This window comes from Sorangium sp. So ce281 (genome assembly GCF_051527395.1).
Classification (GTDB): Bacteria; Myxococcota_A; Polyangia; order Polyangiales; family Polyangiaceae; genus Sorangium; species Sorangium cellulosum_B.
This window is the reverse complement of record NZ_CP150322.1, coordinates 5250001-5307671: the sequence shown is the minus strand read 5'-3', so window position 1 is coordinate 5307671 and position 57671 is coordinate 5250001. Positions and strand designations below refer to the sequence as shown.

The 57671-nt window shown below is 71.2% G+C and carries 40 protein-coding genes (2 of these 40 only partly in view); 16 read left to right on the top strand and 24 right to left on the bottom strand.

Translation table 11 applies throughout. From position 1 onward, the window contains the following. Window positions 1-652 carry the 5' end (the start) of a protein kinase domain-containing protein gene (locus tag WMF27_RS20085; RefSeq protein ID WP_437767283.1) on the bottom strand. Its footprint begins 764 nt before the window's first position, so 652 of the gene's 1416 nt are visible here — the first part of the coding sequence; it begins with the start codon at window positions 650-652; its stop codon lies off the left edge, out of view. Window positions 653-888: 236 nt separating this feature from the next. On the opposite strand from WMF27_RS20085, the gene WMF27_RS20080 reads away from it, so the two are divergent. Then, window positions 889-1689 carry a hypothetical protein gene (locus WMF27_RS20080; RefSeq protein WP_437767284.1) on the top strand — a complete coding sequence of 267 codons (801 nt, stop codon included), beginning with the start codon at window positions 889-891 and terminating at the stop codon, window positions 1687-1689. A gap of 83 nt (window positions 1690-1772) precedes the next feature. On the opposite strand, the gene WMF27_RS20075 is transcribed toward WMF27_RS20080, so the two are convergent. Together WMF27_RS20075 and WMF27_RS20070 are read right to left on the bottom strand one after the other, a co-directional pair. After that, the gene (locus tag WMF27_RS20075; protein ID WP_437944395.1) at window positions 1773-3023 is read right to left on the bottom strand and encodes a glycosyl hydrolase family 18 protein; all 1251 of its coding nucleotides are present in this window, start codon (window positions 3021-3023) and stop codon (window positions 1773-1775) included. Window positions 3024-3706: 683 nt separating this feature from the next. Then, on the bottom strand, window positions 3707-5116 hold the full coding sequence (locus WMF27_RS20070) for a sigma 54-interacting transcriptional regulator (RefSeq protein WP_437767286.1): 1410 nt from the start codon (window positions 5114-5116) through the stop codon (window positions 3707-3709). Window positions 5117-5415: 299 nt separating this feature from the next. Here WMF27_RS20070 and WMF27_RS20065 point away from each other — a divergent pair, with 299 nt between their 5' ends. Both WMF27_RS20065 and WMF27_RS20060 read left to right on the top strand, forming a co-directional pair. Next, window positions 5416-7152 (top strand): cellulose binding domain-containing protein, encoded by a 1737-nt coding sequence (locus WMF27_RS20065; protein WP_437944394.1) that lies wholly within the window; start codon window positions 5416-5418, stop codon window positions 7150-7152. Window positions 7153-7449: 297 nt separating this feature from the next. Further along, window positions 7450-8466 carry a glycoside hydrolase family 11 protein gene (locus WMF27_RS20060; RefSeq protein WP_437767288.1) on the top strand — a complete coding sequence of 339 codons (1017 nt, stop codon included), beginning with the start codon at window positions 7450-7452 and terminating at the stop codon, window positions 8464-8466. 87 nt (window positions 8467-8553) lie between these two features. On the opposite strand, the gene WMF27_RS20055 is transcribed toward WMF27_RS20060, so the two are convergent. Next, entirely contained in the window at window positions 8554-9354 is an 801-nt protein-coding gene (locus WMF27_RS20055; RefSeq protein ID WP_437944393.1) for a DeoR/GlpR family DNA-binding transcription regulator, read from the bottom strand. Between the two features lie 193 nt (window positions 9355-9547). On the opposite strand from WMF27_RS20055, the gene WMF27_RS20050 reads away from it, so the two are divergent. Then, on the top strand, window positions 9548-10909 hold the full coding sequence (locus tag WMF27_RS20050; RefSeq protein WP_437767290.1) for an MFS transporter: 1362 nt from the start codon (window positions 9548-9550) through the stop codon (window positions 10907-10909). 30 nt (window positions 10910-10939) lie between these two features. Here WMF27_RS20050 and WMF27_RS20045 read toward each other — a convergent pair whose 3' ends face one another. Next, a complete protein-coding gene (locus WMF27_RS20045) occupies window positions 10940-11797 on the bottom strand; it encodes a hypothetical protein (RefSeq protein WP_437767291.1) in 858 nt (285 codons plus the stop codon). A gap of 624 nt (window positions 11798-12421) precedes the next feature. Continuing rightward, complete coding sequence (locus tag WMF27_RS20040) at window positions 12422-13051, bottom strand: class I SAM-dependent methyltransferase (RefSeq protein ID WP_437767292.1); 630 nt, start codon at window positions 13049-13051, stop codon at window positions 12422-12424. Window positions 13052-13184: 133 nt separating this feature from the next. Between WMF27_RS20040 and WMF27_RS20035 the strand changes: the two genes are divergently transcribed. Next, window positions 13185-14450: a sulfotransferase family protein gene (locus WMF27_RS20035; RefSeq protein WP_437767293.1), complete on the top strand. Its 1266-nt coding sequence runs from the start codon at window positions 13185-13187 to the stop codon at window positions 14448-14450. A 30-nt stretch (window positions 14451-14480) separates the two neighbouring features. On the opposite strand, the gene WMF27_RS20030 is transcribed toward WMF27_RS20035, so the two are convergent. Further along, entirely contained in the window at window positions 14481-15314 is an 834-nt protein-coding gene (locus WMF27_RS20030) for an alpha/beta fold hydrolase (protein WP_437767294.1), read from the bottom strand. A gap of 417 nt (window positions 15315-15731) precedes the next feature. After that, window positions 15732-18053, bottom strand: a complete 2322-nt coding sequence (locus tag WMF27_RS20025; RefSeq protein WP_437767295.1) for a response regulator — start codon at window positions 18051-18053, stop codon at window positions 15732-15734. 987 nt (window positions 18054-19040) lie between these two features. On the opposite strand from WMF27_RS20025, the gene WMF27_RS20020 reads away from it, so the two are divergent. Further along, window positions 19041-20498, top strand: coding sequence for a protein kinase domain-containing protein (locus WMF27_RS20020; protein ID WP_437767296.1), 1458 nt, complete (start codon window positions 19041-19043; stop codon window positions 20496-20498). A 56-nt stretch (window positions 20499-20554) separates the two neighbouring features. Here the strand turns inward: WMF27_RS20020 and WMF27_RS20015 are convergent, their stop codons facing one another. The 4 genes from WMF27_RS20015 to WMF27_RS20000 all read right to left on the bottom strand — a co-directional run bounded on the left by WMF27_RS20015 (window position 20555) and on the right by WMF27_RS20000 (window position 23887). Continuing rightward, window positions 20555-21262: a DUF4336 domain-containing protein gene (locus WMF27_RS20015; protein ID WP_437767297.1), complete on the bottom strand. Its 708-nt coding sequence runs from the start codon at window positions 21260-21262 to the stop codon at window positions 20555-20557. A 66-nt stretch (window positions 21263-21328) separates the two neighbouring features. Continuing rightward, the gene (gene gstA / locus WMF27_RS20010; RefSeq protein WP_437769830.1) at window positions 21329-21934 is read right to left on the bottom strand and encodes a glutathione transferase GstA; all 606 of its coding nucleotides are present in this window, start codon (window positions 21932-21934) and stop codon (window positions 21329-21331) included. A 44-nt stretch (window positions 21935-21978) separates the two neighbouring features. After that, window positions 21979-22734, bottom strand: coding sequence for a Uma2 family endonuclease (locus WMF27_RS20005; RefSeq protein ID WP_437769831.1), 756 nt, complete (start codon window positions 22732-22734; stop codon window positions 21979-21981). A 274-nt stretch (window positions 22735-23008) separates the two neighbouring features. Next, window positions 23009-23887, bottom strand: coding sequence for a formylglycine-generating enzyme family protein (locus WMF27_RS20000; RefSeq protein WP_437944536.1), 879 nt, complete (start codon window positions 23885-23887; stop codon window positions 23009-23011). Between WMF27_RS20000 and WMF27_RS19995 the strand changes: the two genes are divergently transcribed. The 4 genes from WMF27_RS19995 (at window position 23880) to WMF27_RS19980 (ending at window position 28336) form a co-directional block, all read left to right on the top strand. After that, window positions 23880-24044: a hypothetical protein gene (locus WMF27_RS19995; protein WP_437944572.1), complete on the top strand. Its 165-nt coding sequence runs from the start codon at window positions 23880-23882 to the stop codon at window positions 24042-24044. The two genes, WMF27_RS20000 and WMF27_RS19995, sit on opposite strands and share 8 nt — an antisense overlap. A gap of 1033 nt (window positions 24045-25077) precedes the next feature. Beyond that, the gene (locus tag WMF27_RS19990) at window positions 25078-26526 is read left to right on the top strand and encodes a radical SAM protein (RefSeq protein WP_437767299.1); all 1449 of its coding nucleotides are present in this window, start codon (window positions 25078-25080) and stop codon (window positions 26524-26526) included. Then, a complete protein-coding gene (locus WMF27_RS19985) occupies window positions 26516-27115 on the top strand; it encodes a LysE family translocator (protein WP_437767300.1) in 600 nt (199 codons plus the stop codon). Before WMF27_RS19990 ends, WMF27_RS19985 begins: the two co-directional genes overlap by 11 nt. Window positions 27116-27211: 96 nt before the next feature. Continuing rightward, window positions 27212-28336: an acyl-CoA dehydrogenase family protein gene (locus tag WMF27_RS19980; RefSeq protein ID WP_437767301.1), complete on the top strand. Its 1125-nt coding sequence runs from the start codon at window positions 27212-27214 to the stop codon at window positions 28334-28336. Window positions 28337-28396: 60 nt separating this feature from the next. Here WMF27_RS19980 and WMF27_RS19975 read toward each other — a convergent pair whose 3' ends face one another. Beyond that, window positions 28397-34429: an AAA family ATPase gene (locus tag WMF27_RS19975; protein WP_437767302.1), complete on the bottom strand. Its 6033-nt coding sequence runs from the start codon at window positions 34427-34429 to the stop codon at window positions 28397-28399. 64 nt (window positions 34430-34493) lie between these two features. Next, the gene (locus WMF27_RS19970; RefSeq protein WP_437767303.1) at window positions 34494-35723 is read right to left on the bottom strand and encodes a response regulator; all 1230 of its coding nucleotides are present in this window, start codon (window positions 35721-35723) and stop codon (window positions 34494-34496) included. A 607-nt stretch (window positions 35724-36330) separates the two neighbouring features. Here WMF27_RS19970 and WMF27_RS19965 point away from each other — a divergent pair. The 4 genes from WMF27_RS19965 (at window position 36331) to WMF27_RS19950 (ending at window position 43082) form a co-directional block, all read left to right on the top strand. Beyond that, window positions 36331-37992 carry a hypothetical protein gene (locus WMF27_RS19965; protein WP_437769832.1) on the top strand — a complete coding sequence of 554 codons (1662 nt, stop codon included), beginning with the start codon at window positions 36331-36333 and terminating at the stop codon, window positions 37990-37992. Between the two features lie 458 nt (window positions 37993-38450). Continuing rightward, a complete protein-coding gene (tkt, locus tag WMF27_RS19960) occupies window positions 38451-40439 on the top strand; it encodes a transketolase (RefSeq protein ID WP_437767304.1) in 1989 nt (662 codons plus the stop codon). 147 nt (window positions 40440-40586) lie between these two features. Next, complete coding sequence (locus WMF27_RS19955) at window positions 40587-41534, top strand: AEC family transporter (RefSeq protein WP_437767305.1); 948 nt, start codon at window positions 40587-40589, stop codon at window positions 41532-41534. A gap of 252 nt (window positions 41535-41786) precedes the next feature. After that, window positions 41787-43082, top strand: coding sequence for a PAS domain-containing protein (locus WMF27_RS19950; RefSeq protein ID WP_437767306.1), 1296 nt, complete (start codon window positions 41787-41789; stop codon window positions 43080-43082). On the opposite strand, the gene WMF27_RS19945 is transcribed toward WMF27_RS19950, so the two are convergent. From WMF27_RS19945 to WMF27_RS19935, 3 genes are all read right to left on the bottom strand, one after another. Next, a complete protein-coding gene (locus tag WMF27_RS19945; protein WP_437767307.1) occupies window positions 43033-44589 on the bottom strand; it encodes an Hsp70 family protein in 1557 nt (518 codons plus the stop codon). The two genes, WMF27_RS19950 and WMF27_RS19945, sit on opposite strands and share 50 nt — an antisense overlap. A gap of 200 nt (window positions 44590-44789) precedes the next feature. Further along, a complete protein-coding gene (locus WMF27_RS19940; protein ID WP_437767308.1) occupies window positions 44790-45188 on the bottom strand; it encodes a PEGA domain-containing protein in 399 nt (132 codons plus the stop codon). Between the two features lie 145 nt (window positions 45189-45333). After that, complete coding sequence (locus tag WMF27_RS19935; protein ID WP_437767309.1) at window positions 45334-45720, bottom strand: VOC family protein; 387 nt, start codon at window positions 45718-45720, stop codon at window positions 45334-45336. 283 nt (window positions 45721-46003) lie between these two features. Between WMF27_RS19935 and WMF27_RS19930 the strand changes: the two genes are divergently transcribed. Then, on the top strand, window positions 46004-47836 hold the full coding sequence (locus tag WMF27_RS19930) for a M2 family metallopeptidase (protein ID WP_437767310.1): 1833 nt from the start codon (window positions 46004-46006) through the stop codon (window positions 47834-47836). 16 nt (window positions 47837-47852) lie between these two features. On the opposite strand, the gene WMF27_RS19925 is transcribed toward WMF27_RS19930, so the two are convergent. The 5 genes from WMF27_RS19925 to WMF27_RS19905 form a co-directional block, all read right to left on the bottom strand. Further along, entirely contained in the window at window positions 47853-48674 is an 822-nt protein-coding gene (locus WMF27_RS19925; protein ID WP_437767311.1) for a GNAT family N-acetyltransferase, read from the bottom strand. Window positions 48675-48958: 284 nt separating this feature from the next. Then, window positions 48959-49528: a hypothetical protein gene (locus WMF27_RS19920; RefSeq protein WP_437767312.1), complete on the bottom strand. Its 570-nt coding sequence runs from the start codon at window positions 49526-49528 to the stop codon at window positions 48959-48961. A gap of 169 nt (window positions 49529-49697) precedes the next feature. After that, window positions 49698-49883 carry a hypothetical protein gene (locus tag WMF27_RS19915; RefSeq protein WP_437767313.1) on the bottom strand — a complete coding sequence of 62 codons (186 nt, stop codon included), beginning with the start codon at window positions 49881-49883 and terminating at the stop codon, window positions 49698-49700. A gap of 81 nt (window positions 49884-49964) precedes the next feature. Further along, window positions 49965-50318: a hypothetical protein gene (locus WMF27_RS19910; protein WP_437767314.1), complete on the bottom strand. Its 354-nt coding sequence runs from the start codon at window positions 50316-50318 to the stop codon at window positions 49965-49967. Window positions 50319-50740: 422 nt separating this feature from the next. Continuing rightward, a complete protein-coding gene (locus WMF27_RS19905) occupies window positions 50741-51427 on the bottom strand; it encodes a DUF1349 domain-containing protein (RefSeq protein WP_437767315.1) in 687 nt (228 codons plus the stop codon). Window positions 51428-51521: 94 nt separating this feature from the next. On the opposite strand from WMF27_RS19905, the gene WMF27_RS19900 reads away from it, so the two are divergent. After that, a complete protein-coding gene (locus WMF27_RS19900; RefSeq protein WP_437767316.1) occupies window positions 51522-52001 on the top strand; it encodes a hypothetical protein in 480 nt (159 codons plus the stop codon). 19 nt (window positions 52002-52020) lie between these two features. Here WMF27_RS19900 and WMF27_RS19895 read toward each other — a convergent pair whose 3' ends face one another. Both WMF27_RS19895 and WMF27_RS19890 read right to left on the bottom strand, forming a co-directional pair. Then, window positions 52021-56646 (bottom strand): HEAT repeat domain-containing protein, encoded by a 4626-nt coding sequence (locus WMF27_RS19895; RefSeq protein ID WP_437767317.1) that lies wholly within the window; start codon window positions 56644-56646, stop codon window positions 52021-52023. 120 nt (window positions 56647-56766) lie between these two features. Then, window positions 56767-57671, bottom strand: the 3' portion of a protein-coding gene (locus WMF27_RS19890; protein WP_437767318.1) for a hypothetical protein. 655 nt of this gene lie beyond the right edge of the window; only the last 905 of its 1560 coding nucleotides appear in the window; its start codon lies off the right edge, out of view; the stop codon is at window positions 56767-56769.

The following is a 57671-nucleotide window of genomic DNA, read 5'->3' as shown; positions in this document are numbered from 1 at the left end:
TGCCGACGAGGAGCGTGTACGCGATCATGCCGAGGGCGAAGATGTCGGCAGCCCGTGAGACCGACTCGCCGCTGAATTGCTCGGGCGCCATGTAGAGCGGCGTGCCGAGGATCGCGGTCGCCGCCGAGTCCGTCGCCGTCTCGACGACGAGCTTGGCAATGCCGAAGTCGAGCACCTTGATCCGCGGCGCCCCGTCGTCGGTCTCGGCCAGGAAGAGGTTCGCGGGCTTGAGGTCGCGGTGGACGACCCCGGCGGCGTGTGTCTTATCGAGGGCGATGGCGGTCTGACGCAAGAAGGCGACGGCCTCTTCCGCCGGCAGGCGCCCGGCGTGGCGGAGGCGCTCGTCGAGCAGCGTTCCGCGGAGCAGCTCCATCACGAGGAACGGCTTGCCGGTCTCGGCGTCGATCCCGGCGTCGAACACCTCCACGATGTGGTCGCTCTCGATGCGCGCGGCGACGCGCGCCTCCAGCTTGAACCGGGCCTGGAACTCGGGGTTGCCGGCGAGGTGCGAGTGCATCACCTTGAGCGCCCGCCGGCGCTCCGTCTCGATGTGCAGAACCTCGTAGACCGCGCCCATCGCGCCGCTGGCGATTCCGCGCACCACGCGGTACCTGCCAGCAAACAGCATCCCGTCGTCCAGACTCAGCGACATGGGTTCCACCAGCAGGCGAACTTATACACCAGCGTACGCGACGCCTGCACTCAGGAACCGACGGATCGAAGCGCGGTTTACAGTGTTCCGGTAAAAATCCAGGGCGATGCCCGCCCGCCCCTGATTACGATCGGTGACAGCCGTGTGACTTGATGGGAGCATCATTCCATCTCGGCGGCCAACCTGATATCCTCCGCGACCAAAACCTATCGAAATTTCACATGAAAATGAAGACGATGCTGGCTTTCGTTCGGTGCGCCGGCGGATGTGCCATGGCGCTGCTCGGGCTCGGATGTGCGCAGATCTTCGGCTTCGACAAGATCTACGAGCCCGAGGACCCGAGCTCCGGAGGCGGCGGCGCAGCGGACTCAGCGGCCGGGAGCGGTGGCGGCGCGGGGGATCCATGCGAGATCCTCGCGGTGCTGCCCGGGGAGACCCTCGCCCTGTCGATGATCGACGACATGGAAGACGGAGATACCCGGATCTCCGGAGGGAACGGGGCGAACCCTTGGGCAGGGTTCTGGTTCGAGGACAACGACGAGTCACCGGAAGGAAGGCAGGATCCCGCGAACCCGGCGGACCTCGTGAGCACCCTTGACCCTCCGCGCGGCGCCAGCACCAAGGCCGTGCACACGAGCGCCGATGACGGCTTCCTCCTCTGGGGAGCCGGCGTCGGCTTCCATCTGGACGACGAGGCCTACTACGACGCGTCCGAGTACCGTGGCCTCACGTTCTGGGCCCGCGCCGAGGAGGGCTCCACCAGGAGAATGAAAGTGATGTTCATCGATCAGCAGACCTATCACCTGGGGGGCATCTGCAACGAAGCCGAGGGGGGGTGCAACAATCACTTCCACAAGCCCGTCGTGCTGGAGAGCGACTGGAAGCACTTCAAGATTCCGGTCGAGTGCCTCAAGCAGGAGCCCTACGGTAACCAGCTGCTGGCGCCCGCCCTGGAGCGGCTCTGGGCCATCGAGTTCTTCTTCGACAAGGAGCAGGCGTTCGATATCTGGATCGACGACGTCGCCTTCTACCGATAGGCGCAGGCGTCCTTCAATCAAGGGGAGCGCCCGCTGTCCGCGATCGGCGGGCGGAGTCGCCGCGCGCTCCGCCCGATCCCGCTTCAGTCCGTGACGAGAGGTCCCACGCCGTCGGCGAACTGCCACCCGAGGCTCTCGTCGATGTGGATCTGCCAGTCGAACACCCCGCGGAGCGTCGGGTGGTTGCTCTCGACTTGATTCCACGTGGGGATCGCCTCGTCGATCGACATGTAGTTTGGCTGGTCCCAGATCCCGAACCCCACGACGACGTGCGTCGGACCGAGCAGCGAGACCCACTCGTTCACGCTGTCCACGATGTACGACTGCTGGTCCAGGCCGGGGCCATCGTAGTACTGCGGGGCCGCGTAGTCCATGGCGCCGGCGTCCACCATCTCTTTGCAAAAGTCCTTGTCGTCTTTGTTCCAGGGGGCCGGAGGCGCGGTGATGATGAAGCCGGGGAAGCGCTGCTTCAGCTCCTTGCTGATCCAGATCATCTCGGAGGTGTCGGGGGCCTGAGCGGCCTCGAAGGTGTTCCAGTCGATGCCGTCGAACCCACCCAGGCTGTCGTAGATCCCGACCACGCTCTCGACGAATGTCTCCGACTTCGCGCGCGTCGGGAAGCTCATGCCATTCTTGGCGCCGCCGACGGAGAGGATGATCTTGCGACCCTGGTTCGTCCGTGCGTACTGGATGTCGGCGTTCAGGTTCGTCGCCGCTCCCCTGCCGTCACCCGGCGGCGTCCAGTAGACGGCGCCCGTGGTGCCGGGCGCTCCGCCCACGGGCTGCGCGGCGAAGAGATAGATCAGTTTGTAATTGCTGTTGATGTCCCGGATGCGGACGGGCGCTGGCGTCCAGTTGGGGTAGTAGCCAGCGACGACCTTCGCGGGGAGCCCACCGCCCGCGCTGGGGCTGCCGCCGTCGCCGGGGCTGCCGCCGTCGCCGGGGCTGCCGCCATCGCCGGGGCTGCCGCCATCGCCGGGGCTGCCGCTGCAGCCGGAGTACGGCTCCCAGAAGTACGTGCTGACCGTCGGGATGAGGCCGGGATTGTCGTACTCGGCGATGTAGGCTGACCCCTGGTAATTCACGATTTCCCCCGCGTAATACCACTGACCCTCCTGCCATTGCGGATAGCCGCACGAGCCCTCGGTGGGCTCGGTGGGCTCGCTGGGCTCGCTGGGCTCGCTGGGCTCGGTGGGCTCGGTGGGCTCGCTGGGCTCGCTGGGCTCGGTGCTGCCGCTGCAGTCGGAGTACGGCTCCCAGAAGTACGTGCTGACCGTCGGGATGTAGCCGGGATTGTCGTACTTGGCGATGTAGGCCGACCCCTGGTAATTCACGATTTCCCCCGCGTAATACAACTGACCCTCCTGCCACTCCGGAAAGTCTGCGCACACGGAAGATCCGTTCTGAGCCGCGTCGAGATCGGCCTCCGGCGATGCGGAAGCAAGGCATCCGAGCCCGCTCATGGTGATGGCGACGAGGAGAAGCGACAGCTCAGGAGCAATGGCAGTAGTACGGAAAGACATGGTAACCTTCCTTTGATTAGAGACGAACGAGCGCCGACGGTTGCCTCGCCCGACGCAGCATTCGCCATGCTGCACTCCGGCGCCGCGGGGCCGTGACTCACCGCTGGGGCTCGACCGCGATCACCCTCTGTGGAGGAGGCCCATCGTGGTGCCGAGCGAGGCCAGGTCGTCGTAGCTCGCTGCTGCAGGCCGGAAGAGCAAACGACGTACCAGCCGTGGCGATGGCCCCGGCGATCGGCGCACGGAGCCGCGGCAGCCCATCCAGAGCTCTTTCTGGAGCCGACCTAGGGCCGACGCGCCGCGATCGCGCCCGGCGAGCCGGGCGAGCCGGGCGAGCGCGGGGGGTGATCGGAGAGATCGCGGCGCGATCGCCGCGATCGCGGGCGAGGGAATTCTCGGATCGCCCCCGGCGATCCGGAGCTCTCGGGCCGCCCGGAGCTCATCCGCGACCTGCCGCGCGCCTGTCGCCAGCTGTACGCCGGCGCCGCAGGACGTCAGGTGGATCGCCGGGCGCGCAGGATCTGGAAGTACCGCCGCGCGATGCCCGACGCGGCCGCCGCGCTCCGGACGTTGCCCCCGTGCTGGGCGAGGACGCGCTGCACGTAGCGCCGCTCGAAGTGCTCGACGACCCGCTCCCGCGCGCGCGGGAGCGGCAGGTTGAGCGCGAGGATCTCCTCGATGACGTCGCCGGATGTCCCGGGCTCTGTGCCTCCGCTCGCGCCTCCTGGTGTGGAGGCCGGGGCCGGCGCGTCCGGGGAGGCCAGTCCGGCCCGGGTGATCTCGATCGGCGCGGTCTCTCCGAGCGCCACGCGCCGCGCAACGGCGTTGTGGAGCTCGCGCACGTTGCCTGGCCAGTCGTAGTCTTCCAGCCGCTCGCCGAACCCCTGTGGGAAGTGCGCGCCGCGGCCCGCGAGCTGCCGGAAGAAGTGGTGCGCGAGCACCGTGACGTCGCCCCGCCGCTTGCGCAGCGGCGGCAGCTCGATCCGGGCCACCGCGAGCCGGAAAAACAGATCGTCCCGGAACCGACCCGCCTGGATCTCCCGCTCGAGATCGCGCCGCGTCGCCGCGAGCACCCGGATGTCCACGCGGATCCAGCGGTTCGAGCCGACGCGCTGCACCTCCGATCGCTGGATCGCGCGCAGCAGCTTGGCCTGCAGGCTGAGGTCGAGATCGCCGATCTCGTCGAGCAGCAGCGTGCCGCCGTGCGCCTCCTCGAAGACGCCGCGGCGTACCTCGTTCGCGCCGGTGAAGGCGCCGCGTTCGTGCCCGAAGAGCGCCGACTCCACGAGCGTCGGCGGCACCGCGGTGCAGTCGAAGACCACGAACGGCCCGGCCGCCCGCGGCCCCTGCTCGTGGAGCGCCTCCGCGAGCACCTCCTTGCCGGTCCCCGTCTCACCCTCGATGACGACGGGGACGCTCGATGCCGCGAGGCGCTCGCACAGCGGATAGAGCCGCCGCATCTCCTCGCTGGCGCCGAGGAGCCTGCCGAACTGCACGGCGGGCGACAGCTCGGCCGCCTGCGTGACGCCGAGCGCCTCGACGCGGAGCACCGTCTCGCCGATCCGGACGAGCTCGGTGCCCTGGAGGTACGCGTCGCCGACGCGGATCCCCTGGACGAAGGTGCCGTTCGTCGAGCCGAGGTCGGTGACGCGGAGCCGGGCGCCGGCGAGCTCGAAGGCGGCGTGGCGGCGCGAGACGAGCCGGTCGGTGAGGGGGATGTCACAGGCGGGGCTGGTGCCGGCGAGCACGCGCGAGGGCAGCCCCGGCGCCACCGTGAACCGGCGGCCCTCGTCCGGGCCCGCCATGACGGAGAGGGCGAAGCTCTCGGCCGCGGCCGCAGCGGGGCGCACCGGCCCGGGCAGGAGTTCGGTGGAGGCGGCATCGTCGTCGCTCAACGGAGGCATGCTGCCATCTCAGCAGGCCTCCGCGCCGACGTCACGTGAGGCCCATCGCACCCAAAGGATCGCCGGGATCGCCCTCGTACGCACTCCCGGTAATGATCCGTTGAACCTATCGCTTCGAAGCCCAATTCGGCGCTGCTCAGCGCTGGCACGCGCCGTGCTTAAACTTGAAGCCGGTCGTCGTGCCTAGACCGGGCGACGGCGTACAACCACAGCGGGCGCCGCTCGACACGAGGCTCGGAGTCGACCGCGGCCCGGTGACGTCGCGCGACGCGGGCGTGAAAGGAGCACGATTGACAATCATGAACTCGATCTATCTACATGCTGTCGAGCGGATGAGACGGACGAGCCGGCGCACACGTGTGACGTTCCTCGAAAGGATGGCCGATCTCCTGCGGGCTCGTGCCCTCCGCTTCGCGTGCTTGAGCATCTTCGTCGCGCTCTCGACCTGCGATCACTCGAGCGATAGTTTCGCCGGAACGACCGACTTTACCGTTCAATACAGCAACTATGACGCCGCCGCGCCGAACGACACCATCGTCGAGGCAGGGATAAAAATTCGCAACAACACCGCTGCCTCGATACCGCTGAGCAGCATCGTCATACGCTACTGGTTCACGAAGAACGGCGCGACGACGGTGACCCCGGCGTGCTGGTGGTGGAGCCCGGGCTGCAGCCGAATCACGCTGACGACCGGGACAGTGTCCTCTACGGGCGCCGATCGTTACGTGCAGATCGGCTTCACCAGCGCCGCCGGAAGCTTGGCTGCGGGGGCGACGACCCAGCCGATCGACCTCGGGATCGAGTTCGACACGAACGTCGTCGAGACCGACGATTACTCGTACGGAAACCAGACAACATTCTCCAACTTCAGCCGCATCACCGTGCACGACGCCGGCTCCGCGCCCACGGGCGGCCTGCGCAGCGGTACGCCGCCGAGCGGCAGTGTGTCGCCGCCGCCGGCGCCGATCTCCCTGACGGCTACGGCGTCGAGCGCAAGCGCGATCTCGCTGAGCTGGGCGGCGAGCAGCGGTGCGACGAGCTATGACGTCTACCGATCGACCACGTCGGGTTTCACGCCTGGCGCGGGGAACCACATCGCCAGCGGCGTGACCTCGACCAGCTATGACAGCACCGGCCTGGCTGCGTCGACCACCTACCATTACAAGGTCACGGCGCTGAATGCGGGCGGCGCGTCTGCCGCCTCCAGTCAGGCGAGCGCGACGACCCGGGCCGGCGGCGCGATCACGGCCGAGTTCTTCGACGATTTCAGCTACAACGGGACCAGCGACGCCAACTTCAGGAGCTGGTGGTCGCTCCGGAGCTGGTCGGGGGCGCCAGGGGTGAGCGGCGCGGCGTGGCTGGAGTCCAACGTTTCGCTGGTCGCTGACCCGCAGAGCTCCACGAACAAGCTGATGCGTCTCAAGGCGAGCACGAGCGGCACCGGGGCGACCACCTCGCAGGCCGAGGTGATCACCAACGCCCAGAAGTTCCGCTTCGGCACCTACGCTGCCAGGGTCAAGTTCAACGACACCCCGCTGTCCGGCACGCGCTTTTACGCCGACAAGCCCGTCGAGACCTTCTTCACCTTGACCGAGTGGGCCGCCGGCGACCCGGACTACTCGGAGCAGGATTTCGAGTACATGCCCAACGGCGGTTGGGGCCAGGGCAACACGAGCACGATGTGGCTGACTTCGTGGGAGACGTCGGACGTGAACGTCTCGAACATGGTCTCCGCGAACTTCAGCGGTTTTCACACGCTCGTGCTCCAGGTTACCAGCACGTCCATCAGCTATTACATCGACGGGGTGCATCGCGCGACGCACGGTTCCATGTACGTTCCAGAGGTGGATCAGTTCATCTTCTTCAACCTCTGGTACGATGAGCTCGACGCGGCAAAGGGCAGCTCGCGGACATACCACGAGGATGTCGACTGGGTCTACTTCGCCGAGGACGCGCTCCTGTCGTCCGCCGAGGTCGACGCGAAGGTGGCTAACTTCCGCTCTTCGTCGATTTTCCGTCGAGACACGGTGCCTTAGGCCGGAGAGCACGTTGTTCGGATAGAGGCCCACCTCGGCGTTCTCGGTGCTCGGCGTACAGGCGTCTCAGGACCGTGGTTGTCTCACGTGGATGGCCGAACGGGTTCTGCGGATCGCGGGAGGGCCTGTCGCGCCGGCGCTCGTCACCGCGCCGGTGAGCCTGTCGAGCAGCCCATGGAACGGGATGTTTGCGCGGGTCTGGAAACTTCTGCCCGATGCGGCGAGCCGACGACGAGCTCTCCTTCCAGCGGTTCGCCTCCCTTGATCCCCGTGTGCAACCCCTGGCATGCTGCGACCATGAAGGTCCTCGCTCCGTCCCGTTGGTCGTTGGGTACCCTCGCCGCTTGCCTCGCTGCCGCGGCTTTCACGGGCTGTTCCGGCTCCGGGGAAGGGAAGGACGACGGTGGGAGCGGCGGATCGAACGCGGGATCCACCGGCGCGAGCGGAGGCGGTGGTCAACCGGGCGCCGGGGGCGCGGGCGCTACCTCCGGAGGCGTCACGGGGAGCGGCGGCGCGAGCAGCAGCAGCAGCAGCAGCGGGCTCCCTGGTGCGGGCGGAGCGACGGGTGGAGGTGGCTCCCCCGGCGAAGGCGGCGGGTCCACCGGCGAAGGCGGGTCCACGGGCAGCGGCGCGAACACCTGCCCGCCGGCGACACCCCTGACCGGAGGCAGGGAGTATTGCTCGAACAGCAAAGGCAATGCGGGCAATGGGTACGGTTATGAGCTCTGGGCGGAGGGAAGCGGGACGGGCTGCATGACCGTGCACGGCGTCGACGCCGCGTTCAGCGCGGAATGGAACAACGTCGAGGATTTCCTTGCGCGCGTCGGGCTCGACTTCAACCAGACCCGGAAGCATGCCCAGATCGGCACCTTCTCGGCGGAGTTCGCGCATACCAAGACGGAAGAGGACGGCGGCTTGACGTACATCGGCATCTACGGCTGGACGGTCAACCCGCTGCGCGAGTTCTACATCCTCGACGACTGGGGGAGCGTAAAGCCGGCAGGGTTCTCTTCCGACGGGACGCCGCGGGACGAGGTCGGCACGCTCACCGCCGACGGCGAGACCTACGACGTGTGGAAGAAGACCCGCGTGAACAAGCCGGCCATCACGGGTTCAAGCGAGACGTTCGACCAGTATTTCAGCATCCGGCGGACGGCTCGCACGTGCGGCACCATCTCCGTTTCCGAGCACTTCACCAAGTGGGAAGCGCTCGGCCTTCCCCTGGGGAACCTGCACGAGGTCAAGCTGCTGGTCGAGTCCCAGAACAACAGCGGGACGGTCAAGTTCACGATGGCGAAGGTCGTCGTGAAGTGAGCGGCGGCGTCCAGGCACCTCGAGCTCGGCATGGCCAGCGCGAGCCTGCGCCTCCTGGCGTCGTGGCGGGCTCTCTGACCTGCTGGTTCAGGCCGGCTCCGCCTCGAGGTCCTGCGTGACGGTGACGCCCGCGGCCCGGTAGGGCGCGAGCGCCTCCTTCGACACGCCGCGCTCGGTGAAGAGCCATGTGAGCTCGCTCAGCGGCGCGACCACGTACGGCGACACGGTGCCTAGCTTGTCCGCGGTCACCAGCGCGACGACCTCGGCCGAGGCCTCCACCATCGCCCGCTTCACGTACGACTCGTCCAGATCCAGCGTGGTGACGCCGAACGTGGGATCGAGCGTGCACACCCCCAGGTAGCAGAGGTCCGCCCGGATCTGGCGCACCCCCGCGATGGTCACCCCGTCGGCGGCGGCCAGCGGATCCTTGCGCATGCGCCCGCCCAGCAGGACCACCTCCACCCGCGGGTGCTCCGAGAGCGCGATGGCGACGGGAGGGCTGTTGGTCACGACCGTCGCCTCGAGATCGCGCGGGAGGTGGCGCGCCACAGCCACGTTGGTCGTTCCGCTGTCGATGAACACGACCTGACCCCGCTTGATCAACGTCGCCGCGGCCCGCGCGAGCTCTTCCTTGGCCTTCGGCCGCTGCCGCTCGCGCGCAGGGAAGCTCGGGTTCACCCGCGAGACCGGCAGGCCCCCGCCGTGAACCCGCTGCAGGAGCCCCTCGTTCGCCATCTCGCGCAGATCGCGCCGGATCGTGTCCTCCGAGACCCCGAAGGCACGGCTCAGCTCTGCCGCCACCACCTTCCCATCACGTTCCAGTGTTGCGAGAATATGCTGGCGTCGCTCGGCCACCATCAGGCCGGAGATGTCTGCGTTGTTTTGCACGATTGTTCCTGTTTGTGCACGAAGTTGCTTGCTCCGGTCCGATCCGGCCCCAAGATCTTTCCCTGATGTTCACGAAAATGCACGAACCTTCCGGGGAGCCTCCAACGCTCACCGCCGTCCTCCGGACGGCCTTCCCCGGGCCGCGGCTGTGCGCCAGCGGCTCGCCTGCTGGTCTTGCGCGGGGGGTGCCGTGATGGGCGCCCCCCTCTCGCCCGTCGACGACGTCGCGCGCGCTCGGCGCGCCGTCTCGGTCATGTTCGTGGCGAACGGCATCGCCTTCGCGTCCTGGGCCGCGCGTGTCCCTGCGGTCCGCGAGCGGCTCGGGCTGCGCGACGGCCTGCTCGGCCTCGCCCTCCTCGGCCTCGCCTGCGGGGCGATGCTCGCCTTCCGCGCCGCCGGGCCGCTCGTCGCCCGCTTCGGGAGCCGGCGCGTCACCCGGGTCTCGGCCCTGCTCCTGTGCGCGGCGCTGCCCCTGCCCGCGCTCGCGCCGTCCTTCGCCGCGCTCGTGGCGGCCCTCCTGCTGCTCGGCGTGTGCAACGGCCTCATGGACGTCGCGATGAACGCGCAGGCCGTCGAGGTCGAGCGGCGCGCCGGTCGGCCCATCCTCGCCTCGGTGCACGGCATGTTCAGCCTCGGCGGGCTGATCGGGGCGGCCCTTGGCGCGCTCGCGGCCGGCCGGGCGCTGTCACCCGCGGCGCACCTCGTCGCCGTCGCCGCCGTCCTCGCCGCGGCCGTCGCGCGCGAGGGCAGGGCGCTCTCGGCCGACGCGCGCCCCGAGCCCGCGACCGCGGCCGGCCCTGGGACCGCACGCTCGACAGGGCTCCTCCTGCTCGGCCTCGTCGCGTTCTGCTCGTCCGTGGGTGAGGGCGCGATGGCCAACTGGTCGGCCGTCTACCTCCGCGACGAGCTCCACACCACCGCGGCCGTGGCGGCGACCGGCTACGCCGTGTTCTCGCTGGCGATGCTCCTCGGGCGGTTCTCCGGGGACGGGCTGACGCAGCGGTTCGGCGCCGATCGGGTCGTGCGCGCGGCCGGGGTCGTGGTCGCGGGCGGGCTCGGTGCGGCGCTGCTCGCAAACGCCCCCATCGCCATGCTGCTGGGGTTCGGGTGCGTGGGCGCCGGCCTGTCCGTCGTGGTGCCGCTGGTCTTCCGCGCCGGGGCGAGCGCCCCCGGCGTCGCGCCCGGCAAGGCGCTGGCGACGCTCGCCACCCTGTCGTACGGCGGCTTTCTCGTCGGCCCGCCGGTGATCGGCCTCGTCGCCGATCGCCTCACCCTGCGCGCGGGCCTCGTCCTCGTCGTGGCGCTGGCCTTCGTGATCGTCGCTCTGGCCCCGGCGGTCGCCCGCGCGCCTGCGGCCCGCGCGCCTGCCGCGCGCCCGCCCGCGCGCGATCAGAGGGCGAGGGCAGCTGCGGCGGGAGGTGAGGGGACTCTTCGGTACCGAACGACGCCGCCGAGCGATGCATCAACCCGGGTCGGGGCGCAATGCGTCGACCCGGGTCGGGTAGAGCAGGTCGCACCGCAGGCGCTCACGGTAGGCGCCCAGGCGACCCGTTGACGGAGGGCTTCGTCGGCCGTCGTGTGGAGTCTACTGAATGCACATGATGTCGGCCGTCTTGCCGTTGCTCACTGTCACCTTCCACCAGGTGGAGCCGGGGTCATAGGTGACGAAGACGCCGTCGGTCCAGGAGTTGGCCTGGAAGCGTCCGCCGACGCCCGTGAGGAAGCATTGCGTGCCGAGGGGGGTCGTGCCGTTGTCGATTGCCTGGACCAGGTTGTGCGTGGCCGAGCCGGAGCTCGGCGCAATATATGTCCAGACCCCGATGCCGGTACCGCTGCTAGCGTCCACGCACATGCCCCAGCCCTCGGCGTTCCCGGTGCCGCCGATGTACCAGTTGGTGCCGTCGTTCCAGACCAACACGCTGTCGCCGGCAGCCTGCCATTCGTTGTCCCCGGATTCCGGATCGTTCGTCACGCGCATCAGGCCACACCGCCGGTTGGCAGTGACCGGCGCCAGGACCTTCGCCGCCTGTCCGGAACTCCACTTGACGGCCGTCGTCCTGTTCGCGATGCTGGGAACGCAGAGGATGGTCGTCTTGACCTTGACGTCCATGTCGTCGCCGCTCGTATCCAAAATCCAGCCGTCGCCGTAGCCGTGCCAGACCCCCGCCTGGGAGGCGTAGATGGAGGGGCCGTTGGCACTGAGGTCACCGGCGACCCCGGAGAGGAAGCAGGTCATCTCGGCTTTCGAACCGACGCTCCATGCCGGCGTAAAGTCGTTGTCCGTCGCCCGCGACCAACCCCAGTAGCCGGTGAATGCCTGCTCGGCCGTGCCGACCAGCTCGTCGTCCGCCTGTTCACCCGTGGCCGCAACGCAGCCGATTCCCATGAGCAGGACAGGGAGCATGCACGCGAGCTTCCAGAGTTTGTTCGATACGTTCTTCATATGGTTTCCATCGATAGGGCTCGTCCACCTTTGACGGTGCTTCAAAATTGATCCATGCAGCGGCGCTTTCGTGGTCCGCGCCCGAGCGCGCAGTGAACTTCGCTCGAACCGTGGGTCACGGTCCCGCCACGCGTGGATCAGGTGAAGAGCATCGCTGAAGGGACAAGGCAACAGGCGCGCCAGCTCTGGCGTCCCGGGGCGCTCGCATGCGCAGCAGCGGCAAACTTGGCTCACCGTAGCGCCAGAGCGCCGCAACTACGGCGGATGCAGAGCGAGAGGGCTGCTGCGCCACGCGTCGCCAGGCGGAGTTGTGTCGAATTTTCTGCTGGAACTGCAGTGTATGTCACGGGGCGCCCGTGACATGTCACGGGGCATGTCACGTGACATGTCACGGCGAAGCCGGCGGCGATCCAATCCAGATCAGGTGAGCGGCAGTCGTTCCTGGGGAGCCGACCGAGCTACTCGCGCAAGATCCGGAAGCTGCTCCTCGCGGCGCTGGTCGCCAACGCCGCCGCGGCCATGTTGCCGGGCTTCGGGTGCGTGGGCGCCGGCCTGTCCTTCGTGGTGCCGCTGGCCTTCCGCGCCGGGGCGGCCAGCAGCGTCGCCGGACAGCGGCGCGAGGGCTCAGCGCTTGCGCCACACGGTCGCCAGCCAGGGCTGCTGCTCGCGCGGCCGGCCCGCCGGTCGATAGTAGTGCTCGATCTCCTCGAACCCGGCGGCGGTCACGAGCTCCCGCCACCGCTCGAGCGACCAGTAACAACCGTACCGGTCGCCCGACCACCCCTCTCGATCGTCGCCGCGCGGGTTCGAGCTGAAGAGGACGCCGCGCGGGCGGAGCGCGGCGTGGAGCTCGCGGAGCACGCGCGGCAGCTCCTTGCTCGGCACGTGGAACAGCGACGCGTTGGCGAATATCCCGTCGAAGCGCCCGGCCTCGAGGTCGAGGCGCAGGAAGTCCTGGTGGAGCACCTCGCAGCCCGCGTGTCGCCGCGCCATGTCGACGAACCGCGCGGACCCGTCGAGCCCGACCGGGGTGTGCCCCGCGGCGCGGAACGCCGCGAGATCGCGCCCGGGGCCACAGCCGAGATCGAGGATCGTGAACGGGCCTGCCCCCTCCAGGGCCGCGAGCAGCGCGGCGCGGTTCTGCGAGACGTCGTGATCGCGCGTGCCCTCCCAGAACGACAGGGCGTGATCGTCGTAGTGAGCCAGGGTCCTCTCGGTGAGCGCGGAGTGCCGGGGGGCGCTGTCGTCGTGCATGGCGGCAGTGTGGGCCGGGAGCGCTCCGCCGAAAAGGATCGCGAGGCGCCCGTGGCGCGGCCGCCGCCCGGCCCGCCTGCGCCCGCTCGGCGCTATCCCTCCGCGCGGCGCGCGCCTACCCTGAGGCCGGCGCATGAACGGACCCACCCGATCGACCCCTCCTCCGTACCGCGTGTCGATGCCGTTCCGCGCGCTCAACGCGGTCGGGGCGCGGATGGGGCGCTCGGCGCTGCGTGCGCTCGCCCCCCTGGACGTCGATGTCCTGTCCGAGCGCGCCCGGCGACGCACGGGCCTGACCGATCCCGGCGAGGGCTGGTTCTGGGAGGGGCTGCGGGTCCTCTCCGCCTCGCTCGAGGACGAGGCCGAGCTGGCCCTGCTCGGGCGGCTCGGCTTCGGCGAGGAGATCGAGCGGCAGATCGCGAATCGCCTGCTGCTGCGCGAGGACCTGCGGCGCGAGCCGCGGATCGCCGAGCAGCGCACGCCGCACCCGGTCTTCATCGTCGGCTATCCGCGGACCGGCACGACGCTGCTGCACAACCTGATGACGCTGCACCCGGACGCGCACGCGCCGCGCTTCTGGCGGCTCCAGGCGCCGTCGCCGCCGGTCCGACCCGAGGACGAGGCCCGCGACCCCCGGCGCGCGGCGGCGAGGCGCCGCGTCCGCCTCGCGCACGCCGTCTGTCCGGTCTTTGCCACCATCCACGAGCTCTCCGCGGACGGCCCGGAAGAGTGCGTGTTCCTGATGCAGAACACCCTTCTCCCCTGTGTCCGCGCCGAGACGCCGTTGTACCTGAGGTGGGCGCTCGCGCAGGACCTCGTCCCGGACTACCAGCATCACCGCCGCCAGCTGCAGGTCTTGCAATGGGGGCGCCCCGAGGGGCGCTGGGTGCTCAAGTCCCCCTTCCACCTGCCGGGGATCGCCGCGCTCCTGCAGGTGTATCCGGACGCGTGCATCGTGATGACGCACCGCGATCCGCTCCGGGTCGTCCCGTCGTTCTGCAGCCTCGTCGCGGCCGCGCGCGCGATGCACCAGCGGCGGGTCGATCCGCGCGCGGTCGGCCCGGGGGCGCTCGAGCTGCTCGGCGCCATGATGGACCGCTTCCTCGAGGCCCGCGCGCGGCTCGACCCGGCGCGGTTCCTCGACGCGAGCTACGAGGAGCTGACCGCGGATCCCGCCGGGCTGGTGCGGCGCATCCACGAGCGCTTCGGCCTCGGGTTCGACGGCGCCGTCGCCGCGCGGATCGAGGGGTGGATGCGCGAGCACCCGCAGCACCGGTGCGGGGTCCATCGCTACGCCCTCGACGAGTTCGGGCTCACCGAGCGGGAGGTGCTGGACCGGTTCGGCGGCTACCTGGAGCGGTTCGGCGAGCTCGCCGCGGGGAAGCGAGGGCGGAGCTGAGCCGGAGAGCGGGAGCGCCGTATTCCGGGCTCAGGCGGCGTCCAGCCAGGCCTCGAGCTCGGCGGCGAACGCCGCCGGCGCGTCGAGCATCAGCCAGTGGCTGGTCTCCGGCAGCACGACCGCCGTGAGCGCGGGCCTCAGCGCGTGCAGGCTTTGCGGCCATGCGTTCGAGGGGGCGACGATGGCGTGGGCGCGGGCGCCCGGGGCGGCGAGGTAGCGGTCGAGCGCGTTCACCGCCTCGAACTCCAGCAAATGCCGCGACATGCCGAGCATCGGGTCGTGCGGCGTGGCGGCGACGCGCGCCAGCACCGCCTCCCGGGTGGCGGGCCTGCTGCCCGAGAGCGCCTCGTTGAAGGTGGCAACGGCGGTGTCACGCCAGCCGTCCGCCGCGAGGGCGGCGAGGTAGGGCGGGAAGTGCTGCGCCTGGACCTCCGCCGGGATCTGCGTGAAATCCCGGGGCGGGTCTGCGAGCAGGAGGCGCGCGACCCGCTCCGGATGGGCGGCCGCGGCGGCGAGCGCCACGAGCGCGCCATAGCTGTGGCCGACGAGCGCCACGCGGGGGAGCGCCAGGGCGTCGAGGACCGCGAGCACGTCGGCCGCGCACGCGGAGGGAGCGTAGTCCGCGTCGGGCGGGGCCTCCGACGCGCCGTGCCCCCGGAGGTCGAGGGCCACCGCGCGCCGCCGGCCGGAGACGTGCGCGAGCGTCGCCTCCCAGAAGCCGGCGTGGCCGACCATGCCGTGCACGAGCACGACCGGCGGCGCCTCGCTCGAGGGACCCGCGCCCGCGGCGGTAGGAGCACCTGTGGCCGGATGATCGACGATGTGGAGCGCGCCCGCAGGGCCCGCGACGGTCAGGGAAGGCATGGGCGTCTGCTACCTCGGTGTGTGGGGCCGCGTGAAGGGGCCGTGCTGCGCTGCGAGGGTGGAGCCTAGGCGAGGCGCTCGTTCGAAGCAAAGGTGCTCTCCCAGGAGCGCGTCGCCGTGGGGTACACGCAGGTCGATGTCCTCGGAGCCGAGGAGAGCCGGTCGCCGAGCCGATACGGCCCCTTCAGGAGCACGGGGTCGAGGTGAACGACATGCCTGTTGACGATCGGGCTCCCGCAGCGCGCCCTCTCGCTCTTTTTCGCGAGACCCCGAGTTGGCCCGTCGTCCGCTCCCCGGCACCAGGGGAGGGCTCGAGTTCGTCCCAGGTCGCACGCGATGGACACCCTCCCTGGGGCCGGGCGGCTCGGCGGCGTCCCAACCACCCAGACGCGAGCCTGCCTGTACAGCGGCGGGCCGCTACGCCTCGGCGCGGTGCAGCTTCTGAACGAACGCCGCGAGCCCCGGCGGCGACGACGTGAAGTGGATGCGCACGACGTCGTCGGCGCGCGCGTCGAGCTCGATCACCTTCGCGTGCAGCTCGCCGCCGAGCTGCTCGGCGAGCGCGCCGGACGGGTGGATCTGGAGGTTCGTGAAGGGCGCGGGCCGGGGATGCAGCCGTAGCACGGCGCCGAAGGGCGAGAGCCCGAGGATGAAGGCGGACTGCGGCTCGCCCTCCACCCGCTTGCCCGCGAGGCGCGCGCACACGACCGGCAGCGGCGACGACAGCGAGAGGATCTCGACCCGCCGCTCGGGCAGGTAGAGACGCTCGGGGTTGTCGAGACCCAGGACCTCGTGGACCAGCACGCGGTTCGAGAACCCCTTGACGGCCAGCGCGTGGCTCTGGCCGAGCAGGAGGCCCGCGCCGGCGGCGCGGCGCGTGGTGTCCGCGATCAGGATCTGGCGGCCCACCGTGCACGACTCGATGCGGGACGTCAGGTTCACCTGCGCGCCGACGACGCCGTATTTCGTGCGCGCCTCGGAGCCGATGTTGCCGACGACGACCGGGCCCGTGTTGAGCGCGACGCCCATCTGCAGCGTCGGCAGCCCCTCGGCGCTGTTCTTCTCGTTCACCGCGTCCATCGCCATCTGCATCTCGAGCGCGCAGGCGACCGCGCGGCGGGTGTCGTCGCCCGCCGGGAACGGGGCGCCGAAGAGCGCGAGGATCGCGTCGCCGATGAACTCGATGATCGTGCCGCCGCGCGCGACGATGATGCGCGCCATCTCGCCGAGGTAGCCGTTCAGGAGCCGCATGACGACGTCGGGCGGCATGTTCTCGGTCATCGTCGTGAAGCTTCGGAGGTCCGTCATCATGATGGTCACTTCGCGCTCCTCGCCGCCGAGCAGCTGGGCCTCGGGCGAGGAGAGCAGGCGGTTCACCACGTCGTCGCTCAGGTAGCGGCCGAACGTCTTGCGGATGAACTCGCTCTTGACCGACAGCTCCGCCGCGAGCTGCGAGAGCTGCTCGCGCGAGCGCTTCAGCGTGAGCTGCGTGTCGAGCCGCCCGAGCAGGATGTCGAAGTCGATCGGCTTCGTCACATGGTCGTTGGCGCCGAGCTTGAGCGACTCGACGACGTCCTCGCTCGCGCCGCGCGTCGTCACCATGATCACGGGGAGCTCGGCCTGCGACCGGCTCTGGCGCAGCGCGGAGAGCACGCCGAGGCCGCTGATGCCGGGCATGTTCACGTCGAGCAGCACGGCGTCGAAGCGCTCGCGCGCGGCGAGCCCGAGCGCGCGGGGCCCGTCCTCGGCGGAGGCGGTGCGGTAGCCGTTGTCCCGCAGCACCCGGCAGAGGACGTCGCGGTTGCCTCGGCTGTCGTCGACCACGAGGATGGTGCCGCGGCCGCTGCCCTCGATCTCGGCGTGGACCGCGGGCTCCTCGTGCGGGGAGGGGATGCTGACCTTCACGCTCGAGGGCGCGTCCTCGTCGCCGTTCTCCATCGCCTGCACGATGGTGAGCAGCTTGCGCGACGCGAGCTCGATGTTGCGGATGTCCTCGATGTGCTGCGGCGCGACCTTGCCCTGCAGCGACGCCACGAGCAGGCGCGTGTAGCCGAGGATCTGGTTGATGGGCGTGTACGGGTCGTGGCCCCCGCCGTGCGGCTCGTGGAGCCGCTGCGGCTCGCGCCCCGCGGTCGACCGGGCCGACGGCGCGGGCTGATGCGCGGCGGGCAGCCCGCCGGTCGCCGTGCGCCTGGCCGGCGACGACGCCGGCCCGTGACCACGGCCGGCGTCGTCGTGGCGCGACCCCTCCGGGACGCGCGAGCTCGGCGGCTCGGGCGGCTGGGTCGTGGGCGCCACGGCGGCGCCCTCGGGCGGGTCCCACCGGTCGAACGGATCCTGCAAGGTGTAGCCGCTGCGCGCCGCGGCCGCGGCCGCGGCGGTCGGCCGCTCTCGCCAGCCGCGTGCCTCCTGCGACGCATAGGCGCCGTGCGGCGAGAGCGGGACGCTCGGCCGATCTCGCCGCACGCGCGCGTCGGCCGGGAAGTGGCTGCCGCGCGCCGGGGGCGGCGCGTGCTGCTGCGGAGGCGGGAGGGTGCTGCCCCCGCGGTTCGACGCGGGCGCCGGCGGCAGGGCGCTGCCGCTGCCGGCGCTGTTGCGTGTCGGAGGCGGCGCTGTCGGCAGGGCGCTGCTGCTGGCGCTGGCGCGCGACGGGATCGTCTCCGGTGGAGTCCCTCGCGACGGCACGGGGCTGACCGTTGCCTTTTTGTGCGCGTCCTTGTCGGAGGGGGATCGGCTCATGGTTCCGGCGATTCTACGCCTGCGCGCGTAGACGCAACCATGGATGACACCCGCACTTCATTTTTTATCGCACCCCCTACGCCTCAGCTTCAGCCTCGGCGCGGGTGGATTTCCTCTGCCGGCGTACGCGCGAGCTCCGCAAGTGTCCAGGCTGTCCTCGGCTGGGTGAACGCTTTCAGTGAGCCGGCATCCAGGAGACGAGAGGCTTCAATCCTCCTCCAGAAGACAACCCGCCTGTCGCGGCGCGTGATCCGGGGAAGCGCGAGCGCACCGCGCGGGTGGAGCGCTGGACAGGCCCGCCCTCCGATGTCGGACGATGCCGACACCCCAATGGGTCTCGCCCCGTCCTCGTGATTCCCGCGCTGGATGAAGGCACGAGCGCCCACCCTCCATGCTGCCCGGACGGTGGTTGTGGAGGCAAAATGAAAGACTTTTTTCGAAGTCAAGAGGCGATGAGCCCTCGCGCGCCACGGGGGCTCATCTGGCGCCGCGAGGTGAGCCCATCGATGAAGCCGCAGCGGATCGCGAGCCATGGCCGCACGACAGGCACGCTTGTTCCCGGGCTCCCCACCTGATCATCCGGTGGCCTACCTTCAACTCCGTTGTTCTGCGTCACCGCTCGCGACGACGGGCGCGTTCGACCGGCCGGACGAACCTGGCGCTCTGCATGCGCTCATGCGCCGACACCGGCGCACGGTGAATGTCCGTCCACGTGGCCGTATCGCACGGGAGTGCTCCGTGGCCCCCGCGCTCCTGGGGGATGTGAGAGACGGGTTGGCTTCAATGTGCGCGGGTGCGCGACACACGCGCAGACATGACACACGTGATTGACGCGACCGACGCGACCGACGTGGCGGAGAGCACTTTGTTTCTCTTGCAGAGGTAATGAAGGCGTCGTAGTGATCTATTTACGCCATTCGGGCGAGTTGTCGGCTGGAGCTGACGGAACCACCGGCTCGGGCCTGTGCGAGAAGGAGTAGCAGAGGTATGCCCCTGCACACCGGACAGATGGTGACGCCTTCGCTGAGGCTCGTGCGCATCCTCCGGCGCGGCGGGATGGGGAGCATCTGGGTTGCCGATCGGCTTCCGCTGAAGGCTCAGGTCGCCGTGAAGTTCATGTCGCCCGAGTACGCGGATGACCCGGGCTACGTCGAGCGGTTCCGGCGAGAGGCGGTCGCTGCGGCGCAGATCACGAGCCCGCACGTCGCGCAGGTCCTCGATCACGGCTTGACGGCGGAGGGCATGCCGTACATCGCGATGGAGCTCCTCCGCGGCGACGACCTGAGGACCCGTATCAGCCGCCAGGGCCGGCTGCCGCTCGGCGAGGTGGCGCGTATCGTGGCGCAGGCGGCCAAGGCGCTCGGGCAGGCGCACCGCCTCGGCATCGTCCACCGCGACATCAAGCCGGACAACCTGTTCCTGACCCAGGTGGATGGGGAGACCTTCGTCAAGGTGCTTGACTTCGGTATCGCCAAGCGGGTCCGGGACCTGCGGGTCACCTCGACGGGGAACGTGGTTGGGACGCCGCTGTACATGAGCCCGGAGCAGCTCGTCAGCCCGAGGGATCTCGATTTCCGTGCGGATCTCTGGTCGCTCGGCGTCGTCGCCTACCATGCGATGACGGGGCGGACCCCGTTCTCCGGAGAGACGCTCGCGGCGCTCACGCTCGCCGTGCACAGGGGGCGGTTCACGCCCCCCAGCGCGCACCGGATCGACGTGCCGGCCGCCGTCGACGAATGGATGGCAAAGGCCCTGCAGCAGGATCCGAGCGCGCGCTTCGGGTCGGCGAAGGAGATGGCAGACGCGCTGGAGCGTGCGCTGTCGTCACGCAAGTGGGGCACCGAGACGCCGGCTTCGGCGGAGGCGGAGGGCGTGGTCGAGGCGCCGCCCGTGAGCTCGCAGGACGGCGTGGTCACCCGGCGCAACCCCGTCATGACGTCCCCGTCGATACCGGTCGTTGAGGCGGATCTCTGCGAGGACGACGGCGGCGATGGCACGACGGCGGTCCTGGGCGCGGCGTCGAGCCGCAAGAAGCGCAAGAGGCCATCCGCGCGGCTCGCGGCGACCGCCGCGATCGGCGCCGTGCTGGCCGGCGCCAGCCTGTTCTTCGGCGTCCGGCTCGCCGCGCCCGCTGACGACAGCGCCGCGCTCGCCGCCGTCGCCCCCCGCGCCGGGCTGGCGAGCTCGACCGAGTCGACGCTCCTCGCCAGCGTCGTGGAGGCACCCCGGCCGCTGCTCGCGCCGGAGCTCCAGGAGCCGGTCCAGGCCGCTGCGGCGCAGCCCGAGAGCGCGCCCACCAGCGAGGCCTCGCGGTCGACAACGAAGAAGAAGCCTTCCGTGCGCCCCGCGCGATCCCCCGGGCGGACCAAGACCATCCCGTCCACGGGGCGGCACACCCGACGCATCAAGCCTTTTCCCCGGAACGACATCGCGATGCACCGGTAGCGCTCCCGGCGCTGCTCATCGGGCTGCGCCGCGCGCAGGCGGCCGCCTGAGAGCCCTCATCTCGCCGGCAGGAGCCGGCCAGCGCCCGCGCCGATCCACGCGAGCGCGCGGCGCGTCCGGTCCTTCGCCTCGCCTTCGATGACGTCGCCGTGGGCGACGACGACGCGCTCGAACTCCCACGCGAGGACGTCGGCGACGCTGCGCGCCGCCGCGGCGCGGTCCCTCATGAGCACGCGCCACACGTGGTCCTGGGCGGTCTTCCTCCACACGCCGCCCACCCAGAGGAAGACCTTCATGGCGAAGCTGCGGGCCTCATGCACGTTGAACAGGAGATCCGTCACGATGAGCGTCCGCGACCGCGCGTGCAGGAACACGTGCTCCGCGATGTACGGCACGCCCTCGACGAGGCGTACGCCGAGATCGTCGCCGATCTCCGGCGCCACGCCGGATCGGGGCAGCGGGGTGAAGCGGAGGCCGGAGAGCTTCTTCTCGAGCCCGGGCGCCCCGAGCACGCTCGCGCGCGGCCAGCGCTCGGTCGCGGCCCTCAAGAAGACGTGGTGGAGGCAGCTCGGGGCGACGAGGGCGCGCACCTCGCCGAGCGCGTCGATCTCCCGGGCGGTGTCGTCATCGAACGCCAGCGGCGCGTGGATGACGATCCCGCCGTCGGCCCGCCTCACGACCGTCGCGCGCGCCGGCAGATCGCCGAACGGCAGCCGGAAGTCCCTCTCGTACGCCCACACCTCCTCGGCGATCGCCCGCAGCATGCCGTCATGCAAAGCCGCGCGTGATCGTGGTGTCAAGGCGTGTCCCCCCAGGGACTCGACGGAGGCCTACCGCCTCCGCTCGGCCTCGATGGCGGCCTGCACGGCGGGGCGGGCGCCGACGCGCTCCCTGTAGCGGCCGAGGGCGGGCCATCCGCCGAGATCGACGCCCGCGAACCTCGTCCACGTCGTCACGGTATAGAGGTACGCGTCCGCCACCGTGAACCGCTCGCCGAGGAGGTACGTCGCGCCCTCGAGGCGGTGCGCCACGTGGGCGAAGCGCCGGCCGAGGAGCGCCCTCGCCGCGTTCTTCTGCTCGTCCGGCGCCCGCGGCTTGAAGAGCGGCGAGAACTGCTTGTGCAGCTCGGTGCTGATGAAGCTCAGCCACTCCTGCAGCCGGTAGCGGTCCAGGGTGCCGGCCGGGGGCGCGAGCCCGGACTCGGGCCTTCGATCGGCGATGTACTGGACGATCACCGGCCCCTCGGTGAGCACCTCGCCGCCCTCGATCTCGAGCGCGGGCACGTAGCCCTTGGGGTTGATCAAGGTGAAGTCGGCGCCCGACCGGGTCTTCTTCGTGCCGAGGTGGACCTGCTCGAGCGCGAACTGGAGGCCGGCCTCGCGCAGCGCGATGTGCGGAGAGAGCGAGCAGGCGCCAGGGCTGAAATAGAGCTTCATCATGCGCTTCACAGGAAAAGCGAGAGGAGCGCGGGCGCCGATCGCTACTTCAGCGTGTCGGGATCGACGCCGAGCTCCCGGAGCCTCGCTGCCAGCCGCATCGCCTGCTGCTCGGCGGACTCGGCGCGCTGCTCGGCGGACTCGGCGCGCTGCTCGGCGGACTCGGCGCGCTGCTCGGCGGACTCGGCCCGTTTCGCGAGCTCCTTTCCAGCAGGCACGAGCTCTCCCTCGGGGGTGAAGAAGCGGAGCTGTCCCTCCTCGACGCCAAGGAAGAGCTCGAGCTGAGCGCTCCAGAGGCGTCCGGAAGCATCGGGGGAGAGCGGCTCGTACTGCCCGTCGACGAGGTGGAAGCCCGAGAGCTCGAGCGTCTCCGGATGGAACCAGAAGTAGTCCGGCGTCCGGAAGACGTCCTGGTAAATCTGCTTCTTGAGGCCGCGATCGGTGCCCTCGGTGCTCTCCGAGAGCAGCTCCACGATCACGTTCGGGTACCGGCCGTCTTCTTCCCAGACGACCCAGCTCTTGCGTGGCCTCCGCTCGGTGCCGAGCACGACGAAGAAATCCGGGCCCCGGAAGTGCTCGGTCTTGAGCTGCCTGGGGCTGAAGTAGATGGTCAGGTTCCCCGCGGCGAAGAAGTCGGCCCGGTCCTTCCAGAAGAGCTCCAGGCTCTCGAGCAGCACGATCATCTGGACGAGGTGCTGGTAGGTCTCCATCGGAGGCTCGTTGCTGTACAGATCGCCCGGCGGAGCGACGACGCTGGGGTCGACGATCTCCGCCGGCATCGCGAAGGCGAGGGACGTCATGTCGGAAGCCTGCCGGAGGATCCACCTCGCAGCAAGGTCCGCGGCGCACCTCGCTGCGTCCGCGTAGCCGCTCGACAGCTTGCGGATCCCGGGTGCGCTCATTTCGAAATCCACCCTTCTGTGGCGTCCCCGCCACAGGGTGCCTCGTGTTCGTCCTGCCCGGCCAGCGCAGCGTCCGTCGCTGCCGCACGCCGGCGCGTGGTGGCACCGCGCGCTCGAGCTCAGCTCGCCCGCGTCCGGCCGCGCGAGGGCCGCCCTCGGCGCCGGCTCGGCGCTACGGCGTGCGCGCGCAGCGCACGCCGACGCCGTAGTCGCCGCGATAGTTCGCCGGATCGTAGGAGACCGCCGAGCGATTCGACGACAGGAGATACGGCATCAACCCCGTGTGGAAGCCGCCGCCAGGCAGCACCCGGTTCGTGGCGCCGGTGAGGTTCGCGCAGTCCTCGCAGGGGCTCACGTAGTTCGCGTAGACGTCGAGGTTCCACTCCCAGACGCTGCCCGAGAGATCCCACTGTCCAAAGCGCCCGACGCCGAGCGGCGTGCTCCCGACGTCCGGCACATTCACGACGCCCGTACAAGTGCCTCGCCTGCCGCTCGGATAGTAGCAATCATAGATCGCGTACTGGTTTCCAGAGCCGGGATCCATCGAGCCCCAGGGGTACATGCGCTGCTCGTCTCCACCGGCGGTCGCGTATTTCCATTCGGCCTCGGTCGGCAAAAAGCCGCCGTCCCAGATGCAGAAGGCGTGGGCCTCGTACCAGTTCATGAACGTGAGCGGCAGCATCTCGTTGTCGCCGGCGTTCGCCGTCCAGGTGCCGTACACGGTGGGGGTCAGGTTCTTGGTCCACGTGGCTGCCGCGCCCGGGCCCGTCGGAATGTACCTGTCCCAGCTCGAGTTCCACCCGGACTCGAAGCTTCCGCGCTTCGCGCTGTCGGCCACGCCCTGACCATCGTTCAAATGCGTGTGTTTGCCGCTGCCCGCCGCGGGCGGGGAGCCGCCGGCGACCAGGTAATCGACGTACTGCCGGAAGCGGCCCACGGTCATCTCGTACTTGTCCAGGCGAAACGAGCTCACCGTCGCGGGATCTCTCGTGTTGGTCGCTCCGCTGCCGTTGTTGCTGTACGTTCGATAGAACGTGCCGCCCGTGACCAGCAGGCTCGTGCAGCAGCTCTCGTTGCCGTCCGGGCCGCACGTCGAGAGCCCTGGTCCGCCGGGCGCGCAGCTCGGCGGCTCGTCGACGCTCGCGCTGCCGCCGGATCCACCGCTCCCACCGCTCCCGGCCGAGGCCGAGGCCGAGGCGCTGCCCTGACCGCTCGTGGGGTTGCCGCCGCCGGACGCGCCCGCGCCTCCGCCGCTGCTGCTCGTGGTACCGCCGCTGCTCGTGGTACCGCCGCTGCTCGTGGCGCCGCCGCCGCCCGCGTCACTCGAGCTCGATCCATCGGCGCCGTCGCTGCCGCACGCCGCAGCGCCCAGCGCGAGCGCGAGCGCGGCGCACCACGCACCATGCCGCTGCCGCCCGCGTTCACGGAGCGCGGCGGCTCCCACGTAGGAAGCCAGTGCGTGCGCTGTGCGGCGAGCTGCCGCGTTGCATCGGAGCTGCATTGTGTGTCGCCCGCGGACCATGTGCGGAAAGTACTCCAGTCGAGCCTTCATGTCTCCACAGAAATCGGAGACAGCGACGCTCATGGACTGCCATTGTAAATTTGCTGCCCTGTTCGTTGAGCCCGAGCATCCACCGGCTCGCCGGCTGGAGGTCTGCGCGCCTGCCGTCGCACGTGTCCATTCCTTGAAGTGTGCTGCTGAGGTGATCGGACCGCGGGTAGCGCGGGCGGGAGCAGGGCGCGAGAGGGGCTGCGTCGCGTCCGGTGAGGGAGGCCGCTCGCAAGCCTCGGCCGCCGGGCGAGCGAGCTACCCAGGAGAGCTGAAAGTCGAACCGGACGGTGCCGAGACCCGCCGGAGGAACCTTCGGCTCCCGCGCTGACGGCGGCGCCGAGCAGACACCGGACGTCCGGCAACGCGCAGTCGATCGAGCAGGTGGTTGAGCCCGAGCTGCGGCTGATCGGCGGCTCGCTCCTGCCGCATGACAGGCTGTTGCTCGACCGCGCAATGTGTTGCCTATCTCCCGCGGCGCGCCTCGAGGCGCGCCCTGAACCCCTGGTTGGCCGAGGAGTGCTTCTGGCCCTCGTGACGGGCTTTCTCGCCGGAACCGGACGAGGATCGCCGCTGGTCCGACGCTTGCCCCACAGCCTCGGCACAGCGCGCGTCGCGTCGCTGCGGCCCCGGACGGCTGGGCGCTGGAAACGCGGAGTTATCGTCTACCCACCAGCACAGAAGGATTCTCGATGCTGCTGCATAGCAGGTTCGACCACGTCGCCAGGAACACCATCGATTACTGGATGAAGCCCGACAGCGCCAACCTGTCGGCGGCCGAGCTCCTCGACGCATGGACCCTGGCGCCCTGGCTCGACCGCGCCACCCTGCAGCTCTATCTGCACGTCCCGTACTGCGCCCAGAAATGCAGCTTCTGCGCGTTCTCCGGCGGAAATTCCCTGAGCTTCAAGATGGCCGACCGCTACGCGGATCTGCTGATCTGGCAGATCCGCGACCTGCTCGGCCGCAGCCAGGCCAAGGGCAAGCCGATCGCCTCGGTGAACATCGGCGGTGGCAGCCCGGATCTCTTGCGCGCTCACATCGGCAAGGTGCTCCGAGCCGTCCGCGACCTGCCGGGATGCACGAACAGCACGGAGATCTCGGTCGAGTTCACCCTCTCCACGGTGACCGACGAGTTCATCGACGCGTTGATAGAGCACCAGGTCACGAAGGCCAGCTTCGGCGTGCAGGTCCTCGATCCCGCCATCCGGCGCCACCTGCACATGCCGTCGGCGCTCCGGAACATGGATGAGACATGCGAGAAGCTCGCGCGCGGCGTGCCGATCATCAACGCCGACCTGATGACGGGCTTCCCGGGGCAGACCGTCGAGTCGGTGCTGTCCGATCTGGAGCGCATCGTCGGCCACCCTCACATCAACGCCGTCAGCAGCTATCTCCTCACGCCCGGCGCGGCGCCGAAGCTCGTCGGGGACATCCAGGCCGGCAAGGTCCCGGAGCAGCCCCGCCACGAGCACCAGGCGCTGTTCAGGCTGCATACCTACGCGACATTGCTGCGTCGGGGATGGCTACGGAAGGGGACCAACACGTACATGAACCCGGACAAGATCCCGGAGCGCGCCCTCTCCATCGTGGCAGGCAACGAGTGCATCGGCGCCCGGCGATACGAGGATTTCCTGATCGGCGCAGGGGCCCAGGCGATCTCGTCGATCCCCGGCGCGCGTGCCGAGAACATCGTCGACATCGACGCGTGGAGCGCATTCGCGGAGCGGGGCGAGCACGGGTTCTCGCTCGACAAGTCGTCCCTGTCGCACCAGCGCGACATGGCGCTGTGGGTCTTTCCGCTCATGGGAGATGGGCTCGCCGTCAGCGAGTACGAGGCGCTGCGAGCGTCCGGCGCGCTCGACGAGGCGCAGATGGGCAACCTTCGTTCGTTCATCGAGGAGGGGCTGATCTTCCGGTCGGGGGACCGCTACCAGCTCACCATCACGGGTGAGGTGTTCATGGGGCACCTCGTGCGCAACCTCAAGAAGGAGGCGGATCGAGGCGTCCTCGACGACTACATCGATGAGGGATACACCCTCGGGCAGCTCGTGGCGAAGGACAAGATCGTGCCGAAGAACGCCACCAACAACCGACAGCTGTTCCGCCAGATCGTCCGAGGGGCCGACAGTGAGCGCTGACGTGCTGCTGGCCTACTGCATGGCCATCTTCGTCGCGTCCATCATCCCGGGCCCATCGATGCTGCTCGCGCTCGCCAAGGGCGCCAACCACGGCTGGGGGGCAGGGGCGCTCTCCGGGGCCGGAAACATCGCGGCGACGATCGTGCAGGCGGTCGCCTCCTACCTCGTCATCCTGGAGGTCGGCAGCCTATCGAGCACACTCTTGCTCGGCATGAAGCTCGTGGGGGCGCTGTACATCTTCTACATCGGCTGGACGCTGATGGGCGTCGCCAATTTCGGGAGCGACCGTGAGGTCGCGGCGCGGGCCGGGTCGTCGTGGCAGCACGTCCGCGACGGCTTCATGTTCGCCATCGTCAACCCCAAGGCGATCGTGTTCTTCGCCGCCCTCTTTCCCCAGTTCGTGGGGCGGAGCGTGGCGGGCAGCGTGATCGCGATAGGCGTCCCGATCGTCACCATCGGCTTCGCCTGTTTCATGATCTATGTCGTGGCGGGCCGCGCGATGGTGGAGATCCTCGGGCACGGGCGGCACGTCGGGAAGATCTTCGGCATCTGCATCATGCTGTGCGCGCTCGCGCTCCTCTTCGCCTGATTCGCCTGATTCGCCTGATTCGCCTGATGTCGTGTCGGCGCCGCGCTGGGCCGGGTCGCTGGGTCGCGTCGCCGCCGCGGCCTACACTCCCTTCGCATGTCCCCCGGATCGCCCACGCCGCCGGCCACGGCCGGCTCCGCCGCGCTGATCGAGCGCGCCCGCCGGCTCGCGGCGCTCGTGCTCGCCCCCTCGGCGAACGCCACGGATCAGGCCGCGGCGGTTCCCCGAGAGCACCTCCGCGCCCTCGCGGACGCAGGTCTCCTCGGGATCGCGACGCCTGCGTGCCACGGCGGCCAGGGCGCCCCGCCGCGGGTCGCGCGCGAGGTCCTGGAGATCCTCGCCGGCGCCTGCGGTGTGACGGCGTTCGTCCACATGCAGCACGCCGCCGCGTGCCCGCTCATCGCGCGCGGCGACAACGAGGCGCTCAAGGAGCGCGCCCTGCCGCGTTTCGCCTCCGGAGAGCGCTTTTGCACCGTGGGCTTCTCGCACGTTCGCCGCCCGGGCCCGCCGATGGTCAGGGTGGAGCCCGAGGGCGACCGGTTTCGCTTCGACGGCACCGTGCCCTGGTTGACCGGCCATGGGATCGCCGACGATGCGGTCATCGCCGGCGCGCTCCCCGATGGCCGCTTGATGTACGTCCTGACGTCGCTGGAGGCGGGGGATTCCATCGAGGCATCGCCGCCGCTCCGCCTGAGCGCGATGAACGCCTCGGCCACGGTGTCGCTGACGCTGCGCGATCTGCGCGTCGGCCCCGAGCAGGTGATCACCACCCTGACGCCGGAGCAGCAGGCCGCCCGCGACGTGGCGGGCCTGCTCACGCCTTCGGCGCTCTCCCTGGGCGCGGCCGGCGCCGCCGCGGCCCTGCTCGCGGATTTGGCGGAGCGCCGCGGCAGCGCGCGCCTGGCGGGCGCCGCGCGGGCGTTCGAGGACGAGAGGGAGGCCGCCCGCGCCGAGGTCGATGCGTGGGCGGACCGGCCGGAGGCGGAGGGCCATGCTGAGCACGCGGTCCGCGTTCGCGCCTGGTGCATCGATCTGGGCGTCAGGGCCGCGCACGCCGCGGTCGCCGCGACCGGAGGCAGCGCCAACCTCCTCGACCACGCCGCGCAGCGCCTCTTCCGCGAGGTGATGCTCTATTCGCTCACGGCCCAGACGCGCGACCTGCAGACAGCGACGGTGGAGCGGCTGCTCGAACGGGTGACCCGCCCAGGATCGGGGTCATGACCGCGACCCGGCGGCTCTCTCCCGCCATCCTTGCCCTCGTCCCCCGACCAGGGTCGCTCGCTATATCGATTCCTGCGGATCCGCGCGGCCGTCGGCGCCGCCCGCGCCGCCCGGGCCGTATGCGCCGACAAAGTCCCGCAGCTTCCGGGTCTGGTAGCTGCGTGCCAGCGTCGTGAGCTGCTCGATCCAGGGTCTGAGCCGCGGATCGTGCTGCGCCATCCGCTCCGCCTCCTCCAGGATCTTGTGGACGAGCCCCTTCTTCGCGAGCGCCGACAGGATCGCCAGCTCTTCGGCCGGAGGCGGCGCGAGGTGGCCGTCGCCGTCGGGCTGCTTCGCCGGCGCATCGCGGGCGGGGGCTTCATCGCGGCGAAGCCACTCGATGCCCAGCAACCGCGATATCTTGTCCAGGAGCGCGCTCGCCACGATCGGCTTGGGCAAGAAGTCGTCGCAGCCGGCGCTGGCGCACTGCTGCCGCTCGGCCTCGGATACGCTCGCCGACGAGGCCAGGATGACGACTCGCCGGAGCTCGGGCACGAGCCTGAGGCGACGCGCGGTCTCGTAGCCGTCCATGTCCTTCATGTACACGTCCAGCAGGATGAGCGCCGGCGCGCGCAGCGCCGCCATGCGCAGCGCCGCTTCACCGCCGTCCGCCTCGCACAGATCGAAGCCGAGCGGGACGAGGAGCCCGCGTACCACCGCGCGATTGTCGGAATTGTCGTCCACGATGAGTATCGTGCGGCGCTCCCCCGGATAGCCGACGATCGTGTCCCACCCCCTGGCTTCGCCTGGGCTCGTCGCGAGCTGCGCCTCGGCGAGCGGAAGCGTCACGGCAAAGACACTGCCCTCGCCGACCTCGCTCTGCACCTCGATCGCGCCACCCATCTGTTGCACGAGCTTCTTCGTGATGGCGAGGCCAAGCCCTGTTCCCTCGTTCTTCGCGCTCTGCTCCCCCACCTGCTCGAAGGGCTCGAAGATGCGTGACTGCTGCTCCGGGGCGATCCCAGGACCCGTATCCTCGACCCGGAACCGCACCATCCGCCCGGCAGGGACGGTCTCCTCCAGCACCTCGACATGGAGGGACACGCCTCCCCGCTCGGTGAACTTGATGGCATTGCCGAGGAGGTTCAGGAGCACCTGCATCAGCCGCTTCTCGTCGGCGCAGACGGCCAGAAGCGCAGGGCCGTGCAGCTCATGGGAGAACGCGATCCCCTTCGCTTCGGCGCGCACCCGGCACAGGTCGACCACCGTCCGCACGAGCGCGCTCAACCGGAACTCCGTCAGGACGGAGTCCACCTTGCCCGCCTCGATCTTGGCCAGCTGCAGCAGGTCATTGATGAGCGAGAGCAGGTGCTCGCTCGACTTCTGGATGACCCGCAGGCCCTCCCGCCACGCCGGCGGGACGTCGGGCGTTCGCTCCAGGATCTGGGCATAACCCATGATCCCGTTGAGCGGCGTTCGCAGCTCGTGGCTCATGCTGGAGAGAAAGTCGCTCTTGGCCTGGCTGGCGCGCTCCGCGGCCTCCTTGGCGACGCGGAGCTCGACGGTGCGCTCCTTGATCTTGGCCTCCAGGTCCCGGTACAGGAGGGCGTTCTCCACGGCGATGGCGGCCTGCGCGGCGAGCACCGACAGGAGCTCCACCCGCCGCTCGGGGAACGCCCCAGGCACCTCGCGATGCTCGAGGTAGAGCACGCCCACGAGGCGCCCTCGATGCGACAAGGGAAGCGAGAGGAGCGAGAGCACGGAGCGCGAGGCCAGGTGCGGATCGGCCGCGAAGCGCGCGTCCGACCGGGCGTCGTCCACCACGACCGGCTCGTTCGTGCGCGCCACGTAGTGCGCCACCGTCCTCGCCACCTCGCTGCTCTGCGAGAGCGGCTCGGACAGGCCCGTCTCGATGTGGCCTCCCTCCACCGAGAGCCGCGCCACGACCGAGAGCTCTTCGCCTTCGCCCAGCAGCAGGACGCCGCGCTGCGCCCCGGCGCTCTCCAGCACGAGCTCCATCAGGCGCCCGACGACCCGCTCCGGGTCGAGCTCGCTCGACAGCGCCCGCGCCGCGCGCACCGCGGTGTTCACGTCGAGCTGCGCGCCGCCGGTGACTCCCGTGGTGGTCAGCGTGGCGACGCCCGTCGTGCGGCGGCGCTCCGCCGTCGCGGGCTGCGCGGGCGCACGGAGCAGGGCAGGCCATCTCGCCTCCAGGTGGGCCACCACGGCGCGCGCTTCCCAGCGAACATAAGCGTCCCTGGCCCCGCGCAGGTACAGCGCGGCGACACGGCGCCTGCCCGCCTCGAGGTGAAACTCGGCGCAGAGCTGAGCCGCCAGGGCTTCGATGTGGAAGAATCGCTGCTCGCGCGCGAGCTCGATGGCCTCGTCGTACCTGGCCATGGCTTCGTCGGTCTTGCCCTGCACGCGGGCGTGCTCGGCCTCGAGGAGGCGCAGCTTGTGGAGGAAATTGTCCGCGCTCCCCTCGGCGAAGTACCTCAGCCGCGCGAGGCCTTGCTCGATGTCGTCGCGGAGCCCGGCCCGCTCCGCCGCGTCCGCGGCCTCCGGCAAGCACCTCGCGGCCGCGAGCGCGAGCCAGAGCGGTATGTCCGTGACCGGGGGAAAGCCGAAGATGGACACGCGGAACTGCTCGGCCTCCCGTGCCCGCGAGAGGGCCATCGGGTACGCGCCGGCGACGAGGAACAGGTGCGCCTCGAGGATGCGAGCCAGCTCGGCCGCCATCCCGTCCCCGTCAGCCAGGAGGGAGCGCGATCCTCGTGAGAGCGGCTCGCCCGACAGGAGCCTCCCCGCGCCGTCGGCGGTCGTCAAGAGGTCGCACCACGACGCGATCGCCTCGAAAAAGTGCGTCCCGAGCGCGGTCCCCGCGCGCTGCATCAACCCCCAGCGCGCCGCCCGGTGCGCCTCGAGCTGCCCGAGCGGCTGGCCGCGCCACACTCGATAATAGAACAGGTCGCCTTCCAGCCCCCAGCTCGTCCCCTGGAACGAGCCGACCTTCAGGCCGGTCGCGCAGGTTCGCTCGAAGATGGGCGCCATTTCATCCGCGGGGCGGGAGTAGGCCGTGTACTGCCCCTGGAAGGACAGACACTCTGCCAGGAAGGGCGACGCGACGCGCTCGGCTGCGCGCACGCCAGGGCCGACCCAGCACGCAGCGCGACGATACATGCCTGTGGTGAGCGACCAGACGTTCGCGAAGCAAACGATGATGAAGGGAGAGACCGGCGTGAGCGCGCGCCGCTCTCGCACCCTCAGCACGGCGCGGACGATCACGAGCCCGGACAGCACCGGCTGACCGCCGATCGCCGCACACACCATGAGGTGCATCGTCAGCGCATCGATGATCACCTGCTCCGGGGAGGGATCGAGGGGCATCCGTTCGAACGCGTCCGGTTCGCGCTCGAACCATCGATCCAGCTCGGCGGACTCCTCGAGGAGCGCGGCGCGGCGCGCCTCGTCCGCGCCCGGAAATGCGATGTCCTGCTCCGTGAGCGCGGCGAGCCCGAGATCGACCCCTCGCGCGAACTGGCCCGCCGCCTGGGCGCTGCGGACGCGCATCTCGTGCGCCGAGAGCCTGGTGAGCGCCGGCAGCGGCCTGGCGAGCAGCCGCGCGCACCTCGCCTCGACGTCGTCGAACTCCCGCAGCAGAAAGGCCGCCTCGATCTGCTCGAGCGCGAGCTCCGCGCACAGCGGCGCGTCCTTGCGCCAGGCGTCATCGCCCAGCAAGTCCTGCGCGGTCTCGGCGAGGCTCAGGAGGAGCCGGTACGAGCTCGCCGCCTTCGCGGCGCGCGCGGCCTCGAGGTTCAGCCGCGCCAGCGCCTCGCGCTCGCCTGCGGAGTCCATCCGCGCCGAGCCCAGGTTGAGGTGCCGCACCAGCTCCAGGAGCTCTTGCGGCGTGCCCCCCTGCGTCCGGTGCCGCGCCCACAGCCGCCGGCCGATCTCCATGTGCGCCAGGACGCGCTGCGCCGGCGGGGCCCGCTCGTAGCTCGCCTGCTGCACGCGGTCGTGCAAGAAGCGGTATTCAGCGTCGAGCGCTCCTTTTCCGGCTCCGGCTCCGGCTCCGGCTCCGGCTCCGGCTCCGGCCTCTCCCAGCGCCTGAGCGGTCCGGTAGGCTCCATCGGCCGGCACCACCAGCTCCTCCCGCAGGGCGGGCCACAGCGCGCCGGTCACCCGGGCGCGCTCCCATCCGCTGAGCCGCTCCAGGTCGTGGAGGTGGAAGGTGTGCCCCGCGCACGCCGCGAGCCCCAGGAGCTGCTGTGTCGCTTCAGGCATCTCGAGCAGCTTGTCCGTCAGGAGGGCGACGACGTTGTCGGTCACCTGCGCCTGCTCGATCTCCTTCTGGCCCCAGCGCCACGCGCCGCTCTCCTGGTCCCGCGCCACCTTGCTCTGCCGGTGCAGCGACAGCAGCAGCTGCTCCATGAAGAACGGGTTTCCTCGCGTCTTTTGCCACAGGATGCGCGAGAGCGGCTCCACCCGCGCCGCCTCGCTGTTCAGCGCCCGCGCTGCCCATGCCTGCACATGCTCCGCCGACAGGGGGCGCACCGACATCCTCGACACCCTCGCCCCGCTCTCCTCGACCGACGCCACGAGCCTCCACAGCGGGTGCTCGGGGGGCGCCTCGTTGTCGCGGTACGCCGCGAGCACGAGGAGCTCTCTTCGCTCTGCGTCGGTCAGCAGCGTCCTCAGGATCTCCAGCGTGGCGCTGTCGGCCCACTGCATGTCGTCGAGGAACATCACGAGCGGCGCGTTCGGCGTCGTGACCGCCCGCACGAAGTTCAGCCAGGTCAGCCTCTGGCGGGCGAGCACCTGCTCGCCGTGCACCGGCGGCACCGGCGCGAGCTTGCCCATGATCAGGTCGAGCTCCGGCACCACGTCGGCGATGAGCCGGGCGTTGTCCCCCACGTCGGCCCTGATTCGCTCCTGCCACGCCGTGAGCGTCGGCTTCGGGCTCGCCAGCCACTGCTGCATCAGCCCCCCGAACGCCTGCGCCATGGCCGCGAAGGGCGTCGACCGCGCGAGCTGGTCGTGCTTGCCCGAGATCAGGTGCCCGCGCCCCGCACGCGCGATGTCCTGGTAGACGGTGCGCACGAGCGCCGTCTTGCCGATGCCGGACGGGCCGCCGATGAGCACGAGCTCCGCCGCGCCCCCGGCGGCGCGGGCGAAGGCCGCGCCCAGGAGATCGCGCTCGTGCTCCCGCCCGACGAGGACGTCTGGCAGCCGCAGCCTCTGCGAGAAATCCTTGTCCCCGAGCGCGAAGCGCTCCACCGCGCCGCGCTCGCGCCACATGCGCAGCGCGCGCTCCAGGTCCTCCGCTGCCCCCTTGGCCGTCTGATACCGCCGGTCAGGGTTCTTCGCGAGGAGCCTGGACACGATCGCCGCGAGGCCCGGAGGCACGCCGGGGGCGACCTCGTCGAGGGACGGCGGCTCCTTGGCCAGGTGCGCGTGCACCAGCGAGAGCGGGTCGCGCTCGGTGAACGGCAGCCGCCCCGAGAGCGCCTCGAAGAGCGTCACTCCGAGCGAGTAGAGGTCGGTGCGGGGATCGAGCGCTCGCGCCGTGCGGCCCGTCTGCTCGGGCGACATGTACGCCAGTGTCCCCTCGAGCCCTTCGGGGATGCTCGCCGCCGTCGCCTCCAGCGGCAGCGACGAGGCGATGCCGAAGTCGAGCAGCTTGACCTGCGCGTACGCCGCGTCGACCAGCACGTTCTGGGGTTTGATATCCTTGTGCGTTATGCCGGCCGCGTGCACGGCCTCGAGGGTTCGAGCGAGGAGCGCTCCCAGCCTCAGCCCCGCTTCCACCGGCAGGCGCCCGCGCTCGGCGAGCTGGTGATCCAGCGACCGGAAGCCGGGGTCCTCGATCACCAGCGCGGCCGCGCCGCCCCGCGACAGGAGCTCCCGCGCCCGTGCTACCCCCGACACCTCTCTCAGCTGTGTGAGGATGTGATGCTCATGCAGGATGCGCCCCGTCACGCGCGAGCTCGGCGCGGCCGCCACGGGGAGCTTGAGCACCACCCTGTCGCCGGAGGGGCGATGGACCGCGCGGCACACGCGGGTCTCGGCCCCTTCGTGGATCACCTCCCCCACAACGTAGTCTCTCAGATCCATCCCGGTTCAGCTCCTCTTCGGGGCCGGCGGAGACGCCGGGCGATCAACGGAATTCTCCGGTACTTCAGCGCTCTGGCTTGTGCTGGCGGCGGCCGCGTGTCCGAAGCGCGTGCTCCACGCCCGACTGCAGGGTGGCCTTCGTCACGAGCTGATCGAGGTGCACGTCGAGCGCGACGAACGTTTGCGCTACCTCCGCGCGGATGCCCGTGACGACCGTCCGCGTGCCGAGCAGCGAGAGCCCCATCGCGGCTTGCACGAGCATGCGCGCAACCGTCTCATCTACTGCTTTCACGCCGGTGATGTCAATGATGAGATAGTCCGCCCCGCGCTCGCTCGCTCCGCGCAGCGCTGTCTCGACCGCTTGTCCGGCACGCTCGACGTCCACCGTGCCGATGAGGGGCATCACGAGGACGCCATCGATCATCGGAATGAGCGGAGCGGACAGCTCGAGGAGCCGCTCCCGCTGGGCCGCGATGATCTGCTCTTGCAGCGCCGCCCTGGCCGCCTCCGCGCGCTCGCTCTGCATCAGCTGCTGCGAGAGCCGCTCGTTCGTGTCGCGCAGCAGTTGCACGGCCTGCGCCAGCGCCTCCTCCGCCTTGGCGCGCTCCCCAATCTCCTCCGAGAGCCTCGTATTCCGCTCCTCGAGAGCCCGCGTTGCGCGCCGGAGCGAGATCTGGGTGTGCACCCGCGCCAGGAGCTCGGTCTTCTCGAACGGCTTTGTCACATAGTCGACGGCGCCTACGCGGAAGCCCTGGAGCCTGAACCTCGCTTCGGCGAGCGCCGTCATGAAGATGACGGGGATGCCCTGCGTCGCCGGATCGGCCTTGAGCCGCCGGCACGTCTCGAACCCGCTGAGGCCGGGCATCAGCGCGTCGAGCAAGATGAGGTCCGGCTGGGCCCGGCTGACCAGCTCGATCGCCTCCTCACCGTCGCGCGCGACCGCGACCTCCAGGCCATCCGACATGAGCGCGTGCGACAGCACGGCCAGGTTGTCCGCGCTATCGTCCACGATGAGGACGAGCCCAGAGAGCGGAGTTTCTTGTTCTTGCATGGGTCTCTGCCGGCTCAGCACGATCGAGCGAGCCTCGTGCGCCCGGCCGGCGTATCCCAACGGACGGCGGGCGAGCAAATGCGTACACTGTGAGCCGACGGCCCCATCACAGGAAACATTCCGTCTTCTTTTTTTCCGTTCGTACCACGGGCTGTTCAGTCTTAACATCCCTTTTGTAGGCGGAAGCGGAGAGAGTTGTAGGGTGCGGTGGAGAGGGTAGGCTGAGCCACACAGGTCATCCATTCCATCTACGTACGCATGCGTACGCATGAGATGGGCGCTTTCCGCCTCGTTCCAAGGTCCGATGTCGGCTCGCCTCACTTGCTTTCCTTCGTGAGGAGGCCTCCGCTTTTTTCGGCTTTCACGCTCCATTCCGATCTTCGGCCGCTGGAGCTCCTCACGCTCGGGCGTCGTGAGCGCTCCCGGCCGCTGGCCGGTGCTCCGGTCGTCCGCCTTCGCCAGGCGCACCGCCTCTACCGTGAGCTCGGGCGCAAACAGCCTCTTACTCCGTCCCATCCCTGCCTCCCCGGTGCCTTCTGGGGGCCACGGAGGTGCGGAGGATCACGGCGCGGCCTGGGCGAGGACAGCCATGTTGAGAGCGACCTGGCGCCGGGCGCCGCGACGCCGAGCGCGACCGATCGACCGGCGGCTGCCCGCCCGGGGCTTCTCGCGAGATGAATGTGCGCGCGCGTCGGCGCATCTAGCGCCTCGTGGCCCGCGCTCCTCCCGCGTCCAGAACCAGGGAAGCGCTCGGGAACCCGTCGTCAATACGCGGAACGGAAAGGTGGAGCACGTGAGGCACGGAGGCGCTCGGGTGTGGCAGGGGCTAAGAGGGGCTGCGGTGCTCGGGATGGCGCTGACCCTCGGCTGCACGACCGGCGGCGGTGGCCAGGGAGGCGCGGGGGGAGAGCCGGCGACCGGCGGCGGCGGCCAGGGAGGCGCGGGGGGAGAGCCGGCGACCGGCGGCGGCGGTCAGGGAGGGGCCGGGGGAGAGCCGGCGACCGGCGGCGGCGGTCAGGGCGGCGCGGGGGGAGAGCCGGCGACCGGCGGCGGCGGTCAGGGCGGCGCGGGGGGAGAGCCGGCGACCGGCGGCGGCGGTGGCGGTGGCGGCACAGCGAGTTGCGAGCCGGGGTCGCAGCTGAGCTGCTATTCGGGGCTACCGGGGACGCAAGGCGTGGGGCTCTGCACCGCCGGTGCTCAGACCTGCCTCCCAGACGGATCTGGCTATGGCCCGTGCACCGGCGAGATCACGCCGTCAGCTGAAGACTGCGCCTCGGAGGCCGACGAGGACTGCGATGGTACGGGGCAATGCTCGCTTCCGCCGCTTTGGTCCGCCGCGCTGGGCGGCGCCGGCGCTGACGCCGCCTACGGCGTCGCAACGGACGCCGCGGGCAACCTCTATGTGACGGGCGCGTTCGTGGGGACGGTCGATTTCGGGGCGGGGCCGCTCGTGAGCGCAGGATCCGCGGACGTGTTCGTGCTCAAGCTCGACCCGGCAGGCCATGCGATATGGAGCAGACGATTCGGCAGCAGTCCGTACGGGGAAGCCGGAACCAAGATCGCGCTCGACGCGAGCGGCAACATCCTCCTCGGCGGGACCTATCGCGGCGCCACCTTCGACGGGCCGCCGCCTGTGGACTTCGGAAGCGGCCCGCTCCCCTGGGCCTATGACTTCTCGCCGAACGCCGTCTTCTTCGTCAAGCTCGATCCGGACGGGAACCACCTCTTCAGCCACGGATACATCACCGGGAGCGCCGCGAGCTCGATCAACCTACGAGACATCGCGGCAGGCGCCGGGGGCATCTCCGCTGCGCTGTTCGTCGACCCGAGCTCCGTCGACACCGGCATGACCGTGAGAGCGTACAATGCGGCGGGCGAGTACATATGGGGCTTCTCCCATCGGTCGTTCGACAGCCCGGGTGGGATCGCCATGGACAGCGCCGGCAACGTCCTTCTGGCCATGGGGCACAGCAAGGGCCCAGGGTTATGCCCCTGCGCCTATTATTTCCATGTCGAGAAGCGAGACCCTGCAGGCACCGCGCTCTGGCAAAAGCTCCTGTCCGGACCGTCGGCGCCGGACTTCTCGGATGACGGCGGAGAGGCAAAGGATGTCGCCGTCGACCCCGAGGATAATGTCGTGGTCGTGGGCCGCAGCCTGGGAAATCTGGATCTCGGCGGTGGGCCAGTCCCCGCCGGAACACACTTCGTGGTGAAGCTGAGCCCGCTCGGAGACTATCTCTGGCACCGAGAGGCTCCGAGCGACGCCGTGGTCACGGACTCCGCCGGCAACATCATCGTCCTGGGAGCGCAGTCCCTCGTCAAGCTCGATGCTTCCGGCGCGGAGCTCTGGCGCCGCACGTTCACGGGCACGCCCGCCACGATAAGAGGCTTGACGACCTATCGCGCCGACCGCATCGCGCTCGTCGGCGACTTCACGGGTACAGCCGACTTCGGCGCCGGCCCGCTCACCGCCGCAGACAAGGACGGCTTCGTCGCGGTCATCGCCCCCTGACGCACGCGAGCGCGCCTGCGTCGGGGGTGGTCCGCGGCGGCTCGGTCCAGGCTGGGCGACCCCGACGACGGCCCAGGTGGGGGTGAAAGCGCGACCAGCGGTCGGGGCGCCGTGAGCGCCAGCTGGCCGCGCGGCGGAGGCGTTGCGCCTGCGGGTCGACGGCGAGCCGCGGGGGCTGCATCCCGCGCCGACGGGGGCTACCGGCGGCCGGGACAGGCGCCGTGGCGCCCCCCGCGAGGGAGGTCTCGTGGTCCCGCCGAGGGAGGAGCGACGTTCGCCGAGGGGGGGTGATGACCGGCTCGGCCCGATCTCCGCCCCGCGGCCCCCGCGCGTCCCGCGAAAGCCTGGACAGTCACGCGGGCGCCGAGGCGCGCTCGGACCGCGCCAGGCGCCGGGCGGCGGGTGAGGGGCCTCGCGAAGGGGCGCGCTTCGCGACGAAGTAGGTTAGAGTGCGCGCCATGCCTGATTTCGCCAAGCTCGCCGCCGCGGCCTCGATCGCCCGCGGCCTCGCCATGGATGCCGTTCACGCCTGCTCATCCGGTCACCTCGGCCTACCGCTAGGGGCCGCCGAGATCGGCGCCGCGCTCTACGGCGACATCCTCCGCCACGATCCGAGCGAACCGCACTGGTTGAACCGCGATCGCTTCGTCCTGTCCGCCGGTCACGGCAGCATGTTCCTCTACGCCTGGTTGCACCTCTCGGGCTATCCGGTGTCCCTCGACGACGTCCGCCGCTTCCGGCAATGGGAGTCGAAGACGCCCGGCCACCCGGAGTACCATTACACCGAGGGTGTCGAGGCGACGACGGGCCCGCTCGGCCAGGGCGTGGGCAACGCGGTCGGGCACGCGGTGGCCGCCAAGATGCTCGCCGCGCGTTACAACACGCCGGAGCACACGATCTTCGATCTCAATGTCTACTGCCTCGCCGGCGACGGCTGCCTCCAGGAGGGCGTGGCCGCCGAGGCGGCCTCCTTCGCGGGGCACTTCAAGCTCGACAACCTGATCCTCATCTACGACGCCAACGACGTCACCCTCGACGCGATGGCCATCAAGACCCAGAGCGAGGACACGGCCAAGCGCTTCGAGGCCTACGGCTTCGAGGTGCTCCACATCGAGCAGGGCAACGATCTGGAGGCCGTCCACCGGGTGCTCGGCCAGGCGCGGGCTTCGAAGAGCGGAAAGCCGAAGTTCGTCGTCGCCCACACCCTCATCGGCAAGGGGATCCCGGAGGTCGCCGGCACGCAGAAGGCGCACGGCGAGGGCGGCGCCAAGTTCGTGGATCAGGCCCGCAAGAACCTGGGGCTGCCCGCGGAGCACTTCTACGTCAGCGAGGAGGTGAAGCAGTTCTTCGCGACGCGCAAGGAAGCGCTCGCCAAGGTGCGCGGGGCGTGGGAGGCGACCTTCCAGGCCTGGCGCGCGAAGAACCCCGAGCTCGCCCGCCAGCTCGACGACGGCCTCGCGAAGAAGATCCCGGCGGACCTCGACGCGCGCGTCCCCGCCTTCGCCGCCGGCACCAAGGTCGCCACGCGCAAGGCCGGCGAGACCGTGCTGCAGGCGGTCGCCGAGGCGGTGCCCGCGCTCATCGGGTCGAGCGCCGACCTCTACGGCTCGACGTTCAACTACATCGCGTCGAGCACCGACTTCGATCCGGAGCACCCCGGCGGCCGGAACATCCGCGCCGGCATCCGCGAGCACGGCATGGGGGCGATCATGAACGGCATCGCGTACCACGGCGGCCTGCGCCCGAGCGGCGCGACGTTCCTCGTGTTCGCGGACTACCTGCGGCCGAGCGTCCGCCTGGCCGCGCTGTCGCACCTGCCGGTCATCTACATCTTCACGCACGACTCGGTGGGCGTGGGCGAGGACGGGCCGACGCACCAGCCCGTGGAGACCGTCGCCGGGCTGCGCGCGATCGTCGATCTGGACGTCATCCGGCCGGCGGACGCCGAGGAGACGGCCGGCGCCTGGATCTCCGCGCTGGAGCACAACGACGGCCCGACGGTCCTCGCGCTCACGCGCCAGGCCGTCCCGCTGCTTCCGGGGGACGCCGCCGCCAAGCGCGAGGGCGTCCGGCGCGGCGCCTATGTCCTGGTCAAGGAGACGGCGGCGCTCGAGACCATCCTGATCGCGACGGGCAGCGAGGTGCAGCACGCGGTCGAGGCCGCGAAGCGGATCGGGCCCGGCGTCCGCGTCGTCTCGATGCCCTGCGTGGAGCGGTTCGCGCGCCAGGATCACGCCTACCGCGAGGCCGTGCTGCCCGCCGCGTGCACGCGGCGCGTGTCCATCGAGGCGGGCGTCACCTTCGGCTGGCACCGGTGGGTCGGCTTCAAGGGGATCGCCCTCGGGATCGACCGCTTCGGCACGAGCGCCCCTGGCGACATCGTGATGGACCGGCTGGGCATGAACGCCCAGGCGGTGGTGCAGGCCGTGCAGGACCTCGTGCCCTGACCTCCTGAAAAAGCGCGGGAGCGCCGCGGAGCAACGTTCCTCGGCGCTCCCGGCGTGGTTTCCATCTCCCGCTCCGCCGCCGACCGGCCGGCCGCATGACCGACGAGAGCGCTGGACGCCGCCCGCCGCCGAGCTAAAAGCGGGCCCGTGCCGTCGGGCGACCTGATCTCTCAGCTGCTGGCCCTCTTCGCGGTGCTCGGGGTCGGCGTGCTGCTGCGGGCGCTGGGCCGGGCCGGCCAGGCGGACGCCGCCGTGCTGCACCGGCTGGTCATCGACGTCACCACGCCCGCGCTGATCGTCACCGTGCTCCGCCGCTCGGGCATCGGTCACGGCGCGTGGGGCGCGGTCGCCGCGTCGACCGTCGCGCTCTTCGCATGCGCCCTCGCGGGGGTCGCCGTGGCGCGGGCGCTCGGGCTCCCGCGCGCCGCGCAGGGCGCCGCCGGCCTCGTCGGCAGCTTCTCCAACACCGGCTTCCTCGGCGTGCCCGTCGTGCTGGCCCTCTACGGCGACGCGGGCGGCGCGGCGGGGACGGCGATCCTCGTCGACAGCATCGTCACGGCGCTCCTCCTGTGGACCTTCGGCGTCGCGCTCGCCGCGCGCATGGGCGGGGGCGGCGGCGGCGGCGGCGGGGAGGGGCGGGGCCTGCTCGCGGTGCTCCTGCACCCCAACGTGCTGTCGATCGCCGTCGGGCTCACGCTCCACGCGGCGCCGATCCCGCTGCCGGTGTGGCTGGAGCACGCGCTCGGCGCGCTCGGGAGCGCGACCCCGACGCTCGTGTTCCTCGCGCTGGGCCTCAGCCTCGACCTTGCCTCGCTCCGCGGCCGCGTGCGCCCGCTCGCGGCCGTCGCCGCCGTGAAGCTGCTCCTCTCGCCCGCGGTCGCGCTCGGCGCCGCGGTCGCGCTCGGCCTGAAGCGGCCCACCTCCGAGGTGGCGGTGCTGCAGTCCGCCATGCCGACGTCCATGGTGTCCGTCATCGTCGCCGCGCGGTACGGCTGCGACGGCCAGTTCGCCGCGGCCACCGCGGTCGTGACCACGCTCGGCGCGCTGGCGACCCTGCCGATCGTGGTCGAGGCGCTGCGCCGGATCGTCCCGTAGCGCGCCCTCCGCTTCCCCGCTCATCAACGCGACCCAACCCGGCCTGACGCGGCCTGACGCGACCCAGAGCGCAGGTCCCGCACAGGTGTGAGCGCCACCACGCGTCCAATCGCTGAAAGCCGAGCTCTGCAAATCGGCTTGGCAATGCTGGACGGAATATGTAAGTGTCCAGCGTATAATAATGAATGTATACGACCTGAGCGCGATGGCCACTCGCAAGCTGAAAGGGCAGATTCGATGATCCTGGGGGGCATGGACATCGAGGGACTGCAGGCTGAGCTGGAGCGGCTCCGCTGCGAGGTCAAGGCGCTGGAGCAGCGCGCCCAGGCCGCGGAGGCGCAGGCGGCGCTGTACCAGGGCGTCTTCGAGCACCTGCCGGTCCCGTCGGCGCTCTACGGCGCCGACGGCGTACTTGTCGACATCAACCGACGGAACCGCGAGATACTGGCCGTGCCGTCGAAGGAGGCCATGGTCGGCAAGCATAATATGTACGAGGACCCTGTCGCCGTGGCGGGCGGATACACTGCCCACTTCGATCAGGTGATCCGGAGCGGCGGAGGCGTGATCATGGCGCCGACCGCGTACAGCACGGCCGACGCCGGCCTCGAGCGCACCGAGGACCGCACCGTCTGGACCGAGACCAGGATGTCGGCGGCCGACGTGGGCGGCGCGCGCTACGTGCTCGGGATCAACCTCGACGTGACCGACAGGATGCGCGCCCAACAGGCGTACCAGGACAGCACGGCATTTGTCACCGCAATCGTGGAGCACGCGCCCAGCGCCGTCTACGTCAAGGATCTGAACGGCCGCTATGCGCTCGTCAACAGGCACTTCGAGCGGCTCATGGGCCTCTCCCGCGACGCGGTGCTCGGGCGCGCCGATCGCGATGTCATGCCCTCGGAGCTCGCCGAGGCTTTTGCGCAGTCGGAGCGGCAGGTCATCGCGGCCGAGGCGCCGCTCGTCAAGGAGGAGCAGCTCGTGATCGAGGGCCGCGTCCATTCCTTCGTGACCACGAGGTTCCCGCTGCTGGATTCACGAGGCAGGCTGAATGCGGTGTGCGGCATCTCCGTGGAGGTCACCGAAAGCCGAGCGGCCGAGGCCGAGGCTCAGCGGCTTCAGGACGAGATCATCCACCTGCAGGAGGCCAGGCTGCGCGCCCTCTCCACGCCGTTGCTGCCGATCGCGCGCGGCGTGGTGGTGATGCCGCTCATCGGCAACATCGATGCGCCGCGGGCTCAGCAGGTGCTCGAGATCCTGCTGGCGGGCATCGTCGCCCACCAGGCCTCGATGGTGATCCTCGACGTTACGGGCGTGCCGACCATCGACACCCAGGTCGCGAGCGCGCTGGTGCGGACGGCGCGCGCGGTGAACCTGCTCGGCGCGCAGGTGCTCCTGACGGGGATCCAGCCCGCCATCGCGCGGACGCTCGTCGAGCTCGGGGCGGATATGGGCGGGCTCCTGGTGCGGTCCACGCTCGATTCGGGCATCGCGTATGCCCTCACGCCCCGACCTGGTAGACGCGCCGGTACCCTGCCTCCACGTCCGTGATCGTCACCTCGACGATCCCGTGCGAGGTGATCGCGTACTGCTCCTCGATCAGCGGCCCCTCGTTGCCCATGCGCTCGACGGTCACCCCGCCGAGCTCGGCGGCGCGGTCGCGGAGCCGCCGGTCGAAGGGGAACACGACCTCGTTGAACGCCGTGATGTCGCCGTGGGGCACGCCGAGCCGGTCGAGCGCGGCGCACTCGACGAACCGGTAGCGGCCGACGTTGTGCGCCGCCCGGTACACGCGCCGCGAGACCACCGGCGCCTCGTGGCTCGACGGGATGCGCGCCTCCCGGTCGAAGATCGGGTCGAAGACCACCTCGTCCCCGCCGCTGCCCTCCCGGAACACCCCGAAGTGGCGCGAGAGCCGGTCGGAGAGCTCGAAGCCCGCGTCCTCGTCGACGGCGATGGCCAGGCCGATCGCGATGGCCGCCGAGGGGTAGGGGGAGCGATGGACGCGGCGCCCGAAGCGCTCGCGCAGCGTCCGCGCGACGATGGGCAGCGAGCTCGCGCCGCCGACGACGTAGATCCCCGCGATGTCGGCGAGCGCCTCGCCCGCGCCGGCGTCGAGGCGCGCGATCACCGGCTGCATCGCCGCGATGGTCGACTCCACGAGGGGCACGCACCGGTCGTAGTAGTCGGAGGTCGCGATCGTCACCTCGCGGGCGGGCGAGAGGTCGCCCAGGCAGGTCTCCAGGTCGATCACGATGCGCCGGGAGTTCGGGTTGAGCCGCTCCTTCGCCTCGCGGCACTGGTCCGCGAGCGCCGCGAGCGCGCGCGCCGGCAGGCCCTCGCGCTCGATCTTCTCGATCTTGCCGGCGTCGAGCGCCATCGAGGCCAGCGCGGCGTCGAAGTCGTCGCCGCCGAGGTGGTTCAGGCCCGCGGTCGTCACGGCGTCGTGGCTGCGCCCGGTCATGTGGACCAGCGACGCGTCGAACGTCCCGCCGCCGAGGTCGTAGACGACGATGTGCTCGCGCTTCGACGTGATGGTGCTGCGGTGGCGGTGCGTGTACTCGAAGCCGGCGGCCGACGGCTCGTTCAGGAGCGCGATGACCTCGAAGCCGGCGCGGCGGAAGGCGTCGAGCGTCACGAACCGCTGCGACCCGTGCGCGTTCGCCGGGGTCGCCACGACCGAGATGAGGCGCCCGTCGTCGTCCCTCTTGGGCCGGTTCGACCGGTGCAGCACGGCGTCGCGGAGCGACCGCAGGAACAGGGTCAGGAGATCGAGCACCCGGAGCTTCGTCCCGCCGATCTCGACCTCGACGTCGGGCGACGCGCGCGGGCCGGAGAGCACGCGCTTGAACGACCGGAGCACGGTCCACTCGGGGTCCGAGGCGACCGCGAGGGCGTCGAAGCCGAACCGGAGCTCCCCCCGCCGCTCGGCGGCCACGGAGGGGTAGAAATCCACGGTGTCCCCCGCCGCGTCCTGGAAGCTGACGACAGGGTAGTTCCCGCGATCGCAGCACGCGACCACGGTCCGCGTGGTTCCGAAATCGATCCCGAGGCGCAAGGTAGGGTCTCCTCCGGCCCCATGCTGCCACATCCGGCCGCCCGCGGTGAAACTCTGCGAGATCGGTCGGCTTCCAGCTCGAAGGCACCGTCATCGATGGCATCGACCGAGATCTGGGCGCCGTTCGCGAGGGCGATCGGGCAGTGGGGTTCGAGAGGACGTCATCGCCGGCGGCGTGGGGGTGAACCGTCCTTAGGACGCTACTTCTTCTCGCCCTGCTTGTCGCCCGTCGCGCCGCCGCTCGCCTCGACGAGGGAAGGTGGCGGGTCCGACTGGACCGTCTTCGCGTCGCCGGGCTCGAGCGTCACCATCATGGTCCGGTTGCCGCGCTCCGGGTCCACGAACGTCACCTCGTGCGAGCCGGGCGCGACCTTGCGCCCCGAGATCGGCGTCGTCCCGATGGGCTTGCCGTCCAGCAGGATCTCGGTCGGCTGCGCGGCGACCACGTCGAGCATCGGCGCGTCGTCGAGCGGAGGCTCGGGCTCCGGCTCGGGCTCGGCGGCGATCAGCGCGGGTTGCGGGGGCTCCGGCGGCGGCTTCGGGGCGCCGCCGCAGCCGGCAATGGCGAGGGTGACGAGGAAGGTGGGGGTGCGACGCATGGACCCAACGCTAGACAGGAAACACGCGGGAGGAAATGGCGAGGGTGACCTCACACGCGCAACGCTCCGCCACGGCACGCTCGCTGCGGCCCAGAGCCTCCCTCATCGAGGAGGGGCTCTCTCCCCCGGCCGAGCGATCGCTCCGTCATCCGCCGCCGCTGCCGTAAGGGCGCGTGATGATCTCGAGGAAGTGCCCGGCGGGATCGGGGAAGTAGACGCCGCGCCCGCCGTCATGGTGGTTGATCTCCCCGGGCTGCTGCGCTCTGGGATCGGCCCAGTACGGGATCTGGCGTTCGCGGATTCGACCGAAGATCTCGTCGAACTCGGCCTCGCTGACCAGGAAGGCGAGGTGCTGAGAACGGATCTCGCCAGGGGTGTCGATGAAGTCGAGCGTGACGTCGTTGTCGAGCCGTACCGTCAAGAAGTGCCCGAACGGCACCGGCGCCGAGAGGCCCAGGATCTCGGTCAAAAAGGTGGCGGACGTCGTCTTGTCCCGCGCCGGGACGATGGTGTGATTGAGCTGGACGGCCATGCTCGCTTCCTCCCTTCCGTGGGCGGTTGCCCATCTCCGGCGGATCTTGAGCGATCTCGCGGCGAGGGGCCACCTCCAGGCTGGCGCGGTGACCTGGATCGAGCGGATTTTGCCGCCTCTCGGCCCTCGCCGCCGCGCGCCCGAGAGGATTGCTGGAGCCGGCGAGCGGCCTTAGGAGCCCCACCAGGATCGCGGCGCCGAAGCGCACCCCGCGCCCTCTGCGCGTCCGGGGTGGAGAGACGGTCTTACGCCGGAGCTGTCCGCGATCGAGGAGCGGCGAGAAATGGTGCGCATTCCGATGTTCGTCGTCGCGTTGCCCTGCAGCATGCTCGCGCTCACGGCGGCCTGCTCCGATCCCGCCCCGCCCACGCCGCCGCAGCCCGCCACCGATCCGGCGGCGGAGGAGGCCGCGCGGTTCATCGATGCGGCCGAGGCGGAGCTGCACGAGCTCAGCACCCACAACAACCGCGCGGCGTGGGTGGCGGCGACGTACATCACCGTCGACACCGAGATCCTCGCGGCCGCGGCGAGCGCGAAGCTGCTCGGGGTGCAGGCCGATTACGCGAAGCGGGCCGCCCGCTTCCTCGACCTCAAACTGCCCTATGACGTCCGCCGCCGGCTCGAGCTCCTGCGAACGTCCCTCACGCTCTACGCGCCCGCCGATCCCGCGAAAACGAAGGAGGTCGCCACCATCGCGTCGAGGCTGGAGGCCATGTACGGAGCGGGCAAGTACTGCCCCGCGAGCGGCCAGTGCCTCAATCTCGAGGACCTGAGCAGGACGCTCGCGAAGAGCCGCGATCCCGAGGAGCTGAAGCGGGCGTGGGCCGGCTGGCACACGGTCTCTGTCCCCATGCGGGGCGATTTCACGCGGCTCGTCCAGCTGGCGAACGAGGGCGCCCGCGAGCTCGGGTTCAAGGACACAGGCGACGCGTGGCGCTCGAAATTCGAGATGCGGCCCGGCGTGCTGTCGCGCGAGGTCGATCGCCTCTGGGGGCAGGTCAAGCCGCTCTACGACGCGCTCCACTGCTACGCGCGGGGCCGGCTCGCCGCGAAGTACGGCGAGGACGTCGTGCCCGGCAAGGGCCCGATCCGGGCGGATCTGCTCGGCAACATGTGGGCGCAGGACTGGAGCAACATCTACGATCTCGTGGCGCCCGAGGGGGCCGCGCCGATCTACGATCTCGACGCCGCGCTGCAGGCGAAGGGGTACACGCCGATCGAGATGGTGAAGACGGGCGAGCGCTTCTTCGTCTCGCTCGGGTTCGAGCCGCTCCCGGCCACCTTCTGGGAGCGGTCGCTCTTCGTCAAGCCGGCGGATCGCGACGTCGTCTGCCACGCGAGCGCGTGGAACATCGACGACGAGGAGGATCTGCGCATCAAGATGTGCATCGAGATCACGGCCGGCGACTTCCAGACGATCCACCACGAGCTCGGCCACACCTTCTACCAGCGGGCGTACAACCACCTGCCGCTCCTGTACCGCGACAGCCCGAACCCCGCGTTTCACGAGGCCATCGGCGACACGATCGGGCTCTCGGTCAGTCCGGAGTACCTCCAGCGGATCGGGCTCGTGGACCAGCTGCCCCCCGCCTCCAGCGACCTCTCGCTCCTCCTCCGCGACGCCCTCGGCAAGATCGCCTTCCTGCCGTTCGCGGTCTCGCTCGACCGGTGGCGCTGGGGGGTGTTCTCGGGGGACATCCAGCCGGCGAGATACAACGAGGCCTATTGGGAGCTCCGGAGGAGGTACCAGGGTGTCGTGCCGCCGGTGCCTCGCTCCGAGTCGGACTTCGATCCTGGCGCGAAGTACCATGTGGCGGCGAGCGTCCCTTACATCCGGTACTTCTTCGCCCATATCCTCCAGTTCCAGTTCCACCGCGCGCTCTGCGAGGCAGCGGGGTACAAGGGGCCGCTCCACCGCTGCACGATCTACGGCAGCGAGGAGGCCGGCGAGCGCCTCCGGCGGATGCTGGAGATGGGGCGGAGCCGCCCGTGGCCGGAGGCGCTCGAGGTGGTGACGGGATCGCGGCGGATGGATGCGGCGCCGATGCTCGACTACTTCGGGCCGCTCAAGGACTGGCTCGACCAGCAGAACCGCGGCAAGACGTGCGGGTGGTAGGCGGGGGCGCGCGGGATCAGGCCTGCGGCGGCGGCAGGTAGTCCGGCGGCGGCGTGTAGAAGGCGAAGCGCGTGACCGCGTGGTACCCCATCACGTCGTACACGGGCCGCCCCAGGTCCGTCGCGTGGAGGACGGTCTTCTGGGCGCCGGTGGCGCTCAGCGCGTCGTCGAGACAGCAGCGCATCACCGCCTCGGCGTAGCCTTTGCGCCGGTGCTCGGCCGCGGTGGCGACGAAGCCGACGTACCGGATCCCCGCCACCATGAACGTCGCCGCGCAGCATACCGGCTGGTCGCCCGCGTAGCCGACCCGCCCGAACGCCCGGTCGTCCCACAACGCCTCGTGGGCCAGGGCGGCGCGCCCGGTGGGGAGCGGGAGGCCGTAGGCGACGGAGTTGAGATCGGCGACGGCGGCGCGCGTCTCGGCGTCGCCCACGCGCCTGAGCTCCAGGCCGGCGATCTCCCGCCGCGGGGTGGGGAGCGCGTCGGCCACCATGCCCATGATCGACACCGCAGGTTGGAAGCCGAGCCCGGCCAGGAGCTCGGCGGCCGCTTCCGCGTCACCGCCGGGCGCCCAGCTGTCGGACAGCGCGAAGAACCAGGGAACGCCGCCGGTCCGGGCGAGCTCGGCGCCGATGCGCGCGCGGCGCTCCAGATCCGTGAGGTTGCCGGCCGGCGAGGAGAGCGTGGCGATGTTGAGCAGGGCCATGTCCGTGCCCGAGAGGATGACGGAGACACCGTCCGTGTGCTCGATCCGGTGGCCGGGGAGGCAGCGGCTGAAGTGGATCCAGGCGGCCAGGAACTGCGCGTTGCACTCTGCGATCCCGGTCGGGTCGGACATGGGAGACCTCCTCTGGACCGAGATATACAGGGCCGGGCGCCCGGCGATCGAGCTTTCGTCGCCGAGCGCGCGGGCCCCGCTGCTGCCGTGGCCGTCGGCTCGGCAGCAGCGGGGCGCTCTGGCCGGGCAGGGTGACCCGATCGATGCTGGCGGATCAGGGCGCCGGATGTGACGAAATCACCGCGAGGGCGCCAGTCCCACAAGGACGCGGACCGGAGAGCGGAGGTGCGCCGACGGGCGCGAGGGGGCCGAGGTCAGCGCTGCTCGTCCCCCCTCGGGCGGCCTCACGGCTCGACGGACCCCAGCGTGTGGCAGTTGTTGCACGAGAAGTCGCCATTGCCGGTCGTGGGGTCGTACTGGACGCGCTGGAGCAGGCTGGCCATCTCGGGCACGACCTTCTCGAACATGAAGGTGCTCCACGCCGCGCGCTCGGGGTGCTCCGGGTCTTGCACGTACTCGAGGAACCCCTCCTCCGTGGCGGGCAGCACGGCGATCGCCGGGCTCGGCATGGCGTAGGCGCGCGTGGCCCCGTCGGCGCCGTGGCACGTCGCGCAGTCCATGGTCTCGAACGCCGGGTCGTACGCCACGAACACCTCCTTCATCCGCGGCAGGACGTCGCTGTTCATGTACGCGACGCGCTGCTCGAAGCTCATGTCCTTCCACGCGGTCGGCTCCGGATCACCGGCGTCCTCCGCGCCGCCGCACGCGGCGACGAACAGGCACGCTGCCATCGAGATGCGCCTCACGACCGCGCTCCTCGTCCGGCGCTCGGAACGCGGCGGCGCGTGATCCGGTCGCTCCCGCGCCGCCTTCGCGTCGTTGGTGGCCGGCTCCGCGGTGATCATGGATCGCATGTCGTATCTCCTCTCCTGGGTCGAGCTGGTTCGAAGCGGGTCGTCCGGACGGCACTGACCGGATGCGCCCTGGTTCTATCGTCACGACGAACGGGCGGGCCCGAGATCGACACGCTCAGCGATGTTTTTTGCTGCCGCCATCTGTCGACAACTGCTTGAAACTGCCGGGTCATCCGCGCGCCGCGGCGGCGAGGCGCAGCCCGCGGAACGCCGCGCGCAGCGCCTGCACGGCGCACCTCACCTCGATGCGCACCAGCGCCTCCGCGGCCCGGGCGATCGCCGGCTCGAGGGAGGCGACCCTCGCTGGCGTGAACCCCTTGGAGAACAGCGCCCGCGCGCGCGGGGTCGTCCGCATAACCCGGCGAGAAGGGCTGGAAGAGGGCGCGCCCTCGGCGTCATGGCGGTTCGCTTCCCCCTCCGACTTCCCGCAGCAGTGCTAGAGGTCCTGCATGTAATCACATCCGATGCTCCTGCCGAGAGCGTGGCAGTGGATGGCGGTCTCCGGCGCCAGGTCCAGGCGATGGATGTTGGGAGTCCGGTAACAGGTGGACTGGTCATTGCCGACGATCAGATATGCCCACCGCCTCCCCGTCGGGGTGGGGCCCGATATCGTGCAATCGAGCCTCGTCCCTGCCACGAAGCCGCTCACGATCGCTTGCTCGGTCTCGCCGGCTTCTTCGCTGTCGATCGACGGATCCATGGAGCCAACGCACGCAGAGCCGGAGACGCAGACGAGCCCTGTCACCAGCGCCATGCCGAGCCAGTTCTGGAGATTGCGACGATTGCTCATACTTCCCCTCTTTCTACGACGGAGACTCGTCGCGGTGGATCCCCGGTGGTCACCGTTCGCGAGCCTCGTCGGATTCACGAGCAAGAGCTATGCTCGGGGCGTCTGTCACCCGACGCTACAGCGTCACTGGTTTCACTTCAGGTATCGAGACGCCTCCGCTCCCGGGCAAAATCGTGCGACAGGGACATGGAGAAGGTCACGAGAGACAGGGAAACGAGCGACATCGAAGATCGACACGAACGCCAGGGACACGGAGCCTGGCGACAGGACGTGGAGAACGCCGCCAGGGACACGAGATCGAGCGACCTGGATGTCGAGATCCTGGCAAGGGACCACGGTCGGGGCCGATGGCGACCGCGCGCTCACGGGCGCCGCGGGGGAGCGCGCAGGACGAGGCCGCGCGCCATCGCGCGGCCCGCGCTTCACAGCACGTGCGGGAGCGGCAAGGCGGGCCCGGTGAGCGGCGGCATCTGACCGGCGCGCGCCAGCGCGTCGCCGTACACGGCGTCTCCGCTGCGGAGGTCGCCGAGGCGGCGCGGCGCGAAGCGGATGTCGTCGAAGACCGCGGTGCAGCCGTCGCCTGCGGGCGACTGGGCCGAGAAGCCGACGTCGAGCTCCGCCGTGCTGCCCAGCGAGAAGCTGCGGACGAGGCGCCATGTCGTCCCGTCGGTGGAGGCGTGGAACGCGCACATCCGGCCGAGCCGCGAGACGCGCAGCCATACGTGATCCGCGTCGACCTCGAAGGATCGGCGGTCGTCCGACAGGCCGCGGGTCACCACGGAGACGACCGTCGGAGCGCCCTCCGGCGAGAGCTCGAAGCAGAGCTTCGCCCACGAGCGCTCGTGCGCCCAGAGGAGCAGCACGCCGGCGTCGCGCACCGCCGAGAAGCCCACCGTCACCCGCGCGCTGGCAAGGAAGTCCCCGTGCGGCGTCCCGAGCAAGCGCGGCGCGTTCAGCGCGCCCCGGATGCGATCCGGATCGAGGAACAGGTCGGTCTCGCCGCCTGCTGTGACCGTCAGGCTCGACGCTTTCCCGGCGCTCCAGCTCCTGGGCGGTACCTCCCAGCGGAGCGGTGTGGGCCACGGCTTTAGGTGCACCTGTTCGCTCACCTCGTCTCCCTCCCCTGCATCGCGTCGATGGTACCGGAGTGTGCTCCTGTATTGTCGTGGAATCGTTTCGGTGTGTATGGAGGATCTCGGTCCTATGCGAATTACCGTCCTTCTGATTTCCTGCTGTTCGGTTGGAATCCTGGCAGGGTGCTTCACCTCGCGGAAGGGACCGCCGGAGTTCCTGCTCGGCGCGAGGGCGGTGCAGACATCACCTGGCGATCGTGACCGGGACGAGAACGCCGGCACCGGGGTTACCGGCACCGGCTATGTGGAAGCCGCGGGCGCCCTCGTCGGTGCGGCCGGGTCGACCGTCGCGAACCGCGCGTTGTTCGATACCTGCTACGCGGCGTGTCCAACCGGGACGGCGTGCGACGCGGCCACGGGGATGTGTGTGCGGCAGCCGTGCGGGGGGAAATGCCCGGCCGACTACCGCTGCAAGGTCGTCGAGGGGAAGGAGGCCTGCGTCCTCGGCGAGCCCGACCGCGGCGTTGTGTCGCCGCTGGCCGCGCCCGGGGCAGGGGAGCTCGGGCCGGGAGCGGCGCCCGGGGCCGCGCCGGGGCCGCGCGTCGACTGAGGCGCGGCGCCCCGCTCGCTCACCGCCCCTCGATCCGCCTCATCACCTCTGCATAGACCTCGCGCCGGTCCGGCCGAGCGCGGCCCAGCGCGTCCTTGAGCGCGGGGATCGCCGGCGCGCCCACGTGCCCGAGCCCCTCCGCGGCCGCGCGGCGGACGACCGCGTGCGGGTGCAGGAGCAGGCCCACGATCGCGGGGAGCGCCGGCGGCCACGGCGCAAAGCAGAGGATACGGATCGCCGAGCGGACCACGTCCGGCAGCGGATCCGAGAGGAGCGCGCACGTCGCGCGCAGGTAGGCGGCGCGATCGACCGCGTCGCGGAGCAGCCGGTGCGCGTGGAGCCGCACCCGGGGGCGCCGATCGCCGAGCAGCTCCACGAGCAGCGCCGCGAGCTCCCCGTCGGGCGCCCCGGCCAGCGCCGAGAGCGCCCGGCGCGCCTGCTCCGCGTCCCCTGCGCGCGCGAGCCGCACGAGCTCCTGCCGCGCCGGACCTCGGTCGCTCGTCTCGGGCGCCTGTGGCTCCGGACGCGCGCGCAGCGCCTCCAGCGCCCGCGCGTCCTCGGCCGCGCGTCCCCCTCCGGGCGGCCGGAGCGGGCCGTCGTCGAGCGAGAGCCGCCCGGCCAGATCGGCGCGCCCCTCGGCGCGGAGGCGCTCCACCACGGCCTCGAGCTCCGGCGTCCGGAGCAGCCGCTCGCCGGCGACCAGATCGAGGTAGCCCCACGCCCCCTGCCGGAGGCGATCGACCAGCCGAGCCGCCCGCGCGTCGGGCGCCACGCGGCGGATCGCCTGGGCCGCCGCCGCGCGCGTCGCCGGCGCGCCCGACTCCCACCACGAGAGCAGCTGCGGGAGCAGGCGCTCCGCTTCCGGCGGCATCAGCAGGTCCGCGAGGCGCGCCGCGCGCTCCCGGCGCGCCTCGTCGGCCGGGTCGCCCCGGAGCTCTTCCTCGGAGAGATCGAGCAGCGAGGGCGCCAGGGAGGGCAGCCCCGGGTGGTCCACGCCGTCCACGTCGCCGCGCAGGTAGGCCTGCAGCGCGGCGGCGCGGGCGTCGGGCTCCGGCCACGAGAGGAGCGCGACGGCGGCCTTGCTCCGGAGCTCGGGCGCGGGCGCGGCCAGCATCGACAGCAGGCGCTCGCGGAGCGCGGCCGAGCGCGGCTGGTCGAGATCGGACGGCCGGGGCACCCGCGCGTCGCCGCTCGGCGCGGTCGCCTGCTCGGCGAGGGTCCAGGGCGGCGCGCCGATCGGCTGGAGCGACTCCATCCAGTCGAGCAGCGCCGGCCGCGCCGGCTCGGCCGCGGCCGGGAACACCTCGGTGAGCGCGGCGAGCTGCGCGCGCGAGCCGAGGCCGCCGCGCGGCCGCTCCCGGAGCGCCGCGAGCGCCGCCGGCTCCAGCGCCGCGGCCCGGAGCGCCGCCCGCCACGCGGCCGCGCCCTCGGGATCCTCGCCATCGCCCGCCTCGGCCGTCGCCCCGAACGCCTCGCGCAGGATCGCCGGCTCGGCCGTCCACGGATCGGCGGCGGCGCGCGCCGTCGCGAGCGCCTGATCGACGTCGGCGCGCCCGAGGATCGCCCCGCACCGCCGCAGCAGCGCGAGCGGCGATCGGCGCGCCCCCGGCGCCGGCGCGAGCCCGCGCACGCGCGCCGCGACGCCGAGCGCCTCGGCGCGCGCGAGCTCGGGCGCCGCCTCCTCGAGCAACGGGAGCAGCCCGTCGCGCAGATCGGCCGACGCCGCGGCGAGCCCGTCGAGCAGCACCGCGGCGTACCGGGCGTACAGGCGCGCCTCGACGGGCGACCACGGGGCGGTGGACGTGCGGACGATCAGCCGGAGCGCCGTGTCGCGCAGCGCCGGCTCGTCCGCCGCCAGGCGGAACCACTCCGGCGCGAGCTTCCGCAGGGCGGCGAGCCACCGCTGCGTCAGCGCCGCCTGCCGCTCGAGCAGGCGCCGCGCCGTCGCGTCGTCCCAGCCGTCGCGGGCGAGCGCGGCAGCGAGCGCGTCCGCGGCGCCAGCGAGCGCGCCCGCGGCGCCTGAGGGAGGCGCGGCGCCCGGGCGCGCTCGCTCGCGGGCGGCGAGGCCGTGCGCGTCGATCTCCACGGCCTCCCCGGCGAGCTCGTCGGCGGTCCCGGAGGCGAGGGCGATCTCGCCAGCGACCACCCGCTCGAGCAGCCGCGCCGCCGCGGCCGATCCCTGGCGGAGCCCGCTCCGGATCGCCTGGGCCGACAGCTTGCCGCTCAGGGCGTCGAGCAGCCGGTCGCGGGCGCGTTCGTCCTCCACGGCCCCTGCGGCGGCGAGGATCGTCGCCTCGCAGGCCGGCCCGACGATCGCCCGCAGCGCGGCGTCGAGCGCCGCGCGCAGCCCCGGGTTGTCGTGGCGGCCGAGCCAGAAGACGAGCTTCGGCGCGGCCTCGGGCCCGCCCGCCCGCGCCAGCGCCTCGGCCGCCGTCTTCTTGATGCTCATGTTCGGGTGATCGAGGCACGCTGCGATGGCGGGGCAGGCCCAGCGCGCCTCCATGCCCCCGAGCGCGCGCAGCGCCTGCCTCACCGTCTGCACGTCGCCCGCGCCCGTGAGGAGCGTCAGGCTGGCCGAGAGCGCCTCGGCGCCGTCCTCGGCGAGCAGCGCGATCACGCGCTTGCGCACGCGGGGATCGCGGTGGCGGAGCAAGCGCGGGACGCGCGAGCGCGCGGCCTGACCGCGCGCCGAGCGCAGCAGGTCGACGAGGAGCGCGCGCTCGCCCGCGGACACGCCGGGTCGGTCGAGGAGGTCGAGGGCGAGGCTCGCGAGCAGCGCGTCGCCGGCCGCGCTCTCGCTCGCGGCGTCGAGGAGGCAGACAGGCCGGATCTTCCGGCGCTGGTGGAGCCGCCGCCCGAGGCCGCGGATCGCCTCCGCGACATCGTCCGGGATCGCCGGCTCCGCGGGCCGCGCGGGGCCCCGGTCGGGGTCGCGATCGGGCGGCTCGGCTGGCCCGCCGGGGGCCCACGCCGCGGCGTGGTCCGCCGCGATCCGGAGCAGCAGATCGGCGATCGCCGGCAGGGCGCTCGCGTCGCCCGCGCGCGCGAGCGCCCTGAGCGCGTCCGCCGGCGTGCACCGCTTCACCGCGCGCTGGAGCACCGCGAGCTCCGCCGCCTCGGTCCCGGCGAGGTCGGCGGCGATCTCGGCCGGCAGGTCCCGGGGGTTCAGGCGGGCGACGAGCGCGCGCCGGTCCGCCGGATCCTCCGTCAGGTGCCAGAGCAGCGCCGCGGCGCGGTGGCGCTCGCCTCGGAGGTGCGGCGCGATGGCCGCGCCTGCGCCGCCCTGGCCGAGCGCCGCCCGGAGCGCCTCCACCGTGCGTGGGCCGCCGATCGCGGCGAGCGCCTCCAGGGCAGCGGCGGGCGCGCGCGGCAGGGCGGCGAGCACGTCGTCCTCCGCGGCCGCGTGGCGCAGGGCGCCCAGCGCGCGCAGGAGGGGCGCGGGCGAGGGCGCGTCGCGGAGCTTCTCGGCGAGCGCGTCGCCGAGCGGGAGATCGGCCGCGCCCTGCCGCGCCATGGCGACGATGATCTCGGCGCGGCGCGGCCAGCTCGCGTCGCCGCCCGGCGCCGCGGCGAGCGCCGACAGGAGCGCGCGCCGGCAGGTGAAAGCGATCGCCGCGACGTCCTCCGCGGCGATCGTGGGATCGGCGAGGGCGAGATCGAGCAGGGCCGCCGCGTGCTCCGGGGCGGGGAAGTGCCCGCGCCGGTGCAGCGCGCGCAGGCAGGCGATCGCGCTCGGGCCGAGCAGCAGCGGATCGCCCCCCGCGACGCTCAGGATGGCGCCGACGTCCTCGCGGTTCGCGTGCTCGCCGAGGAGCGTGAGCGCCCGCTGCCGGAGCCGCGGCGGTGCGTCCTCGCGGGAGACGAACGCGCGGAGCGCGGCGCCCTCGCCGTGGCGGGCCGCCGTCTCCAGCGCGGCGGCGGCCACGTCGGGGGCGCCGCCGAGGAGCTGCCCGAGGCGCGCGCCCGGGAGCGGCGCGCCGGCGAGGACGGCCCAGGGCGCGGCGAGCTCGCGCAGCGCGCCTGCGACGATCGCGGGCGCCGCCGCGTCGAGCAGCGCGGCGAGCACCGCGCGCGCCCGATCGGGCGCGAGCAGCGCCGCGTGCAGGCAGCGCCGGGTGAGGTCGAGCGCCGCGGCCGCGAGGACCGGCTCGCGGCGCGCCGCGAGCTCGGGGAGGAGCGCCTCGGGCGCGGGGATCTCGGCCGGATCGAGCGCGTGGAGCGCCTGGTAGAGGAGCTCGCCGGCGGGCTCGTCGCGGACGGCCTCCGGCCGCGTGAGGATCTCGGTCCGGAGCCACGCGACGCGAACGGCGGCGGGGAGCGAGGCCTCGCGCCACGCCGGGAGGCGCTGAACCGGGAGGGAGGGCCACAGCGCGCGGTAGAGCCCGGCGAGGAGCAGCGCGACCTCCGGCGTCCTGTCCAGCGTGCGCGGGAGCAGCGCCGCGAGCTCTCGCCGCCCTGCGCCGCCCTCGCGCCGGGCGGCCTGGGCCATCCGCGTGAGCCCGAGGTACCGCACGCGCTCGTCCTCGTGCTTCACGAGCTGGCGGAGCATCTCCTTGCTGCAGCGCGCTTCATCGACGTGCTCGGCGAGCCACCGCACGTCCGCGCGGCGGAGCGCCGCGGCGAACGTCTCGTCCAGGTGCACCATGGCGGCGCCATCGTAGACCGGCGCGCGGCGGCGAGGCGCCGGCAAAGCGATGGCCGGCGCCTCGTCACCGAGGCTTCGTCACCGAGGCTGTCGGCGCGCGGTCGCTCCGATCACTCCGAATTACTCCGACGGCCTGCTCCCCGTCACGGAAGCGCGCGACAGATTCAGCAGCGCCTTCGCGCGCGAGTACGCGATGTACGGGTTGTCCGTGGAGCCGCCAAGATCGTCGGCGTCTTCCCCTGGCCCCTGCGCCCTCACCGGGAGCCAGAGGTAGTCGGGGTGCATCGCCTTGCCGTTGATGCCGTTGACGAGGGCGGGGTTCCTGATCCACTCGCCGCCGATCAACGCCAGCCGATCGTCGAGCTCGAGCACGTAGTGGAGCTCCACGTTCAGGACCGGGATGTTGCGCTGCGCGGGGGGCAGGAGGAGCTGCTCGGCGCTCACCTCGTCCGAGACCATCCCGTAGCGCCCGCTGACGCGGACGAAGCGCCTCGCGTACGGGTTGAACCGGTAATTGTAGCAATCCGCCCCCTGGAACCCGCCGTTACAGACGAGCCGCGCTGCCTCCTGCGCGCTCACCTCCGCCATCGTGTCGATGCTGAACGACGTGACCGGGTAGCTCCACACCTCGCGGTGCCAGGTGTAGTCGACGACGAACGCGCGCCGCGCCCGAGCGCTGGACGGCGAGCTGATGGAGCTTGCGCCCAGCCCGAGGAGGCCGGTCATGGCGATGTGCATCGTCGCGGGGTTCAGGTCGCGGCACGCCGGATCGATAGGCCTTCCGTACTGATCGCGCTGGACGAGGTCCTCCCGCGCCTCGCAGCGCCGCCCGGACACCGTGGCCGAGTCGCTGTGGTAGAGCTCCGTCATGAGCGCCTCGATATCGGCGGTGCGGAACAGGATGCACCCCGTCTCCACCGAAGCGCACGTGGTCACCTTGCCGCCCGAGAGCTTCACGCGGATGTCGCGCTGCGGCGGCCCGCCTTCCTCGGCGACGACGTAGGCCGCCCAGCCGTTGCAGTGTC

Coding starts and splice junctions, on each gene's coding strand:
- WMF27_RS19925 (WP_437767311.1), bottom strand. CDS start 48,674: ATGTCCGACCCGACCGGGATCGCAGAGTGCAACGCGCAGTTCCTGGCC.
- WMF27_RS19980 (WP_437767301.1), top strand. CDS start 27,212: ATGTCCCCCGGATCGCCCACGCCGCCGGCCACGGCCGGCTCCGCCGCG.
- WMF27_RS19950 (WP_437767306.1), top strand. CDS start 41,787: ATGGACATCGAGGGACTGCAGGCTGAGCTGGAGCGGCTCCGCTGCGAG.
- WMF27_RS19970 (WP_437767303.1), bottom strand. CDS start 35,723: ATGGATGACCTGTGTGGCTCAGCCTACCCTCTCCACCGCACCCTACAA.
- WMF27_RS20025 (WP_437767295.1), bottom strand. CDS start 18,053: ATGAGCCGATCCCCCTCCGACAAGGACGCGCACAAAAAGGCAACGGTC.
- WMF27_RS20050 (WP_437767290.1), top strand. CDS start 9,548: ATGGGCGCCCCCCTCTCGCCCGTCGACGACGTCGCGCGCGCTCGGCGC.
- WMF27_RS19990 (WP_437767299.1), top strand. CDS start 25,078: ATGCTGCTGCATAGCAGGTTCGACCACGTCGCCAGGAACACCATCGAT.
- WMF27_RS19935 (WP_437767309.1), bottom strand. CDS start 45,720: ATGGCCGTCCAGCTCAATCACACCATCGTCCCGGCGCGGGACAAGACG.
- WMF27_RS19930 (WP_437767310.1), top strand. CDS start 46,004: ATGGTGCGCATTCCGATGTTCGTCGTCGCGTTGCCCTGCAGCATGCTC.
- WMF27_RS20065 (WP_437944394.1), top strand. CDS start 5,416: ATGAACTCGATCTATCTACATGCTGTCGAGCGGATGAGACGGACGAGC.
- WMF27_RS20045 (WP_437767291.1), bottom strand. CDS start 11,797: ATGAAGAACGTATCGAACAAACTCTGGAAGCTCGCGTGCATGCTCCCT.
- WMF27_RS20080 (WP_437767284.1), top strand. CDS start 889: ATGCTGGCTTTCGTTCGGTGCGCCGGCGGATGTGCCATGGCGCTGCTC.
- WMF27_RS19900 (WP_437767316.1), top strand. CDS start 51,522: ATGCGAATTACCGTCCTTCTGATTTCCTGCTGTTCGGTTGGAATCCTG.
- WMF27_RS20020 (WP_437767296.1), top strand. CDS start 19,041: ATGCCCCTGCACACCGGACAGATGGTGACGCCTTCGCTGAGGCTCGTG.
- WMF27_RS20005 (WP_437769831.1), bottom strand. CDS start 22,734: ATGACGTCCCTCGCCTTCGCGATGCCGGCGGAGATCGTCGACCCCAGC.
- WMF27_RS20035 (WP_437767293.1), top strand. CDS start 13,185: ATGAACGGACCCACCCGATCGACCCCTCCTCCGTACCGCGTGTCGATG.
- gstA (WP_437769830.1), bottom strand. CDS start 21,934: ATGAAGCTCTATTTCAGCCCTGGCGCCTGCTCGCTCTCTCCGCACATC.
- tkt (WP_437767304.1), top strand. CDS start 38,451: ATGCCTGATTTCGCCAAGCTCGCCGCCGCGGCCTCGATCGCCCGCGGC.
- WMF27_RS19915 (WP_437767313.1), bottom strand. CDS start 49,883: ATGCGGACGACCCCGCGCGCGCGGGCGCTGTTCTCCAAGGGGTTCACG.
- WMF27_RS19965 (WP_437769832.1), top strand. CDS start 36,331: ATGGCGCTGACCCTCGGCTGCACGACCGGCGGCGGTGGCCAGGGAGGC.
- WMF27_RS19920 (WP_437767312.1), bottom strand. CDS start 49,528: ATGCGATCCATGATCACCGCGGAGCCGGCCACCAACGACGCGAAGGCG.
- WMF27_RS19895 (WP_437767317.1), bottom strand. CDS start 56,646: ATGGTGCACCTGGACGAGACGTTCGCCGCGGCGCTCCGCCGCGCGGAC.
- WMF27_RS20060 (WP_437767288.1), top strand. CDS start 7,450: ATGAAGGTCCTCGCTCCGTCCCGTTGGTCGTTGGGTACCCTCGCCGCT.
- WMF27_RS20040 (WP_437767292.1), bottom strand. CDS start 13,051: ATGCACGACGACAGCGCCCCCCGGCACTCCGCGCTCACCGAGAGGACC.
- WMF27_RS19975 (WP_437767302.1), bottom strand. CDS start 34,429: ATGGATCTGAGAGACTACGTTGTGGGGGAGGTGATCCACGAAGGGGCC.
- WMF27_RS20030 (WP_437767294.1), bottom strand. CDS start 15,314: ATGCCTTCCCTGACCGTCGCGGGCCCTGCGGGCGCGCTCCACATCGTC.
- WMF27_RS19910 (WP_437767314.1), bottom strand. CDS start 50,318: ATGAGCAATCGTCGCAATCTCCAGAACTGGCTCGGCATGGCGCTGGTG.
- WMF27_RS20015 (WP_437767297.1), bottom strand. CDS start 21,262: ATGCTGCGGGCGATCGCCGAGGAGGTGTGGGCGTACGAGAGGGACTTC.
- WMF27_RS20070 (WP_437767286.1), bottom strand. CDS start 5,116: ATGCCTCCGTTGAGCGACGACGATGCCGCCTCCACCGAACTCCTGCCC.
- WMF27_RS19940 (WP_437767308.1), bottom strand. CDS start 45,188: ATGCGTCGCACCCCCACCTTCCTCGTCACCCTCGCCATTGCCGGCTGC.